Raw genomic sequence first — 57,671 nt, forward strand, 5'->3', positions numbered from 1 at the left:
CCGCCGCCAGTGGTGATTTGTCCGTTGTTGCTGAGCTGCCCGCCCGCATTCAGGTTGACCGCCTGCCCCTGCAGCACGCTGCGGTTATCGATGTCGCCGCCGCTGCTGATGGTCAGGGTTCGGCCTGCCGCCACGGCGGTCCGGCTGGTAAACGCGTTCGTCAGCTGCAGCGTTAAGTCCCCCAGGGACACCAGCTGGCCGGTCAGGTCCAGCCCACGGCTCTGCAGCCACAGGTTGCCGCCGCTCAGCAGCCTGCCGCCCGCGCTCTGGGTCACCTGGTCGGCATTGATGTTCAGCTGCGCGTTGCCGAGCAGCGTGCCGCTGTTGTTCAGCTGGCCGTAGTTAACCGTCAGCTGCCCCGCCTGGGTGGTGCCCTGGCTGGCGAAACTGGTGCCGGTCAGCGTGGCCCGGTCGGCCACCCACGTACCGCCGTTGGTGGCGTTTGCCGCATTGAGTATCAGGTCGGTGGCCTGCAGCCAGCCAGTGCCCGTGAACTGCGGCGTGCCGAGCGTCAGGCGCGCGCCGGAGAGCAGCCTGCCGTCGTTACGCGCCTGCGAGGAGGCGGTCACCCGCGTCTCGCCGCCGCCCTGGATCAGGCCGTAGTTAAACAGCGCGGGCGTGGTCAGCGTCAGCGCATCGCGGCTGACGATTTCGCCTCCGCTGCTGTTGGTGAGCGTCCCGCTGAGGGCCAGCGTCGCGCCGTTATCGCCCTGCAGACGTCCGCCGTTGGTGAGCGCCCCGGTGGTGATGCCGAGCGTGCTCCCCTGCATTTTGCCGTCGCTGGTGACGGAGGCCGCCGTGACGTTCAGCGCCCCGCCGGACAGCAGGGTGCCGCCAGACTGCTGGCTGACCGCGCCGGTCTGGCTGAGGGTCAGGCCATTCACGCCGCTGATGGCGCCGCTGTTGCTGAGCGTACCGCCTGTCAGCGTCAGGTTTTTCGCCGCCCACTGGCCCTGGTTCGCCAGCGTCGCGGCCTGCAGCGTCGCCGCACCCAGCGCGGTGATCCTGCTGCCCGCGGTTCCGGTGAGCGTGTCGGCCAGCGTCATCTGCAGCCCGTCGGCGCTCTGCACCGTGCCGCTGTTGCTGAGCGACTGCGCGTTAAGCAGAATGTTCTGCGCCTGCCAGCTCCCGGCGTTGGTCACCGCGCCGGACGCAATCGTCAGCGCGCCCTGAGTGAGAAGCCTGCCGCCTGCGCCGTTGATCAGCGCCTGCTGCGGCGCGGCCATCGCCATGCGCGCCATCAGCCGCTGCTCCCCCTGAACGGTCAGGCTCTGCAGGCCGGTCAGCGTGCCCTGGTTGTTAATGCTGTTCTGATGCAGCGCGAGGGTGTTCCCCTGCACGGTGCCGCTGTTTTTAAGCGTGCTGCCGCCGAGCGTCACATCCCCCTCGCTGAGGAGCTGCCCGCGGTTGTCCAGCGTCTGCGCGGTGATATCCGCCCGCCCCTGGCTCATCAGCGAGCCGGCTGAGGTCAGCGTGCCGCCGGTCGTGGCCGTCAGCGCTCCCTGGCTGAGCAGGGACCCGCCGTGCGTCCAGTCGCTGGCGCGGATGTCCGCGCCGTTCCCCTGCAGCGTGCCCTGGGTGGTCAGCTGGCCTGCATCCAGCGTCAGCATGCCGCCGGAGAGGGTGCGCGAGGTCGCGCCCGTGGTCAGCGCGGTGCCGGTGAGCGCCAGGCCGTTCGTTCCCTGCATCAGCCCGCCGTTGTTCATCTCGCGGGCGGTGAGGGACAGCGTACCGCCCGTGATGCGCCCCGGGTTCGCCAGGGTATCCGCGGTGAAGGCGGTCGTGCCGCCGCTCTGCAGCAGCCCGGTATTGGTTAACGCCCCGCCGAGCGTGCCGCTGAGTCCCGTCTGCCCGTTCACCGTGCCGCTGTTGGTGAGGGTGGTGCCGGTCATGCCCAGCGTCGCGCCCTGCAGCGTACCGGCGTTCGTCAGCTCTCCGCCCGTCAGCGTGAAGCCGCCGCCGGAGAGCCATTTGCCGTTCTGCTCGTTGATAAAGCGGTCAGCGGCGGCGTTAACCGCGCTGCTGCCCTGCATCAGGCCGCTGTTGCGCAGCTCCGTCGCGCCAGCTGTCAGCGTTTTGCCCGCCACCGTGCCGCTGCTGGTCAGCGTCGTCGCGTGAAGCGCGGCATCTCCGGTGGCAACGATGTTCCCCGTGCTGGTCAGGGCACTGCTCAGGCCCAAATCCAGGTCCTGCGCCTGAATATCGCCCCGGTTGGTCAGGTCGCTGCCCCGCAGGGTAAACCCGCCCTTCACCAGCAGCAGGCCGGCGTTATCGAGCGTGTCGAGGGACAGGTCCAGCGAACTGCCGCTCACCAGCTGACCGGTGGCACCGTTGCTCAGCGCGCGGGTGGTCAGCGCCAGCGTGTCGTTGCCCTGCAGCATGCCGGTGTTGGTCAGCTGCGCGGCGTTCACCGTCAGCGCCTTCCCGGCCAGCTGGCCGTCGCTGAACAGCTGCGCCGCCGTCAGCGTGAACAGGTTCTGGCTGAGCAGGGCGCCGGTGTTATCCAGCCTGCCGGTCGCGGAAAGCGTCAGGGCGTCCAGCGCCTGAACGCTGCCCTGGTTATTCAGGCTCCCGGCGTCAAGCGTCGCGCGGCGCCCCTGCAGGCTGCCCGCGTTGCTCAGCGTTTGTCCGCTGAGCGTCAGGGTCTCGCCGCCCGTCACCTGGCCCTGAGGCTGGTTCGTGAAGGTGTTGCCGGACCAGGCCAGCGTGCTGCTGCCCTGAAGCAGGCCGCTGTTCTGCAGGTCGCCCCGCAGGGTCAGCACTTTCGCCAGCAGCTGGCCCCGGTTATCGGTCCTGCCGGCCTGGACGTCCAGCGCCTGCTGGCTGAGCACCTTGCCGCTGTTGGTCAGCGTGCCGGTCACCGCCGCCGTCACGCCCGCTTCCCCCAGCGCGTTGCCTGTATTCATCCACTCGCCGGTGGCCAGGTTCAGGGTGTTGCCCTGCAGCAGCCCGGCGTTGTTCAGGGTGGTGTGGTGCAGGTCGAGCGCGCCGCCGGAGAGCAGCATGCCCGCCTGCTGGTTGCTGAGCTGTGTCCCGGTCGCCGTGAGGGAGTGTGTCCCCTGCAGCGTGCCGCCGTTGGTCACCGACGCGCTGTTAAACTGCGCGTCGGTACCGGCCATCAGGCCGCCGTTCGTCAGGCTGGCGGCGGTCAGCGTCAGGCCGTTCCGGGCAATTACCCGCCCGTCGGCATCGTTGCTGGCCTGTCGGGTCAGGTTCAGCAGCAGCGCGGTGGCGCTGAGCTCGCCGCTGTTGGCCAGCGTTTCACCGTTAAGCGTCAGCGTTCCGCCGCTGCGCAGCGCGCCCCGGTTAGTAAGGTCTGCCACGCCGAGCGTCAGGGCCGCGTCCCCCCCGACGGTGCCCTGGTTCTGCAGGCTGTCCGCCGTGATGTGCAGGTCGCCGGCCGCAATATTGCCCGCGTTAGCAAACGCAGTGCCGTTCAGGGTGAGCCGGTCGTCCGCCAGCAGGCGTCCGCTGTTGGTCAGGCTGAGGTAGTCGCTGCTCAGGCTGACGCCGTTGATTTCACCCTGGTTTGTCAGCGTGTCGCCTTTAATGCGCAGCGTGCCGTCGGTGGTGATAAGCCCGCCGTTGGCCAGCACCGGAACGTTCAGCGTTAAATCCTGCGCGCTGTAGACCGACCCGCCGGCGAGGTTCGTGAGCGACCCGGTCTTCAGGTCGAGCTGGGTGGTCCCCTGCAGCAGCCCGCCGTTCTCCACCGAGGCACCGTCCAGCGCCAGCGTACCGGCAACCAGCGTACCGCTGCTGGTGATGCGCCCGGGGGCCGTCAGGGTCATGCGGTCCGCTTTTGCGACGCCGGACTGGAGGATGTTATTTCCGCTGAGGCTGAGGGTACCGGCGGTGAGCTCGCCGCCGCTGGTCAGGTCGCCGGTTGCGTTAAAACTCAGCGCGTTACCGGTGGATTTCCCGGCGTGCGCAAGGGTGCCCGCCGTCACCGACAGGGCTCCTTTCGCCGCCTGCGTGCCGTTCAGCGCGGCATTCTGCGCCTGCAGGGTAAGCCCCTGCCCGCTCTGCAGGTGCGCATCCTGGCCGGTGGTCAGGTCGCCGGTGCTGACGGTTAATGCCCCCGCCGCGTCCGTCTGCCCGTTCAGGCTGGCGCTGCGGGTCGCGGTAATCTGTACGTTACCCTGACTGGTGGTGCGGGACGCCTGACCGCTGGTCAGGGTGCCGGCCTGCGCCGTCAGCGCCGTCGCGCCGGACAGGGTGCCGTTCTGCTCAAGCGCGTCTGCCGTCACGCTCATCGCCCCGTCAGCCAGCAGGCTGCCGCTGTTACGCAGGGCCTGCTGCACCGTGACGTTCGCGTTGCCTTTCGCGCTGAGCGTGCCCCGCTGCTCCAGGGTACCGGCGCTCAGCGCCAGGTTGCCGGCGCTCTGCAGGGTACCGCTGTTAGTGACCGTCTGCCCCTTCAGGGTGACGTCGTTACCCTGCGCCGTGCCGCCGTTCGTCAGCTCTCCCGCGTTCACGTCCAGGCGGCCTTTCGCTGCCAGCTGGCCGCTGCTGGACACCCTGTCGCCGGAGAGGGCAATGTCGCGCCCCGCATTCACCTGCCCCTGGTTACTGACGGCGCTGCCCGTCAGGCGGACGTCGCCCGCGGCATCGGCCCGGCTCTGGCCGTCCATCATCAGCTGTCCGCCTCTCAGGGCCAGATTCTCTCCTGCCGAGACCGCGCTGGCCGTGGAGGACAGCGTGCCGCCGCTGCTGAGCGTCGCGCGGGTATTGCTTCCGCTGCGGGTATTCGTCAGCGTGATATCCTTCCCGGCCGCCACGCTGAGCGCGCCTTTGCTGGTGACGCTGCCGCCGCGCTGCGTCAGGCTGCCGCCGGTGGACAGCGTGGTGTCGGCCTTGCCCGTCAGCGTCGCATCCGCAAGCGCCACTCCCTGTTTGCTCGTGACGGTCAGCGCCCCGCCCTGTGCCGACACGCCGCCGCCGTTGACGGTCAGGGTGGCTTTACTGTCCAGCGTCGCCGCGCCGCGGGAGACCAGGGAGGTATTGCTGAGCGTCATCCCCTGCCCGCTGCTCACCGCAAGCGCGCCCGCGCTGTTTGTCCCGCCGCCTGTCATCTGCACTTTCCCCGCAGCGGAAAGGCGCATATCGCCCTGGCTGGCGAGCGTGCTGTTACTGAGCTCCACATCCCGCGAGCTGGCCACGCTCAGCGCCCCCCCGGCCTGATGGCTGCCGCTGAGGGCCACCCCCGCGCCGTTCGCGCTAATCGAGCCGCTGGCCAGGCTGTTCGTGACCGTCAGTTTCCCGCCCGCGTCCAGCTGAATGTCGCCCTGGCGCGCGGTGAGGTTGCCGAGGTTCACCCCCACGCCCGTCTCGCTGGAGACCAGGCGAATACGGTTGGCATACATCCCGCCGAGCGCGCCGGTATCCACGGCCACCACGGGCGCGGCGCCCTCACCGGCAATCGGCCTGACGCTGCCGTCTGCCCCCACGCGGTTCGCCCCTGCGGTCACCGTCAGGTCGTTCGCGTGGATCGCGGCGTTCACTTCCGTCGCGCGCGCAATAATCGACAGCGCGTCGCTCTTGCTGGCATCCAGCCCCTGGCCTTCAACCGTGATGGCCCCTTTCGTCACCTCCAGCGCCAGCAGGTTACCGCTGGCGTCAAACTGCGGCTTGCCGGTGGTCAGGGTGACGTTCGGGGTGTTGATAAATCCGCACCCGTTACAGGTAATGCCGTACGGGTTGGCCACCATAACGTTTGCTGCTTTACCGGCGACTTCCGTGTAGCCCTGCAGCTGCGAGCGGTTGGCGCCCGTGACTTCGTTGATAATGCCTTTCGCTTCCCGCCCGGCCTGCAGGTTGGGGTTGTTCTGGATAAGCCCGCCCAGCTGGGTCTGGGTTAAACGGTCCGTACCGTTATTGAGGATAAGCCCCTCTTTGCCGACGTTATACTCACCGAACTGGTTATGCGAGATACCCGCCCCGTTGGGCGTGGCGATGTTGACGACCGGCACCCCGTTCCCCGCCCGATCGACCGTGGTCTGCCCGGTCGGCGTCAGCGCCGCCGCGACGGCAGGTGCCATCGGCTGCCAGACCATTAAGCCGCAGACAATCCAGCTGATCAGACGCTGCGAGAAACGAACGGGTGGGTGACGGGTATCCATAGTCGTAGAGTCTCTTAAAGCATGAAGGCAATGCGCCAGTTAACGCTCACATGATCCGGGCCGAGCCAGTCGGGGTAGTGCAGGGGCGTGCCGACCGAAATCTGGCTGCTGTACCAGCGCCCTGCGCTGCTCAGCCCCACCGAGCCTCCCCATAACGTGCCGGAGGCAAAACGGTCCTGACGGTCTTTTTCCAGCCAGCCGCCGTCAACGGCGACCGTTGCGCTCACTGCGCCAATCACCGGAAGGGTGAAGAGGGAATACCCCAGCTCGTTACGCCAGTAGCCGCCGTTATCCCCGGACAGGTACTGCTCTTTAAAACCGCGCACGGAGCTTTCGCCGCCGAGCGTCAGGCGCTCAGAGCCGTACAGCCGGTCGGGCGACCACTGGCCATAGGCGCTGGTCAGCCACCAGGCATTACGGGTAATCGGCCGCTGGAAGCTGGCGTTCAGGCTCCATTTGCGGAATTCCGCACGCGGCACATCCCCGGACTTATCTTCGTCGGTTTCGGCACTGAACCACGGCATGCCGTGGCTCCAGGTCGGGTTGAAGGTCGCCACGCCGCCCAGCATTTTTTGCGTGTGCGTAATGCCCAGTACCAGGCTGGAGAGGTTGCGCGTGCTGCTCTGAAGCGGCGCGTCGTTGAGCCAGTTGCGGCTGGATCGCTGAACCACGCCAGCCGCAATGCCGGTTTTCACCTCCCCGTTGCGAAAGACCACCCAGGACGCGTTAACGCGGTGGGTTTTCGTATCGCCCGTGGAGAGCCAGTTAAACCCCTGGTTACTGATGGTGGTCCGGTAGTTACTCCAGACGTAGCTGTAGTCCAGCAGGCCGTAGCCAAACGGCACGCTGACGCCCGCCTGGAAGTTCTGCGCATCGTACGCGCTGGCAAAATCGCTGCTGCGCCCGCCGCTGACAAACCATTTATCCGCCAGCCCCAGCATATTATTCGCGGTGAGCACGCCATTCAGCTGGTTTTCACCGGTGCTCTTCTGCCCGCTATTATCCAGGCTTACGGATACACTTAAGGGAAATTCCGGTTTTGCCGTGAGGTTAACGATGGAATATCCGGCCTGCGTTCCCGGAAGAATTTCAATCTGAACCGGGTCGGTACGCAAACGGTTAATTTGCTCCATACCCTGTTCGATGTCGCGTAAATTAAGGATGCCGCCCACCCGTCCCGGAAACGCCATTTTCAGCATGTGCGGCGTTTCGCCTTCCAGGCGGATCGCTTCCAGCCGTCCTTCCAGCACAACAATATTCAGCTGACCGCCGGAGAGATCCTGCTCGGTAAGAAAAGCGCGGCTGGTGATATATCCCCGGCTGATATACCAGTCAGAAATATGGGCGAGAAGCGCCGTTATTTTTGCCATATCCAGACAGCGGCCCTGCCACGGGGCGACAAGGGCCTGCCGGGTTTTCGGGGAGATTAGGGTCGTGCCGGAAAGGGTAATGGTATGAATGGTGAAGCAGGGCCCGGCGCCGGTAGCCGGCAGCGGTCTGGCGGGCGCGGGACGAGGAATACTCCGCTCCAGCTCCTCACGCTGTTGCTGGTTCTTTAATAACAGTTCCTCCTGCTGCTGACGCACTGTGTCCCGGTCAGCAGGAGTAAGGGGGGCGGCATGGCTCAGAGAGCAAAAAAATAACGAGCAAAAAAAGGCGGCTTTGCTGTAATAGCACATATAAAAGAATAATTTTTTGATTTTCGTCAGTATGCCAACTCTGGCGCAATGGGGAATAGTCTCAAAAAGAAGGCTACTATAATTGGTAGTAATATTTGCGTTAAGTAAAAAAAATAAACTCCGTTATGACGAAGAGCGTCATAACTGTAATTTTTATTATTTATCCTTTGATAAAATATTAACCAATCATCTCAATAGTTAGATATAAAGATCAGCTAGCAGTGCAGATAAAATTATCCGTTGTATTCATCGTGCTGCAAATTCTTACGGCGCCTGATAGCTCAGTGCTAAATATGGAGGGATGCGTGCTAACTTCGTTGAAGCTATCAAAAAAACAGCATGACGATACCTGTATGGAAAAGCGTAGACAGGGTAAAAAGCAGGCAAATGAAAATAACATCATGAAAAGCTGGAGCGGGCGAAGGGAATCGAACCCTCGTATAGAGCTTGGGAAGCTCTCGTTCTACCATTGAACTACGCCCGCTTTGAGGTGCGTATGGCATTATAGACCTTACACACCTTCATACAAGCCTCTTCACAACTAACCGGCGATTAAATAATCACTTAGCACTTCGGTTTGCTGCCGGGCGCAGGAAGATAGCGCTGCGGATCGATGGCCGTCGCCTTATAGCGGATCTGGAAATGCAGCTTCACTGAATCCGTACCGGTGCTGCCCATGGTGGCAATCTTCTGCCCTGCTTTGACGTTCTGCCCGTTGTTGACCAGCATCGTGTCGTTGTGAGCATAGGCCGTGATGTAGTCTTCACCATGTTTAATCATGATCAGGTTACCGTAGCCGCGCAGCTGGTTACCGACGTAAACCACCTTCCCGGCGCCGGAGGCATAAACCGGCGTACCGCGCGCAGCGGCGATATCAATACCCTTGTTGCCACCTTCAGAGAGTGAGTAAGGGGCGACCACTTTACCGCTGGCAGGCCAAATCCAGCAGCGCTGTCCAACCGGCGGCCATGACGATTGTGGCACCTGATAGGACGGCGTCACTTTGGCGGTTTTGCCTTTCGAAGAGGATTTTTTGCCCGAGGACGATCCGCCGCTAACCTTCAGCTGCTGCCCCACCTCGATGGTGTAAGGTGGCGAAAGATTATTCAGCCGCGCCAGATCCTTCACGCTGGTCCCCGTTGCGCGCGAAATCCGGTACAGGGTGTCCCCGCGCTTAACGGTGTAGACCGAACCGGAATAGCTTCCCGTATCCGAAGATTTGCTCCCTGAACAGCCCGCCAGTAATAGCGTCAGCGTCAGGCAAAAAATTGCGGTAATGGGGTTTCTCGTCAGGCTTCCTGCAAACAAAACAGATCCTCGGTCAGCGTGAATGGCGCACTATGATAACAGCCAAAACGAATAAGGGTCATGCCCTTTTCCGCTCTACGAGCCAAACCGTTCGTATAAGAATGCAGTATAATGCTTCGGCTGATGGTGCTGAACCACTCGGCATTTTGGCACTGGAGCATCAATGAGTATTCAAGAACACGTTATTTTGGTAAACGACCAGGGAATGGTGATTGGCACTCAGGAAAAATATGCCGCTCACACGTTACATACCCCGCTGCATCTGGCGTTCTCTTCCTGGCTTTTTAACGCAAAAGGGGAATGTCTGATCACCCGACGCGCCTTAAGCAAAAAAGCCTGGCCCGGCGTCTGGACCAACTCCGTTTGCGGCCACCCGCAGTCGGGCGAAGAGACAGTCCAGGCGATAATCCGCCGCTGCCGCTTTGAAGTGGGCGCTGAACTGACCGATATCACCGCCGTCGCCCCTGAATTTCGCTATCGGGAAACCGACCCGTCCGGGATCGTGGAAAATGAAATTTGCCCGGTATTCGCCGCCCGCATCACCAATGACGTGACGATAAACGAAGATGAAGTGATGGACTATCAGTGGGTTGAGCTGGAGGCGTTATTCCGCGCGCTGGACGCAACGCCCTGGGCCTTTAGCCCGTGGATGGTCATGGAAGCGACTACCGCCCGCGAAGAACTTAAAGCCTTCGCGGCGCAATAAAAAAGCCCCTTTCGGGGCTTTTTTTACATCTTAACGTCTTACTTCACCGGGCGCATAGCCGGGAACAGGATCACATCGCGGATGGTGTGGCTGTTGGTGAACAGCATAACCATACGGTCGATACCAATGCCCAGACCCGCCGTTGGTGGCAGACCGTGTTCCAGCGCGGTCACGTAGTCTTCGTCGAAGAACATCGCTTCGTCGTCGCCTGCCGCTTTCGCGTCAACCTGGTCCTGGAAGCGCTGAGCCTGGTCTTCCGCATCGTTCAGCTCGCTAAAGCCGTTACCGATTTCACGGCCGCCGATGAAGAATTCGAAGCGGTCAGTGATTTCCGGGTTCTGGTCATTACGACGCGCCAGAGGAGAGACTTCCGCCGGGTATTCGGTGATGAAGGTCGGCTGAATCAGGTGCGCTTCGGCCACTTCTTCGAAGATCTCGGTCACGATACGGCCCAGACCCCAGCTCTTCTCAACCTTGATACCGATGCTTTCCGCGATCGCTTTCGCAGAATCGAAGTTATCCAGATCCGCCATGTTGGTTTCCGGACGGTACTTCTTGATCGCTTCGCGCATGGTCAGTTTTTCGAACGGCTTGCCGAAGTCGAAGACTTCTTCACCGTAAGGGACCTGCGTGGTGCCCAGAATATCCTGCGCCAGGGTACGGAACAGGGATTCGGTCAGCTCGATCAGATCTTTGTAATCCGCATACGCCATGTAGAGTTCCATCATGGTGAACTCTGGGTTATGGCGAACGGAGATACCTTCGTTACGGAAGTTACGGTTGATCTCGAACACGCGGTCAAAACCACCGACCACCAGGCGCTTCAGGTACAGTTCCGGCGCGATACGCAGGTACATGTCCAGGTCCAGGGCGTTGTGATGGGTGATGAACGGACGCGCAGACGCGCCGCCTGGGATCACCTGCATCATCGGGGTTTCCACTTCCATAAAGTCGCGGTTGACCATGAACTGGCGGATACCGGCCATGATCTGGGAGCGAATTTTAAAGGTCTTGCGGGATTCATCGTTAGAGATGAGATCCAGGTAGCGCTGACGATAGCGCGCTTCCTGATCCTGCAGGCCGTGGAATTTGTCCGGCAGCGGGCGCAGGGCTTTGGTCAGCAGACGCAGCTCGGTGCAGTGGATAGACAGTTCACCAGTTTTGGTTTTGAACAGTTTACCTTTTGCGCCCAGGATATCGCCCAGGTCCCACTTCTTGAACTGCTCGTTGTAGATGCCTTCCGGCAGGTCGTCACGGGAAACGTACAGCTGAATGCGGCCGCCAACGTCCTGCAGGGTCACGAATGAGGCTTTACCCATGATACGACGGGTCATCATGCGGCCTGCAACGGCCACTTCAACGTTCAGCGCTTCCAGCTCTTCGTTCTCTTTCGCGTCGAAGTCAGCGTGCAGTTGGTCTGAGGTGTGGTCACGACGAAAATCGTTCGGGAACGGCACGCCCTGCTCGCGCAGCGCTGCCAGCTTCTCGCGGCGGGTTTTCAGTTCGTTGTTAAGATCGACTACCGCGTCAGCGCCCTGTGCTTGTTGTTCAGACATGTTGGTTCCTCATAACCCTGCTTTCAAACTTGCTTCGATAAATTGGTCCAGGCTGCCGTCCAGCACCGCCTGCGTGTTGCGGGTTTCAACCCCGGTACGCAGGTCTTTGATGCGGGAGTCATCAAGGACGTAAGAACGGATCTGGCTGCCCCAGCCGATGTCAGACTTGTTGTCTTCCATCGCCTGTTTCTCAGCATTTTTCTTCTGCATCTCCAGCTCATAAAGCTTCGCTTTCATCTGCTTCATGGCCTGGTCTTTGTTCTTATGCTGGGAACGGTCGTTCTGGCATTGCGTGACCAGCCCGGTTGGAATGTGGGTAATACGCACCGCCGATTCCGTACGGTTAACGTGCTGACCGCCCGCGCCGGATGCGCGGTAAACGTCGATACGCAGGTCCGCCGGATTAATTTCGATATCAATATCTTCGTCAACTTCCGGGTAAACGAACGCGGAGCTGAAGGAGGTATGACGGCGGCCGCCGGAGTCGAACGGGCTCTTACGCACCAGGCGGTGAACGCCGGTTTCGGTACGCAGCCAGCCGTAGGCGTAATCGCCAATGATCTTGATGGTGACGGATTTCAGACCCGCAACTTCACCTTCAGACTCTTCGATAATTTCGGTTTTGAAACCGCGCGCTTCTGCCCAACGCAGGTACATACGCGTCAGCATGCTGGCCCAGTCCTGCGCTTCGGTACCGCCAGAACCTGCCTGAATATCGAGATAGCAGTCAGCGCTGTCGTATTCGCCGGAGAACATGCGACGGAATTCAAGCTGCGCCAGCTTCTCTTCCAGCACGTCGAGTTCTGCCACGGCTTCGTTAAAGGTTTCTTCGTCGTCAGCTTCGACGGCCAGCTCCAGCAAACCGGAAACATCTTCCAGCCCCTGGGCCATTTGATCCAGCGTATCTACGATAGCTTCGAGAGAGGAACGCTCTTTACCCAGCGCCTGTGCGCGTTCAGGTTCGTTCCAGACGTCCGGCTGTTCCAGCTCGGCGTTTACTTCTTCAAGACGCTCTTTCTTGGCATCGTAGTCAAAGATACCCCCTAAGAACGTCAGAGCGCTCCGTGAGGTCCTGAATACGGTTTTTTACCGGATTAATTTCAAACATGGTCTGTTTTCTTTTATGGACTTGTCAAAATGCGGTGATAAGAGCGGGATTGTACCGAATCCACGCCCTTTTTTATAGAGATTACTGCCGCTAAATTGGCCAGATATTGTCGATGATGATCTGAAGGGTGCGGTTACCGCGAAACTCGTTGATGTCCAGTTTGTACGCCAGCTCGACCTCGCGCACGCCGTTGTCCGGCCAGATGGAGGTATCGACGTTAAAAGCAATGCCGTCCAGAAGCGGTCCACCGCCCACGGGCTCAACCATCACTTTCAGATGACGTTCGCCGACAATGCGCTGCTGCAGCAGGCGGAATCGCCCGTCAAACAGCGGTTCCGGGAACATCTGCCCCCACGGGCCGGCATCGCGCAGCATTTGCGCCACGTCCATCGTCATCTCAAGCGGTGAAAGCTCGCCATCGGACACCACTTCCCCCTGCAGCAGGGCCGGGTCAATCCAGTCGGTGACCAGCTCGCCGAACAGGCGCTGGAACTCGTCGAATTTCGCCTCTTCCAGCGACAGTCCAGCCGCCATCGCATGGCCGCCGAACTTGATCATCAGACCCGGGTACAGTGTATCGAGACGCTCCAGAGCATCACGCATGTGCAACCCCTGAATTGAGCGGCCAGAGCCTTTCAGCGTGCCGTCGCCCGCGGGTGCGAACGCGATCACCGGGCGGTGGAAGCGCTCTTTGATGCGCGACGCCAGAATGCCGACCACGCCCTGATGCCACTCGGGATGGTACATCGCCAGGCCGCCCGGCAGCGTATCGCCGCTGCGCTCCAGTTTTTCACACAGGGTCAGCGCTTCGGCCTGCATCCCCTGCTCAATCTCTTTACGTGTCTGGTTCAGGGCGTCCAGCTCGTTGGCCAGCACGCGCGCTTCACCGATGTTGTCGCACAGCAGCAGCGCCACGCCGACGGACATATCGTCCAGTCTTCCGGCCGCGTTCAGGCGCGGCCCGAGCGCAAAGCCCAAATCGCTTGCCGCCAGCTTGAGCGGATCGCGGTTGGCTATTTCCAGCAGCGCCTTGATCCCCGGCCGGCACTTGCCCGCGCGAATGCGGCTTAGGCCCTGCCAGGTCAAAATGCGGTTATTGGTATCGAGCGGTACCACGTCCGCGACGGTGCCCAGCGCCACCAGATCGAGATATTCCGCCAGGTTCGGTACGGCAATACCGCGGGATTCGAACCAGCCCTTATCGCGCAGCAGAGTCCGTAACGCCAGCATCAGATAAAACGCCACGCCTACGCCCGCAAGGGATTTCGATGGGAAATCGCAGTCGCGCAGGTTGGGATTAATAATCGCTTTCGCATCCGGCAGCGTTTCGCCCGGCAGGTGGTGATCGGTAACCAGCACCGGGATCCCCAGAGCGTGAGCATGATCGACCCCCGCATGGGAAGAGATCCCGTTATCGACGGTCATGATCATCTGCGCACCGCGGGCATGGGCCTGATCGACCACTTCCGGGCTGAGTCCGTAGCCGTCTTCAAAACGGTTAGGCACCAGATACGTGACGTTATCGCAGCCCAGCGCGCGCAGGCTGAGCACGCTCAGCGCGGTGCTGGTTGCGCCGTCGGCGTCGAAATCCCCTACCACCACAATCCGCGTTCCTTCACGCAGCGCGTTGTAGAGCATTTCGGTAGCTTTTTCGATACCGCTCAGCTGCTGCCAGGGCAGCATCCCTTTCACGCTGCGCTCAAGATCCTCAGCGCGACGCACGCCGCGGCTGGCGTAGAGGCGCTTAAGCAGCGCCGGGAGATCGTCTGGCAAATCAACCGGTTCAACCGCCTCGCGGCGGCGCAATTTTATCGGGGCTTTCACGCGGATTATTTACCACCAAACTGTTTCTGGTGCGCGTCGAGGAACTCTTTCATCTCTTTTGGCCCCTGATAGCCCGGAACGACATAGCCATTGCTCAGGACAATCGCTGGCGTACCGCTCACGCCAAACTGCACGCCGAGCGCGTAGTGGTTAGCGATATCAATGTCGCAGGAGGCCGGCTTAACGCCTTTGCCGTTCATCGCGTCGTCAAACGCTTTGTTGCGGTCTTTCGCACACCAGATAGCCTTCATGTCCTGCTCGGGCTGGCTCTGCACGCCCGCGCGCGGGAAGGCCAGGTAACGCACGGTAATACCCAGCGCGTTGTAGTCTTTCATCTCTTCATGCAGCTTGTGGCAGTAGCCGCAGGTGATGTCGGTGAAAACGGTAATAACGTGTTTTTCCTGCGCCGCTTTATAGACGATCATCTCTTTTTCGAGCGCGTTCAGGTTTTTCATCAGCAGCTGGTTGGTGACGTTCACCGGCTGCGCGCCGCTCACGTCGTACATTGGCCCCTGAATAATGTGTTTGCCGTCTTCGGTGACGTACAGCACGCCGCTGTTGGTCAGTACCGTTTTCATCCCAGCAACCGGTGCAGGCTGAATATCGCTGCCGGTGACGCCAAGCTTAGCCAGCGACTGTTTGATGGCGGCATCGTCCGCATGGGCGAAACCGGTAAATGAGGCTGCCAGCAGGGTGAACAGCGCGAAAGACTTTTTCATATGTGATCCTGTTACAATTCGTCGGCACTCACGCTCGAGGGTGGTGCTGTTGGTGTAGCTGCCGCAGGCGTTCCGTCGCGACATGGGTGTAAATTTGCGTCGTGGAAAGATCGCTGTGTCCCAGCAGCATCTGCACCACGCGTAAATCAGCGCCGTGGTTGAGCAGATGCGTCGCGAAGGCGTGACGCAATACGTGCGGCGAAAGCTTTTCACTGTCGATACCCGCCAGTGTGGCGTAATGCTTAATGCGATGCCAGAACGTTTGCCGCGTCATCTGCTGGGCGCGCTGGCTCGGAAACAGGACGTCGATAGACGTACCATTGAGCAGCCACGGACGGCCATGCTCCAGGTACGTTTCCAGCCAGTAAACCGCCTCTTCCCCCAGCGGAACCAGCCTTTCCTTATTTCCTTTACCAATGACGCGCACCACGCCCTGACGCAGGCTGATGTCGCTCATCGTCAGGCCAACCAGTTCCGAAACGCGCAAGCCGGTAGCATACAATAGCTCAAGCATGGCTTTATCGCGTAACTCCAGCGGCAGGTCAACAGCCGGTGACTGTAATAATCTCTCAACTTGTGCTTCGCTGAGATCTTTCGGCAGCCGCTGCGGAAGCTTAGGGGAAGCCAGCAGCGCGCTTGGATCGTCTTCGCGAATCTTCTCACGGTAGAGATGCTGGAACAGCCGACGCATGGCGCTGAGCAAACGAGCGGAACTGGTGGCTTTGTACCCCCCTTCTACACGTTCACCGAGCAGCGCCTGTAGGTCGTCGCTTTGCGCGCTCGCCAGCGAGAGCTGCCGACGGGCCAGCCACTCCACCAGCATGGTAAGATCGCGCCGGTAGGCGCTGAGCGTATTCTCGGCCAGATTTTTCTCCAGCCACAGCGCGTCGAGAAACTGTTCGATCAGTGCGAGATCCTTTTCCACATCAGCCCCTTTGATTCTGCAGTCAGGCCATTATGCCTGATTGCGACCGGTTTCTGGTACACTACGCGCATAGTCAAAGCAAGAATTGAGATAGTTACGCGATGAATATTGGTCTGTTCTATGGTTCCAGCACCTGCTACACCGAAATGGCGGCAGAGAAAATTCGCGACATCATTGGCCCGGAACTGGTGACGTTGCATAACCTGAAAGATGACGCGGTCGCGCTGATGGAACAGTACGATGTCCTGATCCTTGGCATCCCAACCTGGGATTTTGGTGAGATACAGGAAGACTGGGAAGCCATCTGGGATCAACTCGACTCAGTCAACCTCGACGGCAAAATCATTGCCATGTACGGCATGGGGGACCAGCTCGGTTACGGGGAATGGTTCCTGGACGCGCTCGGCATGCTGCACGACAAACTGGCACCGAAAGGGGTGTCGTTTATCGGCTACTGGCCAACCGAAGGTTACGAGTTCACCAGTAAAAAACCGATTATTGCCGACGGCGAGCTGTTTGTTGGGCTCGCGCTGGATGAAACCAACCAGTACGATCTCAGCGATGAGCGCCTGCAAACCTGGTGCGAACAGATTCTGGGCGAAATGGCTGAAAAGTTTAGCTAACGCATATTATCCCTGCGTCGTCTGTTGCAATAGCATCCGGCGCAGATCTCGCCACTCGGCAGCATCCATACTGTCAGCCGCCAGCCAAAGATGCTGGCAACGCCCGCCGTCCACCTTGCGTAACCGTAACATCATGCCGCAGTTGAGCATCCAGGGCATACCGAGGATATCCCACTCTTTACCCTGCCAGCGCAGGCGGGAATCCATCAGTAATTTGATCTCTCCCTGACGGGCATTAATTCGACGCTGGCTGCGTACGCTGTCAAAAACGACAAACGAGAGTAACAGCAGCCACAGCGGCGTATAGCTTAGCGGCCACGGCATCAGTAACACAAAGGCCGCAACCAGTCCGTGGAGCAATAAAGACATCCACTGCGAGCGCCACGAGACGCGAAGATCAGATTGCCACAGGACCACGTTCCCGATTCCGTGTTTGAATTAATTGCACCATCCGTTGCAACTCGGTATCGGCGGGTTTGCCGTGGTTCATCAGCCAGTTGAATAAATCTGGATCGTCAGACTCAAGCAGGCGAACAAACAGACGCTTATCATCGTCGCTTAAGGTGTCATACTCATATTCGAAGAAAGGCATGATGGAAATATCAAGTTCACGCATTCCGCGACGGCACGCCCAGTGAATACGGGCCTTGTTGTTAATATCCATGTTCAGTTTCCTGCATTACGTTTGGCACAGTCGGTGCCCCGTTCAGTGTTCTTTGTTTCTCTACGGGGACACCAGCTAGTGTAACGTGTTTTTGAACGTTTCATTACTGGAATATTGCGATCGCCGAGCAGGCTTCCCGAATACCCCCTACAAAGACAGCGGATTACATTATTTTGCGTAGCGTTACGCATAACCGGTTTAGGGCACAAATGGCCTGTTGAAAGCGCTTGCATTGCCTGCAGGCTCTTTTACCATTAGGCATTATCAAAGCGTTAAGCAATTCAGGATATCGTTATGGCATTTACACCATTTTCTCCTCGCCAGCCCGCCGCCTCTGCGCGTCTGCCGCTGACGCTTATTTCTCTTGATGACTGGGCGCTGGCGACGCTCACCGGTGCCGACGCCGAAAAATATCTGCAGGGCCAGGTGACCGCCGACGTCAGCCAGATGACCGAACACCAGCACCTGCTGGCCGCGCATTGCGACCCAAAAGGCAAAATGTGGAGCAACCTGCGTCTCTTCCGCCGTCAGGATGGCTTTGCCTTTATTGAGCGCCGCAGCCTGCAGGAGGCCCAGCTCAAAGAGCTGAAGAAGTACGCGGTCTTTTCCAAAGTCACTATCGCCCCGGACGACGAACATGTCCTGCTGGGTGTGGCCGGCTTCCAGGCACGTGCGGCGCTGAAAAATCTCTTCAGCGAACTGCCGAATGCCGAAAAGCAGCTCGTCAGCGAAGGCGACACCTCCATCCTGTGGTTTGAACACCCGGCAGAGCGTTTTCTGTTAGTCACGGATGCCGAAACCGCCGAGCGCATCACCGAGGCGCTGCGCGGCGAAGCGCAGCTTAACAACAGTCAGCAGTGGCTGGCGCTGAACATCGAAGCGGGTCTGCCGGTAATTGACGCAGCAAACAGCGCACAGTTTATTCCTCAGGCAACCAACCTGCAGGCACTGGGGGGTATCAGCTTTAAAAAAGGCTGTTACACCGGCCAGGAGATGGTGGCGCGTGCAAAATTCCGCGGGGCAAACAAACGTGCGCTGTGGACACTCGCGGGACATGCCAGCCGCGTCCCTGAAGCGGGTGAAGACTTAGAGCTGAAGATGGGTGATAACTGGCGCCGTACCGGCACCGTATTAGCCGCCGTACAGCTGGATGATGGACGTCTTTTGGTTCAAGCCGTCATGAACAACGACATGGAAGCCGACAGCGTGTTCCGCGTGCGTGACGATGCAAATACGCTGAGTATTGAGCCGCTGCCGTATTCTCTGGAAGAGTGATGCTGTATCGCCCGGTGGCGCTGCACCTACCGGGCCTAGGGTTTTGGTGTCCTCCCTCCCCCTGTGGGAGGGGGCCGGGGTGAGGGCAACCGCCCGCACGGCGTAAAAAACTAGGCCTGCCCTACGTACAAATAGATCGCCAAAAAGTGGCATACGCTGCCGCCCAGCACAAAGCCGTGCCAGATGGCATGGTTGTAAGGAATGCGCTTGCAGACGTAGAAAATCACGCCGAGCGAGTATACCACGCCGCCTAAGGCCAGAAGCGTCACGCCCCCTATCGACAGTTTGATTGCCAGTTGATACACCACAATTAGCGACAGCCAGCCCATGGTCAGATAGGTGACCAGCGACAGCACCTTAAAGCGGTGCGCGATGGTCAGCTTAAACAGGATCCCCAGCAGTGCCAGGCTCCAGATAACAATCATCAGGCCACGCGACAGCGGCGAGTTGAGCCCCACCAGCAAAAACGGGGTGTAGGTGCCTGCAATAAGAAGATAGATAGCGCAGTGGTCAAATTTCTTGAGCCATATTTTGGCCCGCTGATGCGGGATCGCGTGATAAAGCGTCGACGCCAGAAACAGCAGGATCATACTCCCGCCATACAGGCTGTAGCTGGTAATGGCCATCGCGCTGGCATTAGCGTCCACCGCCTGCACCAGCAATAAGACTAAACCGACAATCCCAAACACCAGGCCAATGCCGTGGCTGATGCTGTTGGCTACTTCCTCAGCCAGCGAATATCCCTGTGCGATTAATGGTCTGCTCACCATACAAAACTCCGGGAAAACAAAAGATGATTATTCATCGCATCACTATGCTAACTGAGAATGATTCCAGTGAACACATGTTAGCTAAAATAAAGTTAAACATAACGTTTCTAAATTACAATCAGACAGTTACGGTTTAATTTCAGCGAACGTGCGTTTCGATTTAAATTATAGACGTTTAAAATCAATCACATAAAACTGGTTCTGGCTGGGATAGATCTCTGCGATCACGCTTTTCAGCGTATCCAGGGTCATATTCTCCTGTTCAGCATGTTTTTGCGTCAATGTGTCGAACGTAACGGTTGACGTTCCCGTTACTTCGATGGTGCAAAAATAACCATCATCCTCATAACGTCCCACCCGCAGGATATCGCCGGTTTTGAAATGGGATTCACTTTTATCCCGGATAGTGATGGTTTTACGCCCGGCCAGAATGTCGTCCTGAAAGCGCTGAAAAAAAGTGATGTCGTTTGGCTGCATGTTATTATTCCCTGAAGAAAAGTCTGATGAGTGAGTGTAGCCATTGTGAGCATGTTCTCCCATTCCGCCATTGCCAGTCTCAATAACCTGGAGATGATGGTCTACAACTATGTCATAAAAAATCGTGACAAAGTGATGTACATGACCATTCGCGAGCTGGCGGATGCTGCAGACGTCTCGACGACCACAATCCTGCGCTTTTGCCGCAAGCTTAACTGCGAAGGGTATTCTGAATTCCGCGTGCGCTTTAAGCTGTACCTTGAGCAGAACGAGCCCCAGCAGGCGAACTTCGGCGCCAGCGAAATAATCAGCTTTTTTAAAAGCGTGAATAATGAAGAGTTCGACGCGTTATTGGATAAGGCGGTCGATATTATTTTATCTTCCGAGCGAATTATATTTGTCGGTGCCGGGACATCAGGCTCGCTGGCAAAATATGGCGCACGTTTCTTTTCTAATATTGGGAAATTCAGTAACCATATTGATGACCCTTATTTCCCGGTCACGAATGACATGGCAAAAAATGCGCTGGCTATTGTGCTCTCCGTCTCGGGCGAGACCGAGGAGATCCTGCGCTTCGCCAGCCAGTTCAGCCTGCATCACTGTAAGGTGCTCTCCATTACCAGCCACGAGCACTCGCGCCTGGCAAAACTGGCGGACTTTAATCTCTCCTGGCACGTTCCTCAGACTCGAATTGCAGGCGTCTACGATATAACCACGCAAATTCCCGTCATCTATATTCTGGAATCTCTCGGCCGTAAGCTGGCGAAGAAACTTACAGAATAAAACACCCTGTTTTTTTGATGTGACAAATCACATTTACCGTAAATTGTTATATCGTGACATTTAATTTCGCTTTGCTAGACTCGATGCCAATAAGTCATTTATTGAGAATAGCAGCGATGAAAAAATTGACCTTACCAAAAGATTTTTTATGGGGTGGCGCGGTTGCCGCTCATCAGGTTGAAGGCGGCTGGAACAAAGGCGGCAAAGGGCCAAGCATTTGCGACGTATTGACCGGCGGCGCACACGGCGTACCGCGCGAAATCACGCAGGAGGTGGTACCGGGGAAATACTACCCCAACCATGAAGCTATCGATTTCCACGGCCACTACAAAGAAGACATCAAGCTGTTTGCCGAGATGGGCTTCAAGTGTTTCCGTACCTCCATCGCCTGGACGCGCATCTTCCCGAAAGGTGATGAAACGCAGCCAAACGAAGAGGGGCTGAAGTTTTACGACGACATGTTCGATGAGCTGCTGAAGTACAACATCGAACCGGTGATCACCCTCTCCCACTTCGAAATGCCGCTGCACCTGGTGCAGGAATACGGTAGCTGGACCAACCGTAAAGTGGTCGATTTCTTTGTGCGCTTCGCGGAAGTGGTTTTTGAGCGCTACAAAAACAAGGTCAAATACTGGATGACCTTCAACGAAATCAATAACCAGCGCAACTGGCGCGCACCGCTGTTCGGCTACTGCTGCTCCGGTGTGGTCTACACCGAACACGAAAATCCCGAAGAGACCATGTATCAGGTGCTTCACCACCAGTTTGTGGCCAGCGCCCTGGCGGTGAAAGCCGCGCGCCGCATCAATCCGGAGATGAAAGTCGGCTGCATGCTGGCCATGGTGGCGCTCTATCCATTCTCCTGCAAGCCGGAAGACGTGATGTTCGCCCAGGAATCGATGCGCGAGCGCTACGTCTTTACCGACGTCCAGCTGCGGGGTTACTACCCGTCTTACGTCCTGAACGAGTGGGAGCGCCGCGGGTTCTCCATCAAAATGGAGGCAGGCGACGAGCAGATCCTGCGTGAAGGTACCTGCGACTACCTGGGCTTCAGCTACTACATGACCAACGCGGTGAAAGCGGAAGGCGGCACCGGGGACGCGATTTCCGGTTTCGAAGGCAGCGTGCCGAACCCGCACGTTAAGGCTTCCGACTGGGGCTGGCAGATTGACCCAGTAGGGTTACGCTATTCCCTGTGCGAACTGTACGAGCGTTACCAGAAACCGCTGTTTATCGTTGAAAACGGCTTCGGCGCCTACGACAAGGTTGAAGAAGACGGCAGCATCAACGATGACTATCGTATCGACTATCTGCGTGCCCACGTGGAGGAGATGATCAAAGCCGTTACCCACGATGGCGTGGATCTGATGGGCTATACGCCATGGGGCTGTATCGACTGCGTGTCGTTCACCACCGGCCAGTACAGCAAACGCTACGGCTTTATCTACGTGAATAAACACGACGACGGTACGGGCGACATGTCGCGTTCACGCAAGAAAAGCTTCGAGTGGTATAAGGGCGTGATTGCCAGCAACGGCGAGAAACTTTAACACCGAGCGCCGTTACGCTTGATCCCCTCTCCCCTTTGGGGAGAGGGTTAGGTTAGGGGTTTACTTCCCACCCGCCAGCTCAATAAAGCTCCCCGTCACGTAAGACGCCTTCTCGCTCAGCAGCCAGACAATCGCCTGGGCGACCTCTTCCGGCTGGCCGCCGCGCTGCATCGGCAGCAACGATTTCACGCGATCCACTCGCCCCGGCTCTCCGCCGGAAGCATGGATATCGGTATAGATCAGACCCGGACGGACGCAGTTGACGCGAATGCCCTGCGCCGCTACCTCCAGCGATAAACCCGTTGTCAGCGAATCCACCGCCCCCTTGGACGCGGCATAATCCACATATTCACCCGGCGCGCCCAGACGCGACGCTGCAGAAGAGACATTCACTATCGCCCCACCCTTGCCGCCATGCCTGAAGGACATTCGTTTTACCGCTTCCCGGCAGCAGAGGAAGTAGCCCGTGACGTTGGTCGCCAGGACGCGGTTAATGCGCTCAGCGGAGAGATTCTCGATGGTGGATTGCTCAAACAGAATTCCCGCATTATTGACCAGCGCGGTAAGCGGCTCGCCTTCGCGATCGATGCTGTCAAACATCGCCAGCACCTGAGCTTCATCACTGATATCTGCGCGGACGGCAAAGGCTTTACCGCCAGCTTCAACGATCTGGTTTATCACGTCAGTCGCGGCTTTAATGTTGTGATGATAGTTCACCGCCACGGTGTAGCCTTCGCGTGCCAGCTGCAGCGCGGTGGCTTTCCCAATGCCCCGACTGGCGCCGGTCACAAGTGCAATGCCCATTTTCTTCTCCCAATAAAAAAGCCGGGTGGCGGCTTCGCCTTACCCGGACTGGATTACTGCACCAGCGCGATTACTGGTATTCGCTCATCGGTACGCAGGAGCAGAACAGGTTACGGTCGCCGTAAACGTCATCGAGACGCTTCACGGTCGGCCAGTATTTGTTCGCCACGCCTGCCGGGAAGACCGCCAGCTCGCGGGAATAACCGTGGTTCCACTCAGCCACCATCTCGTGCTGGGTGTGCGGAGCGTTGACCAGCGGGTTATCTTCCAGCGTCCACTCGCCGTCCTGCACGCGGTCGATCTCCATGCGGATGGCCAGCATCGCGTCGATAAAGCGGTCCAGCTCTGCTTTGCTTTCAGACTCCGTTGGCTCAACCATCAGCGTACCCGCAACCGGGAACGACATGGTTGGCGCGTGGAAGCCGTAGTCGATCAGACGCTTGGCGATATCCAGCTCGCTAATGCCGGTCTGCTCTTTCAGCGGACGAATATCGAGGATGCACTCGTGCGCCACGCGACCGTCGCGGCCGGTATAGAGCACCGGGAAGGCAGACTTCAGGCGCGTCGCAATATAGTTGGCATTCAGAATTGCCACCTGGCTCGCCTGCTTCAGCCCTTCCGCGCCCATCATGCGGATGTACATCCAGCTGATTGGCAGGATAGAGGCGCTACCGAACGGTGCCGCAGAGACCGCGCCCTGACGGGTCAGCATGCCTTCGATCTGAACTACGCTGTGGCCTGGGACAAACGGCGCCAGGTGCGCTTTCACGCCGATAGGACCCATGCCCGGGCCGCCACCGCCGTGCGGGATGCAGAAGGTTTTGTGCAGGTTAAGGTGCGACACGTCCGCGCCGATAAAGCCCGGAGAAGTAATGCCCACCTGTGCGTTCATGTTCGCGCCGTCGAGGTATACCTGACCGCCGAACTGGTGCACCACTTCGCACACTTCACGGATGGTCTCTTCGTACACGCCGTGGGTGGACGGATAGGTCACCATGATGCAGGAGAGCTTGTCGCCCGCCTGTTCGGCTTTCGCGCGCAGGTCGGCCAGATCGATGTTGCCGTTCTTATCGCACGCCACCACCACGACTTCCATGCCCGCCATCTGGGCTGAGGCCGGGTTGGTGCCGTGGGCGGAGCTTGGGATCAGGCAGATATCGCGGTGACCTTCGTTGCGGCTTTCGTGATAGTGACGGATCGCCAGCAGGCCCGCATATTCACCCTGCGCGCCGGAGTTCGGCTGCATGCAGAGCGCGTCATAACCGGTCAGCTTCACCAGCCAGTCGGAAAGCTGGTTGATCATCATATGATAACCTTCTGCCTGCTCTGGCGGGCAGAACGGGTGCAGCTCGGAGAATTCAGGCCAGGTGATCGGGATCATCTCTGCCGCGGCGTTCAGTTTCATGGTGCACGAGCCCAGCGGAATCATCGCCTGGTTCAGCGCCAGATCCTTGCGCTCCAGAGAGTGCATATAGCGCATCATCTCGGTTTCGCTGTGATAGCGATTAAAGACCGGATGCGTCAGGATCGCATCGTTACGCAGCATGCTTTCCTGAATGGAGCGGCTGTCGAGCGCGACCTCTTTGTCGAGCGCATCAATGTCCAGACCGTGCGCGTCACCCAGCAACACGCTGAACAGGTTCAGGATATCGTCGCGGGTGGTGCTTTCATCCAGCGTAATGCCGACGGCGTTGTGGATGTCGCTGCGCAGGTTGATCTCTGCCGCATTCGCGCGCGCCAGCACGGCCGCTTTGTCCGCCACTTCCACACACAGGGTGTCGAAGTAGTGAGCGTGGCGCAGCTTAAGGCCTTTCTGCTGCAGGCCGCAGGCCAGAATATCGGCCAGGCGGTGAATGCGGCTGGCAATGCGCTTCAGACCAGCCGGGCCGTGGAACACGGCGTACAGGCTGGCGATGTTTGCCAGCAGCACCTGTGAGGTACAGATGTTGGAGTTCGCTTTCTCGCGGCGGATGTGCTGCTCGCGGGTCTGCATCGCCATGCGCAGCGCGGTATTACCGGCAGCATCTTTGGAGACGCCGATAATACGGCCAGGCATGGAGCGTTTGAATTCATCTTTCGCGCCGAAGAACGCCGCGTGCGGGCCGCCGTAGCCCATCGGTACGCCGAAGCGTTGCGCAGAGCCGAAGACGATATCCGCGCCCTGTTTGCCCGGTGCCGTCAGCAGCACCAGCGCCATAAAATCGGCGGCAACGCTAACAACCACCTTGCGGGATTTCAGCTCGGCAATCAGCGCGCCGTAGTCGTGAACTTCGCCGGTGGTGCCCACCTGCTGCAGCAGAACGCCGAAAACGTCCTGATGATCCAGCACTTTGTCAGCGTCGTCGACGATTACGTCAAAGCCGAAGGTCTCTGCGCGAGTGCGCACCACGTCCAGCGTCTGCGGATGCACGTCCGCCGCCACGAAGAAGCGGTTAGCATTTTTCAGCTTGCTCACTCGCTTAGCCATCGCCATCGCTTCGGCGGCGGCGGTCGCTTCGTCCAGCAGAGAAGCAGAGGCGATATCCATGCCGGTAAGGTCCAGCGTCACCTGCTGGAAGTTCAGCAGTGCTTCCAGGCGGCCCTGGGAGACTTCTGGCTGATAGGGGGTGTAAGCGGTGTACCAGCCCGGGTTTTCCAGCATGTTGCGCAGGATCACCGGCGGCAACTGCACGTTGGTGTAGCCCATGCCAATGTAAGACTTATAGCGCTTGTTCAGGCCGGCGATGGCCTTCAGCTCCGCCAGCGCGGCGAATTCCGTGGTGGCTTCCCCCACCTGAGGCGGCGTGGCAAGCTGGATGTCTTTTGGCACAATCTGGCCGATCAGTGCGTTTAATGAATCCGCGCCAACCGTCTTCAGCATCTCCTGCTGTTGCTGAGCATCCGGCCCAATGTGACGTTCAATGAAGGCGCCACGGTTTTCAAGCTGGCTTAAAGTCTGTGTCATGAGCGATGGTTCCTGAAACGTGCAGTGAATGTGTTTTCTCCCTCTCCCTGAGGGAGAGGGCTGGGGTGAGGGTGTCGTCTGTTCCCCTCACCCTACCCTCTCCGCAAAGGGGAGAGGGATAATGGCTTACTCGTCTTCTAACAGTGCTTCGTACGCGGTCGCATCCAGCAGCGCGGCAACCTGGGATTCGTCGCTGGCTTTGATCTTGAAGATCCAGCCGCCTTCATAAGGCTCGCTGTTGACCAGCTCTGGCGAATCGCTCAGCGCGTCGTTGACGGCAACAATCTCACCGCTTACCGGCGCGTAGATATCGGATGCCGCTTTTACGGACTCCGCCACGGCGCAGTCGTCGCCCGCGTTCACGGTCGTGCCCACGTCAGGCAGGTCAACAAACACCATGTCGCCCAGCAGCTCTTGCGCGTGCTCGGTGATCCCTACGGTGTAAGTGCCGTCCGCCTCTTTGCGCAGCCACTCGTGTTCTTTGCTGTATTTCAGTTCTGCTGGCACATTGCTCATTGAAGTTCTCCTGATAAAAATGATTAGGCGACCGGCTTACCGGCGCGAACAAAAATCGGTTTGGTCACGTTGACCGGCATTTCGCGGTTGCGGATTTGCACCACCGCCGTTTCGCCAATGCCCGCTGGCACGCGTGCCAGTGCAATACTGTAGCCCAGCGTCGGGGAGAAGGTTCCGCTGGTGATCACGCCTTCGCGATGATTGCCGTCAGCATCGGTAAAGCGCACCGGCAGTTCGCCTCGCAGCACGCCTTTTTCCTTCATCACCAGTCCCACCAGCTGTTCGGTGCCCTTCTCGCGCTGCATCTCCAGCGCTTCACGGCCAATAAACTCACGGTCAGCCGGTTCCCACGCGATGGTCCAGCCCATGTTGGCAGCCAGCGGAGAGACGCCTTCATCCATCTCCTGACCGTAAAGGTTCATTCCCGCTTCCAGACGCAGCGTATCGCGCGCGCCCAGACCCGCAGGCTTCACGCCCGCTTCCACCAGCGCACGCCAGAAATCAGCGGCCTTCTCGTTCGGCATCGCAATTTCGTAGCCCGCTTCACCGGTGTAGCCGGTGGTGGCGATAAACAGATCGCCCGCCTGCACGCCGAAGAACGGCTTCATGCCTTCGGTTGCTTTGCGCTGCTCGTCGTTAAACAGAGAGGCGGCTTTCGCCTGCGCGTTTGGTCCCTGCACGGCGATCAGCGACAGATCGTCACGGACGGTGATGTCGATGGCATAAGGTTCGGCGTGTTGGGTGATCCAGGAGAGGTCTTTTTCGCGGGTGGCGGAGTTTACAACGAGGCGGAAGAAATCTTCAGTGAAGTAATAAACGATAAGGTCATCAATCACGCCGCCCGAGGCATTCAGCATGCCGGTATAGAGCGCTTTGCCCGGCGTCTTCAGTTTGGCGACGTCGTTTGCCAGCAGATAACGCAAAAACTCCCGGGTGCGGCTACCGCGCAGATCGACAATCGTCATATGGGACACGTCGAACATACCGGCATCGGTGCGCACCGCGTGGTGCTCATCAATCTGAGAGCCGTAGTGCAGCGGCATCATCCAGCCATGGAAGTCCACCATGCGGGCGCCGCATAACACGTGTTGTTCGTACAATGGAGTCTGTTGAGCCATCTTGTCCTCGTTGAAAAATTCACCGTGAAACCCGGTATCGGCCCCGCGTTCGGGCACCGACGCAAACGTTCTCTTTTACCTGAACTTACCACCGAAACCGGCGGTTAACCATAAGGCAAAATGGGTCATCACATTAGCTTATGACCAAAAAACGCTAAAAAGCCTACAGAGTTATTCACTGGAAAAATGCGATTAACCCCGCACAAAATTAACAATGCTCTAACAGGATTTAGCACATGGTGATATTTCGTGCGGAAAATCGGGCCGAATTTCCGTAACGAGAAAAATGCGACATTAGATTATCTAATGCGAAAAATGACGTGAAATTAGAATATTTCAAACGAGGGAATTTCCCCGGCGCAGAGGCCGGGAAAAGAAAGTGTGACAGGGGTCTAAATTAACGCAGCCAGTCCGGCAGGTCGTTAAGACCCATCGCCTGACGGAGGAGTTGGGGCTTAACGCCCGGAAGGGTGTCAGCAAGCTTGAGGCCAATATCGCGCAGCAGTTTTTTCGCTGGATTCGCTCCGGCAAACAGCTCGCGGAAGCCCTGCATGCCCGCCAGCATCATCGCCGCGCTGTGCTTGCGGCTGCGCTCGTAGCGGCGCAGGTACAGATGCTGACCAATATCTTTCCCTTCGCGATGCAGGCGACGCAGCTCCTCAACCAGCTCCGCCGCGTCCATAAAGCCGAGGTTAACGCCCTGTCCTGCCAGGGGATGAATGGTATGCGCCGCATCCCCCACCAGCGCCAGACGGTGCGCCGCAAACTGACGCGCGTAGCGGCCGGTTAACGGGAATACCTGACGTTCGCTTTCAAGCGTGCACAGGCCAAGGCGGTTATCAAAGGCCACGCACAGCGCCTGGCTAAAGGCCTCCGGCGTCGCCTCATGCATCTGCTGGGCTTTTTCCGGCACCAGGGACCAGACAATCGAGCACAGGTGCGGGTCGCTAAGCGGCAGGAACGCCAGAATGCCGTCGTTGTGGAAAATCTGGCGCGCCACGCCGCCGTGCGGCTCTTCGGTACGGATCGTCGCGACCAGCGCGTGATGACGATAGTCCCAGAAGGTCAGCGGGATGTCGGCTTTATTCCGCAGCCAGGAGTTCGCACCGTCAGCACCGACTACCAGACGCGCGGTCAGCATGTCGCCGCTCTGCAGGGTGATAAACGCCTCGTTTTCGCCCCATGCCACCTGCTGGATCTGCGCAGGCGCAATCAGCGTCACGTCGCTGCACTGCTGTGCTTTCTGCCACAGCGCGTGGTGGATCACCGCGTTTTCAACGATGTGCCCCAGATGGCTATAGCCCATGCTTTCATCATCAAAAGCAATATGACCAAAGCTGTCCTTATCCCACACTTCCATGCCGTGATAGCAGCTGGCGCGATGCGCCACAATATCTGCCCAGACGCCAAGGTGCGTCAGCAGCTTTTCGCTGGCCGCATTGATCGCCGAGACGCGGAGTTCCGGCGGCGCATCCGGTGCAACGGGCTGGGGCTGCTTTTGCTCCAGCACCGCCACGCGCAGGCCGCTGCCCTGCAATCCACAGGCCAATGCCAGTCCAACCATTCCGCCGCCAACGATGGCGACATCAACATTTTGCACGATGATAACTCCTTAACGCGCGACCCAACCCAGGGTCCGCTGCGCCAGCACGTCACGTGCCGGAATGAATAGTTCCATCGCCATCAGCCCGAGGTTGCGGCCCGCAACCAGCGGTGCCCAGCGATTGGCAAAGAGATGGACTAAGCCGTCGGTAACGCCGATGGTGGCCTCTTTATCCGCCTGACGGCGCTTCTGGTAATGAATCAGCACCGAATACGCCCCGCAGTCTTTTTGCTCGCCCCACGCATGCGCCAGTGATTCGGCCAGGCTCATGACGTCGCGTAAGCCCAGGTTAAAGCCTTGCCCCGCGATGGGGTGCAGCGTCTGTGCGGCATTACCGACAAGCGCCAGACGATGGGAGACAGACTGAGACGCCGTGGTCAGCGAAAGCGGGTAGACCGTCCGCTTGCCTGCGTGGGTAATACGCCCCAGCCGCCAGCCAAAGGCTTTCTGCAGCTCGGTACAAAAACGTTCGTCGGACCAGCCCTTAACCTCTTCCGCCTTATCCTGAGGATGACACCACACCAGGGAACAGCGCCCGTCCGACATCGGCAGCATCGCCAGCGGACCATGCTGCGTAAAGCGTTCAAACGCCCTGCCGTGGTGTTCAGCTGCGGTAGAGACGTTCGCAATGACCGCCACCTGCCCGTAAGGCTGCTGGCGCCACTCCACGCCACACTGGCTGCCGAGCGACGAGCGCGAACCGTCCGCGGCGACCAGAAGCTGGCCTTCAAGAACGGTGCCGTTTTCCAGCGTCACGCTAACCGACGCCTCACTACGGCTCACGCTGGCCACGCGCGCCGGACAATGCAGCGTGACGCCCGGCGCGTCCTGGAGCAGGCGGAACAGTCCCAATCCGACGTCGTGCAGCTCAACGACCTGACCCAGGGCATCAATCCGGTAGTCCTGCGCGTCCAGCGTGACAAAGCCAGCATGGCCGCGATCGCTGACGTGCACGGTACCGATCGCCGTGGCGCGGTCGGCTATCGCCTGCCAGATACCAATGCGCGAAAGCTGCTGGCAGGTGCCCTGCGCCAGCGCAATGGCGCGCGCATCAAAACCGGGGTGGTTTGACGCCTCTGGCGCAACGGCTTCCACCAGGTGCACCGGAAGCTGGCCCTGCGTCAAATGCGAAATGGCCAGCGCCAGCGTGGCCCCGGTCATGCCGCCGCCAACGATAATCACGCTCATGCGCGTGCCGCTGCCATCAGCGCCTCGATATCGTCAGCGTTTTTCACGACGCTGGCGGTCAGGTTTTCGTTACCGGTTTCGGTAATCACGATGTCATCTTCAATACGAATGCCAATCCCGCGGTACTCTTCAGGCACGTCGGCATCCGGCGCGATATACAGGCCCGGCTCCACGGTTAACACCATGCCCGGCTCCAGCACGCGCGAACGGTCGGTGCCGTACGCGCCAACGTCATGCACGTCCAGCCCCAGCCAGTGGCTCAGGCCGTGCATGAAATACGGTCGATGCGCATTTTCAGCAATCAGGGTGTCTACATCCCCTTTCAGGATCCCGAGCCTGACCAGACCGGTAATCATGATGCGCACCACTTCGCCGGTCACTTCCTGCATGGAGGTACCGGGACGATACAGCCTGAGCGCCGTCTCAAGAGACTCGAGAACGATGTCGTAAATGGCGCGCTGTGCCGGTGAGAACTTACCGTTCACCGGGAAGGTACGGGTTATGTCCCCCGCATAGCCCTGATATTCGCAGCCGGCATCAATCAGCACCAGATCGCCGTCGCGCAGCGCGCTTTCGTTTTCGGTGTAGTGCAAAATGCAGCCGTTTTCCCCGCCGCCGACAATGGTGTTGTAAGAGGGATAGCGCGCGCCGTGGCGGTTAAATTCGTGGTGAATTTCGCCTTCCAGCTGGTATTCGAACATCCCGGGACGGCATTTCTCCATTGCGCGGGTGTGCGCCAGGGCGCTGATTTCGCCCGCACGGCGCATCATGTTAAGCTCGTCTTCAGACTTGAACAGGCGCATCTCATGCACCACCGGACGCCAGTCCGTCAGCGTGGCCGGCGCGGACAGGTTCTGCCGCGAGCCTTTGCGCAGCTTATCCAGCGCGGTGAAAACAATCTCATCGGCGTAGGCATATTCACCCTGCGCGTGATAGAGCACGTCGAGGCCGTTAAGCAGCTGATAAAGCTGCTGGTTGATTTCGCTAAACGCCAGCGCGCGGTCAACGCCCAGCTTCGCCGGTGCGGCCTCTTGCCCCAGGCGGCGGCCAAACCAGATTTCAGCAGTTAAGTCTCGTACGCGGTTGAAAATCACGCTGTGGTTGTGGGTGTCATTGCTCTTAATCAGCACCAGCACCGCTTCCGGCTCGTTAAAGCCGGTGAAGTACCAGAAATCGCTGCTCTGGCGATAGGGATATTCGCTGTCGGCGCTGCGCGTCACTTCGGGCGCAGCAAAAATTAGCGCGGCGCTCCCCGGCTGCATTTTCGCCAGCAGCGCCTGACGGCGGCGCGAATACTCTTGACTCGAGATAACCATGACACCCTCCTGTGCGTTATTTTTCTTAATGTAAGGTTGGCTTGCGGACTTCCGGCGCGGTCGGCTGTGAGCGCGTAAAGTTGTCGTGGCACAGCAGTGCCGCCACGCGCACGTACTCGATGATCTCTTCGAGAGACATTTCCAGCTCTTCCTGGTCTTCGTCTTCATCGTAGCCGAGCTGAGCGATATTACGCAGATCGTCGATCGCCTCACCCGCTTCGCCGGTCACTTTATCCAGTTTAGGCTGCGTCACGCCCAGCCCCAGCAGATAGTGGTTTACCCAGCCGGCCAGCGCATCGGCGCGATCGAACACGCTAACGTCGTCGCCTTCAGGCAGATAAAGCTGAAAAAGGAAGCCATCGTCTTCCAGAGAATCGCTGGTGGCGGCGTGCATTTTACGCAGCGCTTCCGCCAGCTCGTGACCAAACGCCAGCCCTTCATTCGTGAGGTCGTGGATCAGCGGCTGCCATGAGCTGTCGCTGTTTCCGCCGCACAGCATGCCACTGATCAGACCGTGCATTTCGGCAGGGGTTAAACCGACTCCCTGCTGGTTCAGTAACTGGTTTAAATCCTTGTAACCAGGCATTTCGTTCTGTATAGACATGAGCATTCGTCGTCAAAGGGGGGAAGTTTCATGATATGCTACCACTTTGGACCCTGGTGATACCAGAAAAGGGCTTGTATCTTCACATCAGGGTAGCTATAGTGTCGCCCCTTCGCAGCCCCCGGGGCCGTAAGCGAAGGCAGCGCAGTCAATCAGCAGGAAGGTGGCATGTCTGCACAACCCGTCGATCTCCAGATTTTTGGCCGTTCACTGCGAGTGAATTGTCCGCCTGAACAAAGGGATGCTTTGAATCAGGCTGCGGACGATTTGAATCAGCGGTTGCAAGATCTAAAAGAACGCACTAGAGTCACAAATACTGAGCAGCTGGTTTTCATCGCCGCGTTGAACATCAGCTATGAACTGACTCAGGAAAAAGCGAAGACCCGCGACTACGCGGCAAGCATGGAGCAGCGCATTAAAATGCTCCAGCAGACCATAGAACAGGCATTGCTTGATCAAGGTCGCAATCCCGAAAGACCGGGACCCAAGTTTGAATAACACTTCTCAGTTGACTATGGTAGAGTAACTGTGAAGACAAAATTTCTCTGAGATGTTCGCAAGCGGGCCAGTCCCCTGAGCCGATATTTCATACCACAAGAATGTGGCGCTCCATGGTTGGTGAGCATGCTCGGTCCGTCCGAGAAGCCTTAAAACTATGACGACACATTCACCTTGAACCAAGGGTTCAAGGGTTACAGCCTGCGGCGGCATCTCGGAGATTCCCTCTCTTTTCTTCTACCGACTACCATGACTCAATTCCCTGAAGTTTCTGCTTCACGCCAGGACATCCGTCAGCTAATTCGTCAGCGCCGCCGTGCGTTAACCTCCGATCAGCAAGCGCATTTTGCCCAGCAGGCCGCCGCCCGTATGATGGCGTATCCCCCTGTCTTGATGGCGCATACCGTTGCGCTGTTTCTGTCGTTTGACGGCGAGCTGGACACCCAACCGTTGATAGAGCAACTCTGGCGCGCCGGGAAGAAGGTCTATCTGCCGGTGCTGCACCCGTTTAGCGAGGGGAATCTGCTGTTTCTGCACTACCATCCGCACAGCGAGCTGGTGGTGAATTGCCTGAAAATCACCGAACCGAAACTCGACGTGCGCGACGTGTTGCCGCTGTCACAGCTGGATGTACTGATCACGCCGCTGGTGGCGTTTGATGAACAGGGCCAGCGTTTAGGGATGGGCGGCGGTTTTTATGACCGGACGCTGCAAAACTGGCAGCAGTACGGGTTGCAGCCGGTGGGCTATGCGCATGATTGTCAGGGCGTGGAGGCGTTACCGGTGGAGAAATGGGATGTGCCGTTGCCGGCGGTGGTGACGCCCAGCAAAATCTGGGTCTGGTAGAATAAAGCCGGGTGGCGCTTACGCTTACCCGGCCTACAAATGCTCAGAGTAGGTCGGGTAAGGCGCAGCCGCCACCCGACACCACAAACCGCACTATCAGTACAGCAGACGCGCGCGAATCGTCCCCGCAATAGACTTCATGCTCAGCAGCGCTTTTTCGGCCACATCATCATCCGCTTCGATATCAATAACCACGTAGCCCATCTGCGAGTTCGTCTGCAGATACTGCGCGGCAATGTTGACGCCCTGCTCGGCAAAGATCTGGTTGATCGCGGTCAGCACGCCTGGACGGTTTTCGTGGATGTGCAGCAGACGACGACCACCGTGCAGCGGCAGAGACACTTCCGGGAAGTTCACGGCAGAGAGCGTAGAACCGTTGTCGGAGTATTTGCTCAGTTTACCCGCCACTTCCAGACCGATGTTCTCCTGCGCTTCCTGGGTGGAACCGCCAATGTGAGGCGTCAGGATCACGTTGTCGAACTCGCACAGCGGAGAGGTAAACGGATCGCTGTTGGTCGCAGGCTCCGTCGGGAACACGTCGATGGCGGCGCCCGCCAGATGCTTACGCTTCAGCGCATCGCACAGCGCAGGGATATCGACAACCGTGCCGCGCGCGGCGTTAATCAGCAGTGAGCCCGGCTTCATCAGCGCCAGCTCTTCCGCGCCCATCATGTTTTTGGTGGACGCATTTTCCGGCACGTGCAGGCTCACCACGTCACTCATGTTCAGCAGGTCAGACAGGTGTTGAACCTGGGTGGCATTGCCCAGCGGCAGCTTGCTTTCGATATCGTAAAAATAGACATGCATACCGAGAGATTCCGCCAGAATCCCCAGTTGGGTACCGATGTGGCCGTAGCCGATAATCCCCAGCTTTTTACCACGCGCTTCATATGAGCCAGACGCCAGTTTGTTCCACACGCCGCGGTGCGCCTTGGCGTTAGCTTCAGGAATGCCGCGCAGCAGAAGAAGCAGTTCGCCAATCACCAGCTCCGCCACGGAACGGGTGTTGGAGAACGGGGCGTTGAAGACGGGAATACCGCGTTTCGCGGCAGCATTCAGGTCAACCTGGTTGGTACCAATGCAGAAGCAGCCGATAGCCACCAGCTTTTCCGCCGCGGCAATAACCTCTTCAGTCAGGTGAGTACGGGATCGCAGGCCAATGAAGTGGGCATCACGGATGGACGCTTTCAGCTCTTCGGTATCGAGCGCGCCTTTGTGAAATTCGATGTTGGTGTAACCTGCCGCACGAAGGCTATCGATTGCTTTTTGATGTACGCCCTCGACCAGCAGGAATTTAATCTTGTCTTTCTCCAGTGATACCTTTGCCATTTACCCGACCCTGTTTTTGTCTGAACTGATGTTGTGCTGGATATGAATCCGCCGTAGCCAACATATCAAAAAAAACTATTGCAGCAATATGAACGTTTGCGTCGGCACTCTGAAGAAAAGTCATACAGAGCAAAATGTCAGAGGAAAATGCTATGGAAATTTACAAACGCGGCAGGATCGGCAAAAGAGACGTAAAAACGTGACACAAGTCACCGAATTTAGCTTTTCAAAAATTTTTTAGCGGGGGGAGGACTCCCCCCATCAGATCATTTTACGATGGTTTTCACGCCGTCAGCGGTGCCGATCAGCGCCACATCCGCGCCACGGTTGGCGAATAGCCCTACGGTCACTACGCCCGGAATGCCGTTGATGGCATTTTCCAGCGCAATCGCGTCAAGAATTTCCAGACTGTGAACGTCGAGGATCACGTTACCGTTATCGGTGACTACACCCTGACGGTATTCCGGACGACCGCCAAGCTTCACCAGCTGACGGGCAACCGCGCTACGGGCCATTGGGATCACTTCGACCGGCAGCGGGAAATTACCCAGAATGTCGACCTGCTTGGAGGCGTCCGCGATGCAGATAAACTTGTCCGCAACGGAGGCGATGATTTTTTCGCGCGTCAGCGCCGCGCCGCCGCCTTTGATCATCTGCATGTGGCCGTTGATTTCATCCGCGCCGTCAACGTAAATCCCCAGACGATCCACTTCGTTGAGATCGAAAACGGTAATGCCGAGGCTTTTCAGCTTTTCCGTGGAAGCATCAGAGCTGGAAACCGCGCCCTCGATTTGCCCCTTCATCGTGCCCAGCGCATCGATAAAGTGTGCCGCGGTTGATCCCGTACCGACACCGACAATGGTACCCGGCTGTACGTACTGGAGAGCGGCCCATCCTACTGCTTTTTTCAGTTCATCCTGCGTCATGATCGTTTTGCCTGTGGTGTGAAAACTCAGGGCGCATTATAGAACACGTCGAATGGAATTCGTCTGCCACAAAGGGAAAATTGTGTCATAGTGCAGAATAAGCAAAATTAAGGAGTCAGCCAGAGCAATGAAACGTCCGGACTACAGAACACTACAGGCACTTGATGCAGTTATTCGTGAACGAGGTTTTGAGCGCGCGGCGCAAAAGCTTTGCATCACCCAGTCCGCCGTATCACAGCGTATAAAACAGCTTGAAAACATGTTCGGCCAGCCGCTGCTGGTGCGTACCGTGCCGCCACGTCCAACCGAGCAAGGGCAAAAACTCCTCGCCCTGCTGCGCCAGGTTGAACTGCTGGAAGACGAGTGGCTGGGTGACGAACAAACGGGCTCTACGCCGCTGCTGCTCTCTCTGGCGGTCAACGCCGACAGTCTGGCAACCTGGCTGCTGCCGGCTCTTGCGCCGGTATTAGCAGATTCCCCTATCCGCCTGAACTTACAGGTTGAAGATGAAACCCGAACCCAGGAGCGCCTGCGTCGCGGTGAAGTGGTTGGGGCCGTCAGTATTCAGCCTCAGGCGCTGCCAAGCTGTCTTGTCGATCAGCTGGGCGCACTGGACTACCTGTTTGTGGGGTCAAAAGCCTTTGCCGAGCGCTACTTCCCCAACGGCGTCACCCGCGCCGCGCTGCTGAAAGCCCCTGCCGTGGCGTTCGACCATCTGGACGATATGCATCAGGCGTTCCTGCAGCAAAACTTCGATCTGCCGCCTGGCAGCGTGCCGTGCCATATCGTCAACTCGTCTGAAGCCTTCGTGCAGCTTGCGCGCCAGGGCACCACCTGCTGCATGATCCCACACCTGCAGATTGAGAAAGAGTTGAAAAGCGGTGAGCTGATTGACCTGACGCCGGGGCTGTATCAGCGCCGGATGCTCTACTGGCACCGTTTTGCGCCGGAAAGCCGTATGATGCGCAACGTCACCGACGCGCTGCTGGCATACGGGCATAAGGTGTTGAGACAGGATTAAAAAGAAAAGCCGGGTGGAGGCTACGCCTTACCCGGCCTACAGATTACTGAGCAGGTTTCGGCTGTGCTGCAACTGGTTCCAGCTGGAACACCACATCTACCTGATCGTCGAACTGAATGGTTGGCTGCTCGTAAGTTTCCTGAGCGGATACCGGCGCTGCATCAGCCTTCATCATACGAACCATCGGGCTTGGCTGGTAGTTAGAGACGTGGTAACGCACGCTATAAACCGGGCCGAGCTTGCTCTTAAAGCCAGAAGCCAGCTGTTCCGCCTGGTGAATGGCATCATCAATAGCCGCTTTACGCGCTTCGTCTTTATATTTTTCCGGTTGCGCAACGCCCAGCGACACGGAACGAATTTCGTTCAGACCTGCCTTTAACGCACCGTCCAGCAGCGAGTTAAGCTTATCCAGCTGACGCACGGTCACTTCGACGGTACGCACGGCGCGGTAGCCCTTCAGGATGCTTTTGCCATTCTGATAGTCATAATCGGGTTGAGTACGCAGGTTCGCAGAGTTGATATCTTTTTTACCGACACCGTTCTGCTCGAGGAAAGAGAGATATTGCGCAACGCGATCGTCAGCCTGCTTCTTAGCCGTCGCCGCATCTTTCGCCGCCACATTCACCTCAATTGCCAGGGTTGCAACATCGGGTACCGCGTCCACGCTTGCGGTGCCTGAAGTGACGATGTGCGGGCCATCCGGCAGTTCACTTGCCTGCACCGACACCGCACCGAAACTTACTAATGCCGCCAGGGCCATCACCTTAAACTTCACTGTTATTCCTCCATGTTGCGAAGAGTGCCCATTAACAGGGCGCATGCCAGCAAGCTTAGCGGGTCTTGTTCAGTTGTCCATAAGACAAGGATTAGTTGAACAATTCCTGGACATGATGAATCCCCTCTTTCGCCAGTTGGAAAGCGATAAACCACATCACCAGGCCGACCAGGGTATTAATGATGCGCTGGGCTTTGGCCGTACGCAGGCGGGGCGCCAGCCATGCCGCCAGAATGGCGAGACCGAAGAACCACAGGAAAGAGGCGCTGATCGTACCGAGCGCAAACCAGCGCTTTGGCTCAACGTCCAGCTGTCCGCCCAGGCTGCCCAGCACCACAAAGGTGTCGAGATAAACATGCGGATTAAGCCAGGTGACCGCCAGCATGGTGACGATAATCTTCCAGCGGCCCTGCTTCATGACCTCCGCGCTCGCCAGCTCGAGGTTGCTGCTCATCGCCGTTTTCAGGGCACCAAAACCGTACCAGAGCAGAAACGCCACGCCGCCCCAGGTAACCAGCGCCAGCAGCCACGGAGACTGCATCAGAAGCGCGCTACCGCCAAAAATCCCGGCGCAGATCAGCAGTAAATCACTTACCGCGCACAGCAGGGCAATCATCAGATGGTAATGACGGCGGATGCCCTGATTCATCACGAATGCATTTTGCGGGCCGAGCGGAAGGATCATGGCCGCACCTAAGGCAAGCCCTTGAAAATAATAAGATAGCATGACGATTTTCTCGCAGTGTTGTTCTGGAGGCTGACTATACTGCGCGAATCACATTAGAGGAAATGGATAATATTAATTGGGTATTAGCGGAGCTTATGAAAGTAAAGCCCGGTGGCGCTTGCGCTTACCGGGCCTGCGGGAGAAGTTATTCTGCTTCTTTGACTTTTTTGACGTTTACGTCCATCTGCGGGTACGGGAAGCTGATGCCGTTGGCATCGAAGTCGCGCTTAATGCGTTCCAGCACGTCCCAGTACACGTTTTGCAGATCGCTGCTTTTGCTCCAGATGCGCACCACAAAGTTAATGGAGGAAGCACCGAGTTCGTTCAGGCGAACCGTCTGCTCTTTGTCTTTCAGAATGCGATCGTCTGAAGCAATGATATTAGTAATCAGCGACTTCACCTGATCGATATCGGAGTCATACGCCACGCTGATAATCAGTTCGTTACGACGCACCGGTTCACGGGAGAAGTTAATAATGTTGCCTGCAATGATTTTCCCGTTCGGCACGACCACAATGCGGCCATCAACGGTACGCATAGTGGTTGAGAAAATCTGCACCTGCAGCACGGTTCCGGCAATGCCGCCCAGGTCAACGTACTCGCCGGAGCGGAACGGACGGAAGGTGACCAGCAGCACGCCTGCCGCCAGGTTTGAAAGCGAGCCCTGCAGCGCCAGACCAATGGCCAGACCGGCGGCACCGAGAACGGCGATGACGGAGGCGGTCTGCACGCCCACACGGCCCAGCGCCGCAATCAGCGTAAAGGCGATGACGCCGTAGCGCACCAGTGCTGAGAGGAAGTCAGCCACCGTGGCGTCAATGTGACGGGCCAGCATCACGCGGTTAACCGCGTTCGATACGATACGCGCCACGATCATCCCGACGATGATGATGGCAATCGCCGCGACGATGTTCACTGCATAGCTCAGCAATAGCGCCTGGTTGCGTACCAGCCAGTTACCGGCGTTATTGATGCTGTCTACAACATCGAGTTGTTCCATTTATTCTTCCTTTTGTTAAACCAAAACACAAAATCCATCCCCCATGGAGACAGGCAGGTTCGTAAAGGGTAAACAAAAAGCGCCGGGTTTGCCAAACAGATCACAAAAACAGGTCTGGCAGGGTATTGAAAAAGCATAAAAAAAGGCCCGCATTTGCGGGCCTTCTGATGCTGTTAGCTGCTCAAATTACAGAACGTCGATCGCGTTCAGTTCTTTGAAAGCCTGCTCCAGACGGGTCACCATGGACGTCTGAGCAGCGCGCAGCCATACGCGTGGATCGTAGTATTTCTTGTTCGGCTGGTCTTCGCCTTTCGGGTTGCCCAGCTGGCCCTGCAGGTAAGCTTCGTTCGCTTTGTAGTACTGCAGGATACCGTCCCAGGTTGCCCACTGGGTATCGGTATCGATGTTCATTTTCACAACGCCGTAGCTTACGGAGTCTTTGATTTCCTGAGCAGAAGAACCTGAACCGCCGTGGAAGACGAAGTTCAGGCTGTTGTGCGGCAGGTTGTGTTTCTTAGACACGTATTCCTGAGAATCACGCAGGATGGTTGGGGTCAGAACCACGTTACCTGGTTTGTAAACGCCGTGTACGTTACCGAAGGACGCTGCAATGGTGAAGCGTGGGCTGATTTTGCTCAGCTCGGTGTAAGCGTAATCAACGTCTTCTGGCTGGGTGTACAGGGCAGAAGCGTCCATGTGGCTGTTGTCCACGCCGTCTTCTTCACCGCCGGTGCAGCCCAGTTCGATTTCCAGGGTCATGTCCATTTTGGCCATGCGTGCCAGGTACTTAGAGCAGATTTCGATGTTTTCGTGCAGTGACTCTTCAGACAGGTCGATCATGTGAGAAGAGAACAGTGGCTTACCGGTTGCCGCGAAGTGTTTTTCACCCGCGTCCAGCAGACCGTCGATCCACGGCAGCAGTTTCTTCGCGCAGTGGTCAGTGTGCAGGATAACTGGAACACCGTAGTGTTCAGCCATCTGGTGAACGTGGTGCGCACCAGAGATAGCGCCCAGGATTGCAGCACCCTGAGGAATGTCAGTTTTCACGCCTTTACCTGCGATGAACGCAGCGCCGCCGTTAGAGAACTGAACGATAACTGGAGCTTTAACTTTAGCAGCAGTTTCCAGTACGGCGTTGATGGAGTCGGTACCCACGCAGTTAACTGCTGGCAGAGCAAAGTTGTTTTCTTTAGCTACCTGGAACACTTTCTGTACGTCATCACCAGTGATAACGCCAGGTTTTACGAAATCAAAAATTTTAGACATGTTGCTTAGTCCTGTATCTTCGGCCGTTAGAAAAGGTGCGAGCTCTTAAAAGCGCGCTGAAAATTGGGCAGGTTTCCCTGCCCTTGAATGGCTTACTTCTTAGCGCGCTCTTCGAGCATTGCTACTGCTGGCAGTACTTTGCCTTCCACGAATTCGAGGAATGCACCGCCGCCAGTGGAGATGTAGGAGATCTTGTCAGCGATACCGAACAGGTCGATTGCTGCCAGGGTGTCACCACCGCCTGCGATAGAGAACGCTTCGCTGTCTGCGATAGCGTTAGCAACGATTTCAGTACCTTTGCGGAAGTTCGGGAATTCGAACACGCCAACAGGACCGTTCCACAGGATAGTTTTTGCGTTTTTGAGGATTTCAGCCAGTTTCTGTGCAGAAACGTCACCCAGGTCCAGAATCTGCTCTTCGTCTTTGATGTCGTTTACAGATTTCAGGGTCGCGGTTGCGGTTTCGGAGAACTCGGTCGCGACGCGAACGTCAGTTGGAACCGGGATATCACAGGTACCCAGCAGGCGTTTGGCTTCGTCAACCAGGTCTGCTTCGTACAGGGATTTACCGACGTTGTGGCCCTGAGCGGCAACGAAGGTATTCGCGATACCACCGCCAACGATCAGCTGGTCAGCGATTTTAGACAGGGAATCCAGAACGGTCAGTTTGGTAGAAACTTTAGAACCACCAACGATAGCCACCATCGGACGAGCTGGTTCTTTCAGTGCTTTACCCAGCGCTTCCAGTTCGTCAGCCAGCAGAGGACCGGCACACGCTACGTCTGCGAATTTACCGATACCGTGGGTTGACGCCTGTGCACGGTGAGCAGTACCGAAGGCATCCATCACGAATACGTCGCACAGTGCAGCGTATTTTTTGGACAGGGTTTCGTCGTCTTTCTTCTCGCCTTTGTTGAAGCGAACGTTTTCCAGAACAACCAGTTCACCGGCAGCCACTTCAACGCCGTCCAGGTAATCTTTTACCAGGCGAACCGGGTTGGACAGTTTGTCTTTCAGGTAATTAACCACTGGCAGCAGAGAGAACTCTTCGTTGTACTCGCCTTCAGTTGGACGACCCAGGTGGGAGGTGACCATCACTTTCGCGCCCTGCTTCAGAGCCAGTTCGATGGTTGGCAGAGATGCACGGATACGCGCGTCGCTGGTCACTTTGCCATCTTTAACCGGTACGTTCAGATCGGCACGGATGAAAACGCGTTTACCAGCCAGATCCAGATCGGTCATCTTAATTACAGACATGGTGAATCCTCTCGTTGATTCTTAAAGTTTTGCAGACGCACGATGCGTCTTACCTGAAACCTTGAGCGGCCATTGCTAACGTGGTGTCGAGCATTCGGTTAGCAAAGCCCCATTCGTTATCACACCAGACCAGCGTCTTGATAAGGTGTGCCCCACTGACTCTCGTTTGCGTACCATCGACGATGGCGCTGTGCGGGTCGTGGTTAAAATCTACTGAGACCAACGGTAATTCCGTATAGTCAACTATACCATGAAATGCCCCCTGTGCCGCTTTTTGCAGCAACAGGTTGACTTCACAGGCTTTTACAGGTTTTTTTACCGTCACGCTAAGGTCGATTGCGGTAACGTTAATCGTCGGAACACGCACGGCAATCGCTTCAAACCTGTCATTAAACTGCGGAAAAATTCGGGTGATCCCTGCCGCCAGTTTCGTATCTACCGGAATAATTGACTGGCTCGCCGCGCGAGTGCGTCGTAAATCCGGATGGTAGGCGTCGATAACCTGCTGATCGTGCATTGCGGAATGAATCGTGGTCACGGTGCCGGATTCAATGCCATACGCATCGTCTAAAAGTTTGATGACCGGAATAATGCAGTTGGTGGTACAGGAGGCGTTGGAAACAATGCGGTGTTCGGCCTGCAGCTCATGCTGGTTGACGCCAAACACGACTGTCGCGTCGAGGTCATTACTGCCGGGATGAGAAAACAGGACTTTTTTCGCGCCTGCAGCCAGATGCGCTTCGCCGTGTTCGCGGTTGCCATAAACACCGGTACAGTCAAGCACGACATCCACACCCAGTTCACGCCAGGGTAGCCCGGAAATGCTGTTCTCATGCAGAACACGAATAGCGTCATCACCCACAAAAAGCAGATCTCTTTCCTGGCGCACATCCCAGGCGAAACGTCCGTGGCTGGTGTCATACTTCAATAAATGCGCCATGCCCGCAGCATCCGCCAGTTCATTGATTGCCACCACGGTTATTTCCGCCCGACGTCCGGATTCATACAAAGCACGAACCACGTTACGCCCGATGCGACCGAAGCCATTAATCGCTACGCGTACGGTCATAGATCTCCTGCAAAGCAATCCCTGAGTTTGAGGTGGCTGAAAGAGTAATCCAGCTACGCCCGAAGGGGAATCCTTGCTGTCACAAACTGCGATTGATTGGTCAATTGTCGAACATTTAATCGACTGAAACGCTTCAGCAAGAATAAGCGAATCGGGGAATAAAAGGAATGTCTGTCCAGATGAATAAGCGAGCTATATGACTTGCGTCACATTTTAGGTGGAATAATGACGCAAAAAAAGCCGGGTGGCGCGCTAGCGCTTACCCGGCCTACTTTCGAGCCATTTGTAGACCCGGTAAGCGTAGCGCCACCGGGCAAAACGGCGATTACAGCAGTTCTTTCGCTTTCGCGACAACGTTCTCAACGGTGAAGCCGAACTCTTCGAACAGCTGCTCTGCCGGAGCAGACTCACCGAAGGTGGTCATACCGACGATGGCACCGTTCAGGCCCACGTATTTGAACCAGTAGTCAGCGATACCCGCTTCCACTGCCACACGCGCGGAAACCGCTTTAGGCAGAACGGATTCACGGTAAGCGGCATCCTGCTTGTCAAACGCATCGGTAGACGGCATGGAGACCACGCGCGCCTTCACGCCTTCGGCAGTCAGTTTTTCCCATGCGGCAACAGCCAGCTCAACTTCAGAACCGGTAGCGATGAAGATCAGCTCAGGCTGGCCCGCGCAATCTTTCAGCACGTAACCACCGCGAGCGATGTTCGCCAGCTGCTCAGGGGTACGCTCCTGCTGCGCCAGGTTCTGACGGGAGAGGATCAGCGCGGTTGGACCGTCCTGACGCTCAACGCCGTATTTCCACGCCACCGCGGATTCAACCTGGTCACATGGACGCCATGTGCTCATGTTCGGGGTCACGCGCAGGGAAGCCACCTGCTCTACCGGCTGGTGAGTTGGACCGTCTTCGCCCAGACCGATGGAGTCGTGGGTGTAGACCATCACCTGACGCTGTTTCATCAGCGCCGCCATACGCACGGCGTTACGGGCATATTCAACGAACATCAGGAAGGTAGAGGTGTACGGCAGGAAACCACCGTGCAGGGAGATACCGTTGGCAATCGCGGTCATACCGAATTCACGTACACCGTAATGGATATAGTTACCGGCAGTATCTTCGTTGATTGGCTTAGAACCAGACCACAGGGTCAGGTTAGATGGCGCCAGGTCAGCGGAGCCGCCCAGGAATTCTGGCAGCCATGGGCCGAACGCTTCAATCGCATTCTGAGACGCTTTACGGCTCGCGATTTTAGACGGGTTCGCCTGCAGCTTAGCGATAAACTCGTTCGCTTTCGCGTCGAAGTCAGACGGCATGTCACCTTTCATACGACGGGTGAATTCAGCCGCTTCCTGTGGGAAGGCTTTCGCGTAAGCAGCGAACTTCTCGTTCCAGGCCGCTTCTTTCGCCTGGCCTACTTCTTTTGCATCCCACTGAGCGTAGATCTCGGATGGGATTTCAAATGCAGGGTCTTTCCAGCCCAGCGCTTCGCGGGTCAGTGCGATTTCTGCATCGCCCAGCGGCGCACCGTGGGAGTCGTGCGTACCCGCTTTGTTCGGTGAACCGAAGCCGATGATGGTTTTGCACATCAGCAGGGACGGCTTGTCCGTCACCGCGCGCGCTTCTTCTACTGCACGTTTAATCGAGTCAGCATCGTGACCATCAACGCCACGCACAACGTGCCAGCCGTAGGCTTCGAAACGTGCTGCGGTGTCGTCGGTGAACCAGCCTTCAACGTGACCGTCGATGGAGATACCGTTGTCGTCATAGAACGCAACCAGTTTACCCAGCTTCAGGGTACCTGCCAGGGAACACACTTCGTGAGAAATGCCTTCCATCATGCAGCCGTCGCCCATGAACGCGTAGGTGAAGTGGTCAACGATGTCGTGACCAGGACGGTTGAACTGCGCCGCCAGGGTCTTCTCTGCAATCGCCATACCCACGGCGTTAGCAATACCCTGACCCAGCGGGCCGGTGGTGGTTTCTACGCCAGCGGTGTAGCCCACTTCCGGGTGACCTGGAGTTTTGGAGTGCAGCTGACGGAAGTTTTTCAGCTCTTCAATTGGCAGATCGTAGCCGGTGAGGTGCAGCAGGCTATAGATCAGCATAGAGCCGTGGCCGTTGGACAGCACGAAGCGGTCGCGGTCAGCCCATGACGGGTTCTGCGGGTTGTGGTTCAGGAAATCACGCCACAGGACTTCGGCGATATCAGCCATACCCATAGGGGCCCCTGGGTGGCCGGATTTGGCTTTCTGAACTGCGTCCATGCTCAGCGCACGAATAGCATTAGCAAGCTCTTTACGTGAGGACATTTTAACTCCAGATCGGACTGTTAAAGGCCATGCCCTTGACGACAGCGCGTTTTGGGCTACGCCGGAAAAAAGTGCCAACAATGTAACCCAAGCGGCATGCCATGTACATGGACCATTCTTTTGCAGCTTAAGAAATCTCTGGATCATGCTCGCATGTTGCGCAATCTACTCGCCCGGCCCTGTAGATATTCCTTATACTTAGCCCGACACCGGCTTCGCTGACGGTGACCTTTTCGGATTTTATTCAGATTAACGAGTACGGAAGCAACCTCATGAAAATGCGTGCAATAGTGCTGGCCCTGGGTACAACGCTCCTGCTGAGCGGCTGTCAGAATATGGATTCTAACGGTCTGATGACGTCAGGGGCAGAGGCCTTTCAGGCCTATTCCCTGAGCGATGCGCAGGTGAAAGCGCTGAGCGACCAGGCCTGTAAAGATATGGACGGAAAAGCCACGCTTGCGCCGGCCAACAGTACCTACACGCAGCGTCTGAATAAGATTGCTTCCGCACTGGGCGACAACATCAACGGCCAGCCGGTGAACTACAAGGTGTACATGGCGAAAGACGTCAACGCCTTCGCGATGGCGAACGGCTGTATCCGCGTTTACAGCGGACTGATGGACATGATGACCGACAATGAAGTGGAAGCGGTTATCGGCCATGAAATGGGCCACGTTGCCCTGGGCCACGTGAAGAAAGGGATGCAGGTTGCCCTGGGCACCAATGCCATCCGCGCAGCGGCGGCCTCTGCAGGCGGTATCGTTGGCAGCCTGTCGCAGTCACAGCTTGGGGACGTGGGTGAAAAGCTGGTTAACTCTCAGTTCTCACAGCGTCAGGAGTCCGAGGCGGATGACTACTCCTACGATCTGTTGCGCAAACGCGGCATTAATCCATCAGGCTTAGCCACCAGCTTCGAAAAACTGGCCAAGCTGGAAGCCGGACGCCAAAGCTCCATGTTTGACGATCACCCGGCCTCAGAAGAACGCGCACAGCATATTCGCGACCGTATGGCCGCAGACGGAATTAAATAATTTCAGAAGGAGGCAGTTTTGCCTCCTTTTTATTTCGCATGAATTGTTAACTTAACAGCACGTATCGATAACACCCCTGAAAGCCCCGCCAAATCTGCCCTATGGCATTGAAATGTCTGGTCACATAATTATTGCAAAGGTCACTTTTTCCGGTAATTATCACCTCCGCAGTTATTCAAATTAATATATCCAGACAGAGACGTTCCCTCCGTGAAAAAAGAATTATCATTAGTTGCTTTAAGTTTATTTGCCGCATTACCTGCCGCTGCAAGCCAGCAATCCGACAGCCAGGGTTTTATTGACGACAGCCGTCTGGACCTGTTTTTCCGCAATGCGTATATCAGCCGCGACTACCATCAGGGCCAGCAGGACAAAGCCGAATGGGGTCAGGGGATCATCGCCACGTTTGCATCCGGCTATACCGAAGGGCTGGTGGGCTTTGGTGTGGACGGTATTGCTCAATACGGCGTGCGCCTGGACGGCGGTCGCGGTAAGAGCGGCGCAGGCGGCATCGACTTCTTTAAGCAGGAAGACGACGGCCGGGCAAAATCCGATCTGGCAAAGTTTGGCGCAACCGCCAAAATGCGCATCTCGAATACCGTACTGAGCTACGGGAATCAGCGTCCTGAATTGCCTATCGTCAATGCCGACAGCTCTCGCCTGCTGTTTGAAAGCTACACCGGCGCCATGCTGACCTCAAAAGAGATCGACGGTCTGGAAATCAACGCCGGTTATTTCACCGACGAGCAGCGCAAAAGTGACGATCGCCACGACAGCGGGCTGAAGAGCCTCTCCTTCGGCGGCGCGAGCTACCAGTTTAACGACCAGTTCAGCGGCGCGCTTTACGCCTCTCACAATGAAGAGGTGATGAACAAGCAGTACCTGGGCCTGAACTTCAAGCAGCCGTTCAGCACCGGACAGCAGCTGGTGCTCGACTTCAACGGCTATAACTCCCGTCTCGATCAAGGTTACGCGGACAGCCTCGATACGGGCCGCAGCAACGCTATCTGGAGCCTGGCGGCGAGCTACATCTGGGATATTCACACGTTCAAAGTAGCGTACCAGCAGAGCAGCGGCAGCACCGGCTACAACTACGGCGGCTATCGTGACAAGGGCGGCGTGGGTGACGGCGGTAACACCATCTGGCTGGCGAACTCCTACTGGTCAGATTTTAACGGCGAAGATGAACGTTCATGGCAGGCTTCCTACGGTCTGGACTTTAGCGGCCTTGGCTTACCGGGCCTGAGCTGGACCACCGCCTACGTGCGTGGCGATAACATCAAAACCTCTGAAACCAGCAACGGCAAAGAGCACGAGTGGTTTAACCAGATCCAGTACCAGGTGCAGGATGGTCCGGCTAAGGATCTGAAGCTTAAACTGCGCTACTCCGTCCTGCGCGTCTCCAGCAATGCCAGCGAGTACAACGTGGGCGGGGACGAGATCCGCGCTTACGTGGAATACCCGTTTAACGTGTTCTAAAGGCAATAAAAAACCTCTCAATAGAGAGGTTTTTTTTCACGCCAGGCGAGGCTTATTCGCCTTTTTTAGCTGCCTGAATGTAGAGCATTTCCAGTGCCAGGGTCGCTGCGGCCAGCGCAGTGATCTCGGACTGGTCATAGGCAGGCGCCACTTCCACCACGTCCATCCCGACAATGTTCAGATCCTTCAGGCCGCGCACCAGCTTGATGGCACGATCTGAGGTCAAACCGCCGATGACCGGCGTACCGGTACCGGGAGCAAATGCCGGATCCAGGCAGTCGATGTCGAAGGTCAGATAGACAGGCATATCACCCACAATCTGCTTCACCTGAGCGAGGATGTCATCCACGCCGCGGTCGTTAACCTGACCCGCATCCAGCACGGTGAAGCCGTTATCTTTGTCGAACTCGGTGCGAATACCGATCTGCACGGAGTGGTTCGGGTCGATCAGACCTTCGTTCGGCGCGGTAAAGAACATGGTGCCGTGGTCAAACTCACAGCCGTTCGCGTAGGTGTCGGTATGCGCATCAAAGTGTACCAGCGCCATTTTACCGAAGTGCTTCGCGTGGGCGCGCAGCAGCGGCAGGGTCACGAAGTGGTCGCCGCCGAAGGAGAGCATGCGCTTACCGGCAGCCAGCAGCTTCTCGGCGTGCGCCTGCAGCTTTTCGCTCATCTCACGCGCGTCGCCGAAGGCATACACCAGGTCACCGCAGTCCACCACGTTCAGGCGCTCGCGCATGTCGAAGTTCCACGGGAAGCGGTTGTGCTCCCAGGCCAGGTTAGTGGAAACCTGACGGATCGCCGCCGGGCCGTGACGACCACCCGCGCGGCCAGATGTCGCCATATCGAACGGCACGCCGGTGATCACCCAGTCAGCGTCGCTGTCGTACGGCTGGAAGTTCATCGGAAGGCGTAAAAAACCAAACGCGTTAGATACCAGAGAGTTATCGTACTGATGACCTAAAGTGCTCATGTCCTGACCTCTTTTAAAGTCGATACATTAAAAACAGATGAAAAAAAATCCCCTCCGCGTCGTTAAACCCGACGAGGAAGGGATTGATTCGTAAATCGCTTATTAGGGCGAATTATCGCCGGTAATGCATACGGGTTCAAGTGAGTATAGCATTCTGCCGGATGGCGGCTTCGCCTTATCCGGCCTACATTCGTAGGCCCGGTAAGCGCAGCGCCACCGGGCATCAACGACTATTCGTCTTCCAGATACGTATATCCGTACAGACCCGCTTCAAACTCTTCCAGGAACTGCTGCTGGAGCGCGTCGTCCAGACCGGTGTTTTTCACCTGATCGCGGAACTGTGTCAGCAGGGTTTTCGGATCGAGCTGAACGTATTCCAGCATGTCCGCCACGGTGTCCCCTTCATCGGACAGCTCAACTTCCACGCTGCCGTCAGGGAACACGAACACGTCCACCGCTTCGGTATCACCGAACAGGTTATGCATGTTGCCGAGGATCTCCTGATACGCGCCGACCATAAAGAAGCCCAGCATCGGCGGGTTCTCCGGGTCGTATTCCGGCATTGGCATTGTCGTTGCGATGCCGTCGCCGTCAACGTAGTGGTCGATAGCACCGTCGGAATCGCAGGTAATGTCCAGCAGCACCGCGCGACGTTCCGGGGCGTGGTTCAGCCCTTCCAGCGGCAGAACCGGGAACAGCTGATCGATACCCCAGGCATCCGGCATCGACTGGAACAGCGAGAAGTTGACGTAAATCTTATCCGCCATACGCTCCTGCAGCTCGTCGATAATCGGACGGTGCGCGCGGTTGCTCGGGTCGAGCTGTTTCTGCACTTCATGGCACATGTTCAGATAGAGCTGCTCCGCCCACGCGCGCTCCTGCAGGCTGAAGGTGCCTGAAGAATAGCCCACGTGAATATCGTGCAGGTCCATCTGGCTGTCGTGCAGCCATTCGCGCAGGGAACGACGCGTGCCCGGCTCGTGCATCTCCTGCCAGGTTTCCCACATGCTCTGCAGGGAACGCGGCGCATCGTCTGCCGGAGGCGTCGCTTCGGTGGTTTCGCTGCGCTCAACGCCGATGATGTTCGAGACCAGCACCGTATGGTGCGCAGTGACCGCGCGACCGGATTCGGTGATCACCGTCGGGTGCGGCAGGCCGTTCTCTTCACAGGCATCGCCGATCGCCCAGATGATGTTGTTCGCGTATTCGTTCAGGCCGTAGTTCACGGAGCAGTCAGACTGCGAGCGGGTCCCTTCGTAGTCCACGCCCAGGCCGCCGCCCACGTCGAAGCACTGAATATTTACGCCAAGCTTATGCAGCTCAACGTAGAAACGCGCTGACTCACGCACGCCGGTCGCAATATCGCGAATGTTGGCCATCTGCGAGCCGAGGTGGAAGTGCAGCAGCTGAATGCTGTCCAGACGACCGCGCTCGCGCAGGATTTCCACCAGCTGCAGTACCTGGTTTGCCGCCAGGCCGAACTTGGATTTTTCGCCGCCGGAGGACTGCCATTTGCCGGAACCCTGTGACGCCAGACGCGCACGCACGCCAAGGCGTGGCACCACGTTCAGACGCTCGGCCTCTTCCAGCACGATGGCGATTTCGGTCATCTTCTCGATAACCAGATAGACCTTGTGGCCCATCTTCTCGCCAATCAGCGCCAGACGAATGTATTCACGGTCTTTATAGCCGTTACAGACGATCACTGAACGGGTCATGCCCGCATGCGCCAGAACAGCCATCAGTTCAGCTTTGGAACCGGCTTCCAGACCCAGCGGCTCGCCGGAGTGGATCAGAGATTCAATTACGCGGCGGTGCTGGTTCACCTTGATCGGGTAAACCAGGAAGTAGTCACCTTTATAACCGTAGGACTCACGCGCGCGCTTAAACGCGGCGTTAATCGAACGCAGGCGATGTTGCAGGATCTGCGGGAAGCAGAACAGTGCAGGCAAACGCTGGCCCTGAGCTTCACGGGCTTTAACCAGCTTCGCGAGATCCACGCGCGCTTCAGGGACGTCCGGATCCGGGCAGACGCTGATGTGGCCCAGTTCGTTGACGTCGTAATAGTTATTGCCCCACCAGGCAATATTGTAAGTGCGCAGCATCTTGCTGGCTTCCTCGGAGCTCATCGCAACCTCCTGCATAGAACGTAGTACACCCTGTTCGCCCGCTGACGAAGGCGAAAAAGAAGACATGTCGTCAGACATAGCGAACCTCAACTCTTTGTATTAAGTGTAAAACAGTTGACTACTATCGCAGCGTTATACGGCGATAACAACCCATAAACGGCTCCGTTTCCCAGCAGAGTATGCTGAAATCCAGACCGTGCGACCGGTTTCTTATTCATATCATTGTAAAACACGTATCCGAACTCTGTATGACAAGGTTCGGCGAAACCACGAGAAAACTCTTGTATTAACAAGAGCGCCCTTGTTCAGTTTTCACAAAGCGCGACCGGCCCTGGAATCCTGAGAAGCGCCGAGATGGGTATAACATCGGCAGGTTTGCAGACTAAAAATGCGGGTTGCGGGAATCAAATGCGCGCCAGAACGGCTGCGCTGAATTAGCGGAAAACGATGGTTCATTATCTCGTATCACCTCCACGGCCGCTTCTGCTGAAACGGACCCCAAGCCAAAGCTAAAAGTTCACTGCTTAACCCGGCTGGAAGTGGCGACACGATGAGTTCATCGAGCGCTTATTTTATATGAGCCGCGCGCCGCGTTTTATACCGAGAAGGGGGCTAAAAAGCAAAACAAAAATGCGCGTGTTGCCGGGGCCGTCAGGAATTATTGCCAGCAGCAATTTCAACTGAGTGAGAGGTTAGTCAAAAAAAACTGGAAATCGGGCGAAGAAGTGACCTAAAATAGCCATCCAGATGTTAATCCATCTATACTGATTAACACTCATACTGCCAGTGTCAAAAACCTGCAGGCCTTGGTAGAATTATCTCCTTTGGCTATTCCACACAGCAGCTTGAGCTAACCAAATTCCTCTTAGGTGAAATAAAACATGGCAAAACACCTGTTTACGTCCGAGTCCGTATCAGAAGGACATCCTGATAAAATTGCTGACCAAATCTCCGATGCGGTGCTGGATGCGATCCTGGCGCAGGATCCTAAAGCGCGCGTAGCGTGTGAAACCTATGTCAAAACCGGCATGGTTCTGGTTGGCGGTGAGATCACCACCAGCGCATGGGTTGATATCGAAGAGATCACCCGTAACACGGTGCGTGAGATCGGCTATGTGCATTCTGATATGGGTTTTGATGCCAACTCCTGCGCGGTACTGAGCGCAATTGGCAAACAGTCTCCGGATATCAACCAGGGCGTTGACCGTGCCGATCCGCTGGAACAGGGCGCGGGCGACCAGGGTCTGATGTTCGGCTATGCAACCAACGAAACCGACGTGCTGATGCCAGCACCGGTCACCTACGCACACCGTCTGGTGCAGCGTCAGGCAGAAGTGCGTAAAAACGGCACCCTGCCGTGGCTGCGCCCGGATGCGAAAAGCCAGGTCACCTTCCAGTATGACGACGGCAAAATCGTCGGTATTGACGCGGTGGTTCTGTCTACCCAGCATTCCGAAGAAATCGATCAGAAATCCCTGCAGGAAGCAGTGATGGAAGAGATCATCAAGCCGGTTCTGCCTACCGAATGGCTGAGCTCTGCGACCAAATTCTTCATCAACCCAACCGGACGCTTTGTTATCGGCGGCCCAATGGGTGACTGCGGTCTGACAGGTCGTAAAATCATCGTTGATACCTACGGCGGCATGGCGCGTCACGGTGGCGGTGCGTTCTCCGGTAAAGATCCGTCTAAAGTTGACCGTTCTGCGGCGTACGCGGCACGTTATGTGGCGAAAAACATCGTTGCTGCCGGCCTGGCTGACCGCTGTGAGATTCAGGTCTCCTACGCAATCGGCGTGGCTGAACCCACCTCCATCATGGTGGAAACCTTCGGTACCGAGAAAGTGCCTTCAGAACAGCTGACCCTGCTGGTGCGCGAGTTCTTCGACCTGCGTCCATACGGCCTGATTCAGATGCTGGATCTGCTGCACCCAATCTACAAAGAAACCGCTGCATACGGTCACTTTGGTCGTGAACATTTCCCATGGGAAAAAACCGACAAAGCCGCTCTGCTGCGTGAAGCTGCCGGTCTGAAGTAATCGACTGACATCGCTTTTAAAAGGCCAGCCTTCGGGCTGGCCTTTTTTTGTCGGGTGGCGATATTTGGAACCGATTACACCGCACCGGACATCCCCCGCTTTCAGAATATTCTCTTTGCACGATCGACTTTCTTCTGCTGTTACATTCCCTTTCAGTTAAGTCTGAAATGTGTCCTTTCGCGATGCATATCACCTCATTTACCTCTATATTTTCAAAGCTTTAATTTTATTTACGGTTGCAAAGCTGTGTAACCGATTACACCTATGTGATTAATCTCACATATTTTTGTGGGTCGCTCACCTACCCTTAACATCAATAAAACTGATAACCCAACTGGAGGGCATAATGCCTGACAATAAAAAACAGGGGCGTACGTCCAACAAGGCGATGACATTCTTCGTCTGTTTCCTCGCCGCCCTGGCAGGATTACTTTTTGGCCTGGATATCGGCGTGATTGCCGGTGCATTACCTTTCATTACAGAAGAGTTCCAGATCAGCGCTCACACCCAGGAGTGGGTGGTTAGCTCAATGATGTTTGGCGCGGCCGTCGGGGCCGTCGGCAGCGGCTGGCTCTCCTTTAAGCTCGGACGTAAAAAGAGCCTGATGATCGGCGCGATCCTGTTCGTTGCCGGCTCACTCTTCTCTGCCGCAGCGCCTAACGTTGAGGTCCTGCTGGTTTCCCGCGTGCTGCTTGGTCTGGCCGTGGGCGTGGCGTCCTATACCGCCCCGCTTTACCTGTCTGAAATTGCGCCGGAGAAAATCCGCGGCAGTATGATTTCCATGTACCAGCTGATGATCACCATTGGTATCCTGGGCGCGTACCTTTCCGATACGGCGTTTAGCTACAGCGGCGCATGGCGCTGGATGCTCGGCGTGATCATCATCCCTGCGGTTCTGCTGCTGATTGGCGTCTTCTTCCTGCCGGACAGCCCTCGCTGGTTTGCTGCAAAACGTCGATTCCACGATGCAGAACGCGTGCTGATGCGCCTGCGCGATACCAGCGCGGAAGCGAAAAACGAGCTGGAAGAGATCCGCGAAAGCCTGAAGGTCAAACAGTCCGGCTGGGCGCTGTTTAAAGAGAACAGCAACTTCCGTCGCGCCGTTTTCCTCGGCGTACTGCTGCAGGTGATGCAGCAGTTCACGGGGATGAACGTCATCATGTACTACGCGCCCAAAATCTTTGAGCTGGCGGGTTATACCAACACCACCGAGCAGATGTGGGGGACCGTCATCGTGGGTCTGACCAACGTGCTGGCGACCTTTATCGCCATCGGTCTGGTGGACCGCTGGGGACGTAAGCCAACCCTGACGCTAGGCTTCCTTGTGATGGCGGCAGGCATGGGGGTCCTCGGTACTATGATGCATGTGGGCATTCACTCCCCAACCGCCCAGTACTTTGCGGTAGGCATGCTGCTGATGTTTATCGTCGGGTTTGCGATGAGCGCCGGTCCGCTGATCTGGGTGCTGTGCTCTGAGATCCAGCCGCTGAAAGGACGTGATTTTGGCATCACCTGCTCTACCGCAACCAACTGGATTGCCAACATGATCGTCGGCGCAACGTTCCTGACCATGCTCAATACCCTGGGCAACGCCAACACCTTCTGGGTTTACGCCGGTCTGAACATCTTCTTTATTGTGCTGACCATCTGGCTGGTTCCAGAAACCAAACATGTGTCCCTGGAGCATATTGAACGTAATTTGATGAAAGGTCGTCCTCTGCGCGAAATCGGCGCCCACGACTAATCCTCACTCGGGAGGTGCCTCTTGCACCTCCCCGCTTCGCGCTTTATGCTCTGCCCCTATGAAAGCACCCCGTCTCCCCATCGCCATTCAGCAGGCCGTTATGCGCAGCCTGCGGGAAAAGCTCGCCCAGGCGAACCTGAAGCTCGGGCGCAACTACCCTGAACCCAAACTCGTCTACCAGCAGCGTGGCACCTCGGCCGGTACCGCCTGGCTCGAGTCGTATGAGATCCGCCTTAACCCGGTGCTGATGATGGAAAACCAGCAGGCGTTTATCGATGAAGTGGTGCCGCACGAGCTGGCGCATCTGCTGGTGTGGAAGCACTTCGGGCGCGTCGCCCCCCACGGAAAAGAGTGGAAGTGGATGATGGAGGCGGTGCTCGGCGTTCCGGCGCGCCGTACCCACCAGTTCGAGCTGGAGTCGGTGCGCCGCAATACCTTCCCCTACCGCTGTCAGTGCCAGCAGCACCAGCTTACCGTCCGTCGCCATAATCGCGTGGTGCGCGGCGAGGCGACCTACCGCTGCGTCAAATGCGGCGAGCCGCTGGTTGCGGAATAATCATCTGAACTTTCAGGAACTTTCCTGATCTGACTGATTGCATACAGGAACAACATTCGTTACGTTGCGGGCTCGTTTTGACACGGAGTGTAAGATGTCCCGTAATTTTTCTCTCGCGGTCGCCTTTCTGACGACGGCGCTCTCAGGCCATGCTCTGGCCGACGGTATCAACAGTTTTTCCCAGGCCAAGGCCGCAGGCGTGAAGGTGAACGCCGATGTGCCGGGCGATTTCTACTGCGGCTGTAAAATTAACTGGCAGGGTAAAAAAGGGGTCGTTGACCTTGAGTCCTGCGGCTACAAGGTGCGTAAAAACGAAAACCGCGCCAGCCGTATTGAATGGGAACATGTCGTTCCGGCATGGCAGTTTGGCCACCAGCGCCAGTGCTGGCAGGATGGCGGACGTAAAAACTGTGCCAAAGACCCGGTTTACCGCCAGATGGAAAGCGACATGCATAACCTGCAGCCCGCGGTGGGCGAAGTGAACGGCGACCGGGGTAACTTCATGTACAGCCAGTGGAACGGTGGCGAAGGCCAGTACGGCCAGTGCGGTATGAAGATTGATTTTAAAGAGAAAGTCGCCGAGCCCCCTGCCCGCGCGCGCGGCAGCATTGCCCGTACCTACTTCTATATGCGCGACCGTTACGATCTCAACCTCTCCCGCCAGCAGACGCAGCTGTTCAACGCCTGGGACAAGCAGTATCCGGTGACGGAGTGGGAATGCCAGCGCGACGACCGTATCGCCAGAGTCCAGGGGAATCACAACCCTTACGTCCAGCGAGCTTGCCAGGCGCAAAAGAGCTAACCTACACTACGGCAATTCGCTTATATCGCATGACACATGGAATTTCTGACTATGCGCATTCCCCGCATTTACCACCCTGAACTGATTACCGCAGGACGCGAAATCGCCCTGTCTGATGACGCCGCCAACCACGTTGGCCGCGTGCTGCGCATGGCCGCCGGTCAGGCAATCCAGCTGTTCGACGGCTCGAACCAGGTGTTCGACGCCGAAATTACGCGGGCAGATAAAAAAAGCGTACACGTGAACGTCCTGCGCGGTGAAGTGGATGACCGGGAATCACCGCTGCACATTCATCTGGGCCAGGTCATGTCGCGCGGTGAGAAAATGGAGTTCACCATTCAGAAATCCATTGAACTGGGTGTAAGCCTCATTACGCCACTTTTTTCTGAGCGCTGTGGCGTTAAACTGGACGCGGAACGTCTGAACAAAAAGATCCAGCAGTGGCAGAAAATTGCCATTGCGGCTTGCGAACAGAGTGGCCGGAACCGTATTCCGGAGATCCGCCCGGCGATGGATCTGGAGGAATGGTGTGCAGAAGAGGACAGTGGGCTGAAGCTCAATCTTCATCCGCGCGCCAGCGCCAGCATCAATACGCTACCGCTGCCCGTTGAGCGCGTTCGCCTGCTGATTGGCCCCGAAGGCGGCCTGTCGGCGGACGAAATTGCGATGACGGCACGTTACCAGTTTACTGATATTCTGTTGGGACCTCGCGTTCTGCGCACTGAGACAACGGCACTCACGGCCATTACCGCGCTACAGGTACGGTTTGGCGATCTGGGTTGAAGCATTAACGGAGAAGAACATGATCAAGCTCGGCATCGTGATGGACCCCATCGCAAACATTAACATCAAGAAAGATTCCAGCTTCGCCATGCTGCTGGAAGCGCAGCGTCGCGGCTATGAACTCCACTATATGGAGATGAACGATCTTTACCTGATCAACGGTGAAGCCCGCGCCCGCACCCGCATCGTTAACGTCGAGCAGAACTACGACAAATGGTACGAATTCGGCACCGAGCAGGACATTGCGCTTGCCGATCTCAACGTCATCCTGATGCGTAAAGATCCGCCATTCGACACTGAATACATCTACTGCACCTATATTCTCGAACGCGCAGAAGAGAAAGGAACGCTGATCGTCAACAAGCCGCAGAGCCTGCGCGACTGCAACGAGAAGCTCTACACCGCCTGGTTCTCTGACCTGACGCCGGAAACGCTGGTGACCCGCAGCAAAGCTCAGCTGAAGGAATTCTGGCAGAAGCACGGCGACATCATCATGAAGCCGCTGGACGGCATGGGCGGTGCGTCGATTTTCCGCGTGAAAGAGAGCGACCCGAACATTGGCGTGATTGCCGAGACCCTGACCGAGCTGGGCACGCGTTACTGCATGGCGCAGAACTATATTCCGGCGATCAAAGACGGCGACAAACGCGTTCTGGTCGTGGATGGCGAACCGGTTCCTTACTGCCTGGCGCGTATCCCGCAGGGTGGTGAAACCCGCGGTAATCTGGCCGCCGGTGGCCGCGGCGAACCGCGTCCGCTGACCGAAAGCGACTGGGAAATTGCCCGCCGCGTTGGCCCGACGCTGAAAGCCAAAGGCCTGATCTTCGTTGGCCTGGATATCATCGGCGATCGTCTGACCGAAGTGAACGTCACCAGCCCGACCTGCATTCGTGAAATTGAGGCTGAATTCCCGATTTCGATCACCG

At 57.3% G+C, this 57,671-nt stretch carries 48 protein-coding genes, 1 tRNA gene, 1 other RNA gene and 1 pseudogene (2 of these 51 running past the window's edge); 17 read left to right on the forward strand and 34 right to left on the reverse strand.

Translation table 11 applies throughout. The features are described from left to right. The 4 genes from AB3N39_RS17095 to actS all read right to left on the reverse strand — a co-directional run. A protein-coding gene (locus AB3N39_RS17095; RefSeq protein ID WP_367896913.1) for a hemagglutinin repeat-containing protein crosses the window boundary here: on the reverse strand, positions 1–6,122 show its start. The gene continues 7,174 nt to the left of window position 1, outside the view; the window shows 6,122 of its 13,296 coding nt (coding positions 1–6,122); it begins with the start codon at positions 6,120–6,122; its stop codon lies off the left edge, out of view. A 14-nt stretch (positions 6,123–6,136) separates the two neighbouring features. Then, on the reverse strand, positions 6,137–7,801 hold the full coding sequence (locus tag AB3N39_RS17100; protein ID WP_367896914.1) for a ShlB/FhaC/HecB family hemolysin secretion/activation protein: 1,665 nt from the start codon (positions 7,799–7,801) through the stop codon (positions 6,137–6,139). 410 nt (positions 7,802–8,211) lie between these two features. Further along, positions 8,212–8,285 (reverse strand) — tRNA-Gly (locus AB3N39_RS17105). Positions 8,286–8,365: 80 nt separating this feature from the next. After that, the gene (gene actS, locus AB3N39_RS17110; protein ID WP_115876225.1) at positions 8,366–9,109 is read right to left on the reverse strand and encodes an amidase activator ActS; all 744 of its coding nucleotides are present in this window, start codon (positions 9,107–9,109) and stop codon (positions 8,366–8,368) included. 163 nt (positions 9,110–9,272) lie between these two features. Between actS and idi the strand changes: the two genes are divergently transcribed. After that, entirely contained in the window at positions 9,273–9,815 is a 543-nt protein-coding gene (gene idi / locus AB3N39_RS17115) for an isopentenyl-diphosphate Delta-isomerase (protein ID WP_133295107.1), read from the forward strand. Positions 9,816–9,853: 38 nt separating this feature from the next. Here idi and lysS read toward each other — a convergent pair whose 3' ends face one another. The 5 genes from lysS to xerD all read right to left on the reverse strand — a co-directional run bounded on the left by lysS (position 9,854) and on the right by xerD (position 15,947). After that, a complete protein-coding gene (lysS, locus tag AB3N39_RS17120) occupies positions 9,854–11,371 on the reverse strand; it encodes a lysine--tRNA ligase (RefSeq protein ID WP_021242046.1) in 1,518 nt (505 codons plus the stop codon). Between the two features lie 9 nt (positions 11,372–11,380). Beyond that, positions 11,381–12,479, reverse strand: a protein-coding gene (gene prfB / locus AB3N39_RS17125; RefSeq protein ID WP_096151315.1) for a peptide chain release factor 2 whose coding sequence is annotated in 2 segments (ribosomal slippage) — positions 11,381–12,403 and positions 12,405–12,479 — 1,098 coding nt in all. Because the reading frame shifts where the segments join, the coding sequence is not laid out codon by codon here. Positions 12,480–12,569: 90 nt separating this feature from the next. Further along, positions 12,570–14,303, reverse strand: coding sequence for a single-stranded-DNA-specific exonuclease RecJ (gene recJ, locus AB3N39_RS17130; RefSeq protein WP_133295108.1), 1,734 nt, complete (start codon positions 14,301–14,303; stop codon positions 12,570–12,572). Between the two features lie 5 nt (positions 14,304–14,308). Next, complete coding sequence (gene dsbC, locus AB3N39_RS17135) at positions 14,309–15,022, reverse strand: bifunctional protein-disulfide isomerase/oxidoreductase DsbC (protein WP_029740340.1); 714 nt, start codon at positions 15,020–15,022, stop codon at positions 14,309–14,311. Positions 15,023–15,050: 28 nt separating this feature from the next. Beyond that, a complete protein-coding gene (gene xerD, locus AB3N39_RS17140) occupies positions 15,051–15,947 on the reverse strand; it encodes a site-specific tyrosine recombinase XerD (RefSeq protein WP_133295109.1) in 897 nt (298 codons plus the stop codon). 101 nt (positions 15,948–16,048) lie between these two features. Between xerD and fldB the strand changes: the two genes are divergently transcribed. Continuing rightward, positions 16,049–16,570, forward strand: a complete 522-nt coding sequence (fldB, locus tag AB3N39_RS17145; RefSeq protein WP_008499710.1) for a flavodoxin FldB — start codon at positions 16,049–16,051, stop codon at positions 16,568–16,570. A gap of 6 nt (positions 16,571–16,576) precedes the next feature. Here fldB and AB3N39_RS17150 read toward each other — a convergent pair whose 3' ends face one another. After that, positions 16,577–16,987 (reverse strand): protein YgfX, encoded by a 411-nt coding sequence (locus AB3N39_RS17150; RefSeq protein ID WP_021242050.1) that lies wholly within the window; start codon positions 16,985–16,987, stop codon positions 16,577–16,579. Continuing rightward, complete coding sequence (sdhE, locus tag AB3N39_RS17155) at positions 16,968–17,234, reverse strand: FAD assembly factor SdhE (protein WP_006178375.1); 267 nt, start codon at positions 17,232–17,234, stop codon at positions 16,968–16,970. Before sdhE ends, AB3N39_RS17150 begins: the two co-directional genes overlap by 20 nt. 294 nt (positions 17,235–17,528) lie before the next feature. Between sdhE and ygfZ the strand changes: the two genes are divergently transcribed. Then, positions 17,529–18,509: a tRNA-modifying protein YgfZ gene (gene ygfZ, locus AB3N39_RS17160; RefSeq protein ID WP_133295110.1), complete on the forward strand. Its 981-nt coding sequence runs from the start codon at positions 17,529–17,531 to the stop codon at positions 18,507–18,509. A 110-nt stretch (positions 18,510–18,619) separates the two neighbouring features. Here the strand turns inward: ygfZ and AB3N39_RS17165 are convergent, their stop codons facing one another. Beyond that, positions 18,620–19,279, reverse strand: a complete 660-nt coding sequence (locus tag AB3N39_RS17165; protein ID WP_127732244.1) for a hemolysin III family protein — start codon at positions 19,277–19,279, stop codon at positions 18,620–18,622. Between the two features lie 165 nt (positions 19,280–19,444). Further along, on the reverse strand, positions 19,445–19,756 hold the full coding sequence (gene yqfB / locus AB3N39_RS17170; RefSeq protein ID WP_133295111.1) for a N(4)-acetylcytidine aminohydrolase: 312 nt from the start codon (positions 19,754–19,756) through the stop codon (positions 19,445–19,447). A gap of 51 nt (positions 19,757–19,807) precedes the next feature. On the opposite strand from yqfB, the gene AB3N39_RS17175 reads away from it, so the two are divergent. Together AB3N39_RS17175 and bglA are read left to right on the forward strand one after the other, a co-directional pair. Beyond that, the gene (locus AB3N39_RS17175) at positions 19,808–20,539 is read left to right on the forward strand and encodes a MurR/RpiR family transcriptional regulator (RefSeq protein ID WP_032660101.1); all 732 of its coding nucleotides are present in this window, start codon (positions 19,808–19,810) and stop codon (positions 20,537–20,539) included. A gap of 116 nt (positions 20,540–20,655) precedes the next feature. After that, positions 20,656–22,089: a 6-phospho-beta-glucosidase BglA gene (gene bglA / locus AB3N39_RS17180; protein WP_115876233.1), complete on the forward strand. Its 1,434-nt coding sequence runs from the start codon at positions 20,656–20,658 to the stop codon at positions 22,087–22,089. Positions 22,090–22,149: 60 nt separating this feature from the next. Here bglA and AB3N39_RS17185 read toward each other — a convergent pair whose 3' ends face one another. From AB3N39_RS17185 to AB3N39_RS17220, 8 genes are all read right to left on the reverse strand, one after another. After that, positions 22,150–22,893, reverse strand: coding sequence for an SDR family oxidoreductase (locus AB3N39_RS17185; RefSeq protein WP_115876234.1), 744 nt, complete (start codon positions 22,891–22,893; stop codon positions 22,150–22,152). A gap of 70 nt (positions 22,894–22,963) precedes the next feature. Next, positions 22,964–25,837: an aminomethyl-transferring glycine dehydrogenase gene (gcvP, locus tag AB3N39_RS17190; protein ID WP_213822032.1), complete on the reverse strand. Its 2,874-nt coding sequence runs from the start codon at positions 25,835–25,837 to the stop codon at positions 22,964–22,966. A gap of 126 nt (positions 25,838–25,963) precedes the next feature. Beyond that, complete coding sequence (gene gcvH / locus AB3N39_RS17195) at positions 25,964–26,353, reverse strand: glycine cleavage system protein GcvH (protein WP_133295113.1); 390 nt, start codon at positions 26,351–26,353, stop codon at positions 25,964–25,966. A gap of 23 nt (positions 26,354–26,376) precedes the next feature. Continuing rightward, on the reverse strand, positions 26,377–27,471 hold the full coding sequence (gcvT, locus tag AB3N39_RS17200) for a glycine cleavage system aminomethyltransferase GcvT (RefSeq protein ID WP_133295114.1): 1,095 nt from the start codon (positions 27,469–27,471) through the stop codon (positions 26,377–26,379). A gap of 397 nt (positions 27,472–27,868) precedes the next feature. Then, the gene (gene ubiI / locus AB3N39_RS17205; RefSeq protein ID WP_136195101.1) at positions 27,869–29,071 is read right to left on the reverse strand and encodes an FAD-dependent 2-octaprenylphenol hydroxylase; all 1,203 of its coding nucleotides are present in this window, start codon (positions 29,069–29,071) and stop codon (positions 27,869–27,871) included. A 12-nt stretch (positions 29,072–29,083) separates the two neighbouring features. Continuing rightward, positions 29,084–30,262: a 2-octaprenyl-6-methoxyphenyl hydroxylase gene (gene ubiH / locus AB3N39_RS17210; RefSeq protein WP_136195100.1), complete on the reverse strand. Its 1,179-nt coding sequence runs from the start codon at positions 30,260–30,262 to the stop codon at positions 29,084–29,086. After that, positions 30,259–31,572 carry a Xaa-Pro aminopeptidase gene (gene pepP / locus AB3N39_RS17215; RefSeq protein ID WP_143345742.1) on the reverse strand — a complete coding sequence of 438 codons (1,314 nt, stop codon included), beginning with the start codon at positions 31,570–31,572 and terminating at the stop codon, positions 30,259–30,261. The genes ubiH and pepP overlap by 4 nt, the downstream gene beginning before the upstream one ends. A gap of 31 nt (positions 31,573–31,603) precedes the next feature. After that, positions 31,604–32,182 carry a YecA family protein gene (locus AB3N39_RS17220; protein WP_029739212.1) on the reverse strand — a complete coding sequence of 193 codons (579 nt, stop codon included), beginning with the start codon at positions 32,180–32,182 and terminating at the stop codon, positions 31,604–31,606. A 168-nt stretch (positions 32,183–32,350) separates the two neighbouring features. On the opposite strand from AB3N39_RS17220, the gene zapA reads away from it, so the two are divergent. From zapA to AB3N39_RS17235, 3 genes are all read left to right on the forward strand, one after another. Continuing rightward, the gene (zapA, locus tag AB3N39_RS17225; protein ID WP_006811891.1) at positions 32,351–32,680 is read left to right on the forward strand and encodes a cell division protein ZapA; all 330 of its coding nucleotides are present in this window, start codon (positions 32,351–32,353) and stop codon (positions 32,678–32,680) included. Between the two features lie 41 nt (positions 32,681–32,721). After that, a non-coding RNA gene (ssrS, locus tag AB3N39_RS17230) (6S RNA) lies at positions 32,722–32,905 on the forward strand. 24 nt (positions 32,906–32,929) lie between these two features. Next, the gene (locus tag AB3N39_RS17235; protein ID WP_367896915.1) at positions 32,930–33,526 is read left to right on the forward strand and encodes a 5-formyltetrahydrofolate cyclo-ligase; all 597 of its coding nucleotides are present in this window, start codon (positions 32,930–32,932) and stop codon (positions 33,524–33,526) included. A gap of 96 nt (positions 33,527–33,622) precedes the next feature. Here AB3N39_RS17235 and serA read toward each other — a convergent pair whose 3' ends face one another. Both serA and rpiA read right to left on the reverse strand, forming a co-directional pair. Next, positions 33,623–34,855 (reverse strand): phosphoglycerate dehydrogenase, encoded by a 1,233-nt coding sequence (gene serA, locus AB3N39_RS17240; protein WP_111963213.1) that lies wholly within the window; start codon positions 34,853–34,855, stop codon positions 33,623–33,625. Between the two features lie 266 nt (positions 34,856–35,121). Continuing rightward, the gene (rpiA, locus tag AB3N39_RS17245; protein ID WP_234084485.1) at positions 35,122–35,781 is read right to left on the reverse strand and encodes a ribose-5-phosphate isomerase RpiA; all 660 of its coding nucleotides are present in this window, start codon (positions 35,779–35,781) and stop codon (positions 35,122–35,124) included. 127 nt (positions 35,782–35,908) lie between these two features. Between rpiA and argP the strand changes: the two genes are divergently transcribed. Further along, positions 35,909–36,802 (forward strand): DNA-binding transcriptional regulator ArgP, encoded by an 894-nt coding sequence (gene argP, locus AB3N39_RS17250; protein ID WP_008499727.1) that lies wholly within the window; start codon positions 35,909–35,911, stop codon positions 36,800–36,802. Between the two features lie 43 nt (positions 36,803–36,845). Here the strand turns inward: argP and AB3N39_RS17255 are convergent, their stop codons facing one another. The 7 genes from AB3N39_RS17255 to tkt all read right to left on the reverse strand — a co-directional run bounded on the left by AB3N39_RS17255 (position 36,846) and on the right by tkt (position 45,212). Further along, entirely contained in the window at positions 36,846–37,577 is a 732-nt protein-coding gene (locus tag AB3N39_RS17255) for an oxidative stress defense protein (protein ID WP_008499728.1), read from the reverse strand. Between the two features lie 91 nt (positions 37,578–37,668). Further along, complete coding sequence (gene argO, locus AB3N39_RS17260; protein WP_133295118.1) at positions 37,669–38,304, reverse strand: arginine exporter ArgO; 636 nt, start codon at positions 38,302–38,304, stop codon at positions 37,669–37,671. Positions 38,305–38,449: 145 nt separating this feature from the next. Continuing rightward, positions 38,450–39,304 (reverse strand): small-conductance mechanosensitive channel MscS, encoded by an 855-nt coding sequence (locus AB3N39_RS17265; protein WP_111963216.1) that lies wholly within the window; start codon positions 39,302–39,304, stop codon positions 38,450–38,452. 186 nt (positions 39,305–39,490) lie between these two features. Continuing rightward, positions 39,491–40,570, reverse strand: a complete 1,080-nt coding sequence (gene fbaA / locus AB3N39_RS17270; RefSeq protein WP_008499731.1) for a class II fructose-bisphosphate aldolase — start codon at positions 40,568–40,570, stop codon at positions 39,491–39,493. 92 nt (positions 40,571–40,662) lie between these two features. Further along, complete coding sequence (pgk, locus tag AB3N39_RS17275) at positions 40,663–41,826, reverse strand: phosphoglycerate kinase (RefSeq protein ID WP_023309116.1); 1,164 nt, start codon at positions 41,824–41,826, stop codon at positions 40,663–40,665. A 49-nt stretch (positions 41,827–41,875) separates the two neighbouring features. Next, positions 41,876–42,895 carry an erythrose-4-phosphate dehydrogenase gene (gene epd, locus AB3N39_RS17280; RefSeq protein WP_115876238.1) on the reverse strand — a complete coding sequence of 340 codons (1,020 nt, stop codon included), beginning with the start codon at positions 42,893–42,895 and terminating at the stop codon, positions 41,876–41,878. Between the two features lie 325 nt (positions 42,896–43,220). Beyond that, complete coding sequence (tkt, locus tag AB3N39_RS17285) at positions 43,221–45,212, reverse strand: transketolase (protein WP_348943130.1); 1,992 nt, start codon at positions 45,210–45,212, stop codon at positions 43,221–43,223. A 272-nt stretch (positions 45,213–45,484) separates the two neighbouring features. Here tkt and AB3N39_RS17290 point away from each other — a divergent pair, with 272 nt between their 5' ends. Next, positions 45,485–46,243 (forward strand): M48 family metallopeptidase, encoded by a 759-nt coding sequence (locus tag AB3N39_RS17290; RefSeq protein WP_021242066.1) that lies wholly within the window; start codon positions 45,485–45,487, stop codon positions 46,241–46,243. Between the two features lie 210 nt (positions 46,244–46,453). After that, positions 46,454–47,722, forward strand: a complete 1,269-nt coding sequence (locus tag AB3N39_RS17295; protein WP_143345515.1) for an OprD family outer membrane porin — start codon at positions 46,454–46,456, stop codon at positions 47,720–47,722. Positions 47,723–47,774: 52 nt separating this feature from the next. On the opposite strand, the gene speB is transcribed toward AB3N39_RS17295, so the two are convergent. The 4 genes and pseudogenes from speB to AB3N39_RS17315 all read right to left on the reverse strand — a co-directional run. Continuing rightward, positions 47,775–48,695 carry an agmatinase gene (speB, locus tag AB3N39_RS17300; RefSeq protein WP_008499737.1) on the reverse strand — a complete coding sequence of 307 codons (921 nt, stop codon included), beginning with the start codon at positions 48,693–48,695 and terminating at the stop codon, positions 47,775–47,777. Between the two features lie 230 nt (positions 48,696–48,925). Continuing rightward, positions 48,926–50,902, reverse strand: coding sequence for a biosynthetic arginine decarboxylase (gene speA / locus AB3N39_RS17305; RefSeq protein WP_008499744.1), 1,977 nt, complete (start codon positions 50,900–50,902; stop codon positions 48,926–48,928). Between the two features lie 8 nt (positions 50,903–50,910). Then, entirely contained in the window at positions 50,911–51,042 is a 132-nt protein-coding gene (yqgB, locus tag AB3N39_RS17310; RefSeq protein ID WP_127312443.1) for an acid stress response protein YqgB, read from the reverse strand. Positions 51,043–51,136: 94 nt separating this feature from the next. Then, positions 51,137–51,226 (reverse strand): annotated as a pseudogene (locus tag AB3N39_RS17315) (hypothetical protein); the annotation flags it as partial. Positions 51,227–51,705: 479 nt separating this feature from the next. On the opposite strand from AB3N39_RS17315, the gene metK reads away from it, so the two are divergent. From metK to gshB, 6 genes are all read left to right on the forward strand, one after another. Beyond that, positions 51,706–52,860 (forward strand): methionine adenosyltransferase, encoded by a 1,155-nt coding sequence (gene metK / locus AB3N39_RS17320; protein ID WP_014885184.1) that lies wholly within the window; start codon positions 51,706–51,708, stop codon positions 52,858–52,860. Positions 52,861–53,206: 346 nt separating this feature from the next. Continuing rightward, a complete protein-coding gene (gene galP, locus AB3N39_RS17325) occupies positions 53,207–54,604 on the forward strand; it encodes a galactose/proton symporter (RefSeq protein WP_111963220.1) in 1,398 nt (465 codons plus the stop codon). Positions 54,605–54,662: 58 nt separating this feature from the next. Continuing rightward, positions 54,663–55,160 carry a SprT family zinc-dependent metalloprotease gene (locus AB3N39_RS17330; RefSeq protein WP_021242073.1) on the forward strand — a complete coding sequence of 166 codons (498 nt, stop codon included), beginning with the start codon at positions 54,663–54,665 and terminating at the stop codon, positions 55,158–55,160. A gap of 94 nt (positions 55,161–55,254) precedes the next feature. Next, a complete protein-coding gene (endA, locus tag AB3N39_RS17335) occupies positions 55,255–55,962 on the forward strand; it encodes a deoxyribonuclease I (RefSeq protein ID WP_115876242.1) in 708 nt (235 codons plus the stop codon). 51 nt (positions 55,963–56,013) lie between these two features. Then, a complete protein-coding gene (gene rsmE, locus AB3N39_RS17340) occupies positions 56,014–56,745 on the forward strand; it encodes a 16S rRNA (uracil(1498)-N(3))-methyltransferase (RefSeq protein WP_136195093.1) in 732 nt (243 codons plus the stop codon). A 19-nt stretch (positions 56,746–56,764) separates the two neighbouring features. After that, positions 56,765–57,671, forward strand: the 5' portion of a protein-coding gene (gene gshB / locus AB3N39_RS17345; RefSeq protein WP_047173570.1) for a glutathione synthase. It continues 41 nt past the right edge of the window; the window shows 907 of its 948 coding nt (coding positions 1–907); it begins with the start codon at positions 56,765–56,767; the stop codon falls past the right edge of the window.

Origin of the sequence: Enterobacter vonholyi (genome assembly GCF_040834095.1) — a bacterium.
GTDB lineage: Bacteria > Pseudomonadota > Gammaproteobacteria > Enterobacterales > Enterobacteriaceae > Enterobacter > Enterobacter vonholyi.

What these genes read in the sequence shown, in the direction of transcription:
- argO (WP_133295118.1), bottom strand. Translation starts at nt 38,304, where the DNA reads ATGCTATCTTATTATTTTCAAGGGCTTGCCTTAGGTGCGGCCATGATC.
- serA (WP_111963213.1), bottom strand. Translation starts at nt 34,855, where the DNA reads ATGGCAAAGGTATCACTGGAGAAAGACAAGATTAAATTCCTGCTGGTC.
- dsbC (WP_029740340.1), bottom strand. Translation starts at nt 15,022, where the DNA reads ATGAAAAAGTCTTTCGCGCTGTTCACCCTGCTGGCAGCCTCATTTACC.
- epd (WP_115876238.1), bottom strand. Translation starts at nt 42,895, where the DNA reads ATGACCGTACGCGTAGCGATTAATGGCTTCGGTCGCATCGGGCGTAAC.
- ygfZ (WP_133295110.1), top strand. Translation starts at nt 17,529, where the DNA reads ATGGCATTTACACCATTTTCTCCTCGCCAGCCCGCCGCCTCTGCGCGT.
- AB3N39_RS17220 (WP_029739212.1), bottom strand. Translation starts at nt 32,182, where the DNA reads ATGTCTATACAGAACGAAATGCCTGGTTACAAGGATTTAAACCAGTTA.
- speA (WP_008499744.1), bottom strand. Translation starts at nt 50,902, where the DNA reads ATGTCTGACGACATGTCTTCTTTTTCGCCTTCGTCAGCGGGCGAACAG.
- ubiH (WP_136195100.1), bottom strand. Translation starts at nt 30,262, where the DNA reads ATGAGCGTGATTATCGTTGGCGGCGGCATGACCGGGGCCACGCTGGCG.
- AB3N39_RS17165 (WP_127732244.1), bottom strand. Translation starts at nt 19,279, where the DNA reads ATGGTGAGCAGACCATTAATCGCACAGGGATATTCGCTGGCTGAGGAA.
- rpiA (WP_234084485.1), bottom strand. Translation starts at nt 35,781, where the DNA reads ATGACGCAGGATGAACTGAAAAAAGCAGTAGGATGGGCCGCTCTCCAG.
- AB3N39_RS17235 (WP_367896915.1), top strand. Translation starts at nt 32,930, where the DNA reads ATGACTCAATTCCCTGAAGTTTCTGCTTCACGCCAGGACATCCGTCAG.
- pgk (WP_023309116.1), bottom strand. Translation starts at nt 41,826, where the DNA reads ATGTCTGTAATTAAGATGACCGATCTGGATCTGGCTGGTAAACGCGTT.
- rsmE (WP_136195093.1), top strand. Translation starts at nt 56,014, where the DNA reads ATGCGCATTCCCCGCATTTACCACCCTGAACTGATTACCGCAGGACGC.
- AB3N39_RS17100 (WP_367896914.1), bottom strand. Translation starts at nt 7,801, where the DNA reads ATGTGCTATTACAGCAAAGCCGCCTTTTTTTGCTCGTTATTTTTTTGC.
- gcvT (WP_133295114.1), bottom strand. Translation starts at nt 27,471, where the DNA reads ATGGCTCAACAGACTCCATTGTACGAACAACACGTGTTATGCGGCGCC.
- fbaA (WP_008499731.1), bottom strand. Translation starts at nt 40,570, where the DNA reads ATGTCTAAAATTTTTGATTTCGTAAAACCTGGCGTTATCACTGGTGAT.
- yqfB (WP_133295111.1), bottom strand. Translation starts at nt 19,756, where the DNA reads ATGCAGCCAAACGACATCACTTTTTTTCAGCGCTTTCAGGACGACATT.
- bglA (WP_115876233.1), top strand. Translation starts at nt 20,656, where the DNA reads ATGAAAAAATTGACCTTACCAAAAGATTTTTTATGGGGTGGCGCGGTT.
- zapA (WP_006811891.1), top strand. Translation starts at nt 32,351, where the DNA reads ATGTCTGCACAACCCGTCGATCTCCAGATTTTTGGCCGTTCACTGCGA.
- argP (WP_008499727.1), top strand. Translation starts at nt 35,909, where the DNA reads ATGAAACGTCCGGACTACAGAACACTACAGGCACTTGATGCAGTTATT.
- galP (WP_111963220.1), top strand. Translation starts at nt 53,207, where the DNA reads ATGCCTGACAATAAAAAACAGGGGCGTACGTCCAACAAGGCGATGACA.
- AB3N39_RS17265 (WP_111963216.1), bottom strand. Translation starts at nt 39,304, where the DNA reads ATGGAACAACTCGATGTTGTAGACAGCATCAATAACGCCGGTAACTGG.
- speB (WP_008499737.1), bottom strand. Translation starts at nt 48,695, where the DNA reads ATGAGCACTTTAGGTCATCAGTACGATAACTCTCTGGTATCTAACGCG.
- idi (WP_133295107.1), top strand. Translation starts at nt 9,273, where the DNA reads ATGAGTATTCAAGAACACGTTATTTTGGTAAACGACCAGGGAATGGTG.
- AB3N39_RS17290 (WP_021242066.1), top strand. Translation starts at nt 45,485, where the DNA reads ATGAAAATGCGTGCAATAGTGCTGGCCCTGGGTACAACGCTCCTGCTG.
- yqgB (WP_127312443.1), bottom strand. Translation starts at nt 51,042, where the DNA reads ATGAATAAGAAACCGGTCGCACGGTCTGGATTTCAGCATACTCTGCTG.
- tkt (WP_348943130.1), bottom strand. Translation starts at nt 45,212, where the DNA reads ATGTCCTCACGTAAAGAGCTTGCTAATGCTATTCGTGCGCTGAGCATG.
- AB3N39_RS17175 (WP_032660101.1), top strand. Translation starts at nt 19,808, where the DNA reads ATGTTCTCCCATTCCGCCATTGCCAGTCTCAATAACCTGGAGATGATG.
- AB3N39_RS17330 (WP_021242073.1), top strand. Translation starts at nt 54,663, where the DNA reads ATGAAAGCACCCCGTCTCCCCATCGCCATTCAGCAGGCCGTTATGCGC.
- sdhE (WP_006178375.1), bottom strand. Translation starts at nt 17,234, where the DNA reads ATGGATATTAACAACAAGGCCCGTATTCACTGGGCGTGCCGTCGCGGA.
- fldB (WP_008499710.1), top strand. Translation starts at nt 16,049, where the DNA reads ATGAATATTGGTCTGTTCTATGGTTCCAGCACCTGCTACACCGAAATG.
- AB3N39_RS17185 (WP_115876234.1), bottom strand. Translation starts at nt 22,893, where the DNA reads ATGGGCATTGCACTTGTGACCGGCGCCAGTCGGGGCATTGGGAAAGCC.
- gcvH (WP_133295113.1), bottom strand. Translation starts at nt 26,353, where the DNA reads ATGAGCAATGTGCCAGCAGAACTGAAATACAGCAAAGAACACGAGTGG.
- lysS (WP_021242046.1), bottom strand. Translation starts at nt 11,371, where the DNA reads ATGTCTGAACAACAAGCACAGGGCGCTGACGCGGTAGTCGATCTTAAC.
- endA (WP_115876242.1), top strand. Translation starts at nt 55,255, where the DNA reads ATGTCCCGTAATTTTTCTCTCGCGGTCGCCTTTCTGACGACGGCGCTC.
- metK (WP_014885184.1), top strand. Translation starts at nt 51,706, where the DNA reads ATGGCAAAACACCTGTTTACGTCCGAGTCCGTATCAGAAGGACATCCT.
- gcvP (WP_213822032.1), bottom strand. Translation starts at nt 25,837, where the DNA reads ATGACACAGACTTTAAGCCAGCTTGAAAACCGTGGCGCCTTCATTGAA.